The organism is Fundidesulfovibrio putealis DSM 16056, from assembly GCF_000429325.1.
Lineage (GTDB): Bacteria > Desulfobacterota > Desulfovibrionia > Desulfovibrionales > Desulfovibrionaceae > Fundidesulfovibrio > Fundidesulfovibrio putealis.
In genome coordinates this window covers 1-57,671 of the sequence record NZ_AUBQ01000014.1, presented here as the reverse complement: position 1 = coordinate 57,671, position 57,671 = coordinate 1, and the positions used below count along the sequence as shown (strand labels likewise).

At 60.0% G+C, this 57,671-nt stretch carries 50 protein-coding genes (1 of these 50 running past the window's edge); 30 read left to right on the top strand and 20 right to left on the bottom strand.

Annotated features, from left to right (window positions below):
* From G453_RS26320 to G453_RS27945, 15 genes are all read left to right on the top strand, one after another.
* Positions 1–121, top strand: the 3' end of a protein-coding gene (locus G453_RS26320; RefSeq protein ID WP_051272349.1) for a class I SAM-dependent methyltransferase. It extends 653 nt beyond the left edge of the window; the window shows 121 of its 774 coding nt (coding positions 654–774); its start codon lies off the left edge, out of view; the stop codon is at positions 119–121.
* Entirely contained in the window at positions 118–2,787 is a 2,670-nt protein-coding gene (locus G453_RS0111640) for a beta-L-arabinofuranosidase domain-containing protein (protein WP_027191212.1), read from the top strand. The genes G453_RS26320 and G453_RS0111640 overlap by 4 nt, the downstream gene beginning before the upstream one ends.
* 99 nt (positions 2,788–2,886) lie before the next feature.
* Positions 2,887–3,912: a polysaccharide deacetylase family protein gene (locus G453_RS0111635; protein ID WP_027191211.1), complete on the top strand. Its 1,026-nt coding sequence runs from the start codon at positions 2,887–2,889 to the stop codon at positions 3,910–3,912.
* Positions 3,905–5,104: an ATP-grasp domain-containing protein gene (locus G453_RS0111630; RefSeq protein ID WP_027191210.1), complete on the top strand. Its 1,200-nt coding sequence runs from the start codon at positions 3,905–3,907 to the stop codon at positions 5,102–5,104. Before G453_RS0111635 ends, G453_RS0111630 begins: the two co-directional genes overlap by 8 nt.
* Positions 5,101–5,706 (top strand): acyltransferase, encoded by a 606-nt coding sequence (locus G453_RS27210; RefSeq protein ID WP_328285398.1) that lies wholly within the window; start codon positions 5,101–5,103, stop codon positions 5,704–5,706. Before G453_RS0111630 ends, G453_RS27210 begins: the two co-directional genes overlap by 4 nt.
* 18 nt (positions 5,707–5,724) lie before the next feature.
* Positions 5,725–6,804: a polysaccharide biosynthesis protein gene (locus G453_RS0111625; protein ID WP_027191209.1), complete on the top strand. Its 1,080-nt coding sequence runs from the start codon at positions 5,725–5,727 to the stop codon at positions 6,802–6,804.
* 27 nt (positions 6,805–6,831) lie between these two features.
* The gene (locus G453_RS0111620; RefSeq protein ID WP_027191208.1) at positions 6,832–7,980 is read left to right on the top strand and encodes an NAD-dependent epimerase/dehydratase family protein; all 1,149 of its coding nucleotides are present in this window, start codon (positions 6,832–6,834) and stop codon (positions 7,978–7,980) included.
* Positions 7,977–8,963 carry an NAD-dependent epimerase/dehydratase family protein gene (locus G453_RS0111615; RefSeq protein ID WP_027191207.1) on the top strand — a complete coding sequence of 329 codons (987 nt, stop codon included), beginning with the start codon at positions 7,977–7,979 and terminating at the stop codon, positions 8,961–8,963. The genes G453_RS0111620 and G453_RS0111615 overlap by 4 nt, the downstream gene beginning before the upstream one ends.
* Before the next feature lie 4 nt (positions 8,964–8,967).
* The gene (locus G453_RS0111610) at positions 8,968–9,846 is read left to right on the top strand and encodes an exosortase/archaeosortase family protein (RefSeq protein WP_169725324.1); all 879 of its coding nucleotides are present in this window, start codon (positions 8,968–8,970) and stop codon (positions 9,844–9,846) included.
* A complete protein-coding gene (locus G453_RS0111605; RefSeq protein ID WP_043645553.1) occupies positions 9,843–10,475 on the top strand; it encodes an exosortase C-terminal domain/associated protein EpsI in 633 nt (210 codons plus the stop codon). Before G453_RS0111610 ends, G453_RS0111605 begins: the two co-directional genes overlap by 4 nt.
* A 9-nt stretch (positions 10,476–10,484) precedes the next feature.
* Entirely contained in the window at positions 10,485–12,575 is a 2,091-nt protein-coding gene (gene prsK, locus G453_RS0111600; RefSeq protein ID WP_043645552.1) for an XrtA/PEP-CTERM system histidine kinase PrsK, read from the top strand.
* Entirely contained in the window at positions 12,572–13,945 is a 1,374-nt protein-coding gene (gene prsR, locus G453_RS0111595) for a PEP-CTERM-box response regulator transcription factor (RefSeq protein WP_027191203.1), read from the top strand. Before prsK ends, prsR begins: the two co-directional genes overlap by 4 nt.
* 249 nt (positions 13,946–14,194) lie before the next feature.
* Positions 14,195–15,022, top strand: coding sequence for a hypothetical protein (locus G453_RS0111590; protein ID WP_027191202.1), 828 nt, complete (start codon positions 14,195–14,197; stop codon positions 15,020–15,022).
* A 626-nt stretch (positions 15,023–15,648) separates the two neighbouring features.
* Complete coding sequence (locus G453_RS0111585; protein ID WP_169725323.1) at positions 15,649–16,308, top strand: PEP-CTERM sorting domain-containing protein; 660 nt, start codon at positions 15,649–15,651, stop codon at positions 16,306–16,308.
* Between the two features lie 216 nt (positions 16,309–16,524).
* The gene (locus G453_RS27945; RefSeq protein WP_156920894.1) at positions 16,525–16,665 is read left to right on the top strand and encodes a hypothetical protein; all 141 of its coding nucleotides are present in this window, start codon (positions 16,525–16,527) and stop codon (positions 16,663–16,665) included.
* Between the two features lie 69 nt (positions 16,666–16,734).
* Here G453_RS27945 and G453_RS0111575 read toward each other — a convergent pair whose 3' ends face one another.
* The 7 genes from G453_RS0111575 to G453_RS0111545 form a co-directional block, all read right to left on the bottom strand.
* On the bottom strand, positions 16,735–17,412 hold the full coding sequence (locus G453_RS0111575; protein ID WP_027191200.1) for a GNAT family N-acetyltransferase: 678 nt from the start codon (positions 17,410–17,412) through the stop codon (positions 16,735–16,737).
* Positions 17,413–17,521: 109 nt separating this feature from the next.
* Complete coding sequence (locus G453_RS23660) at positions 17,522–19,060, bottom strand: FAD-binding oxidoreductase (RefSeq protein ID WP_235731750.1); 1,539 nt, start codon at positions 19,058–19,060, stop codon at positions 17,522–17,524.
* Positions 19,061–19,148: 88 nt separating this feature from the next.
* A complete protein-coding gene (locus G453_RS23655) occupies positions 19,149–20,126 on the bottom strand; it encodes an N-acyl amino acid synthase FeeM domain-containing protein (RefSeq protein WP_235731749.1) in 978 nt (325 codons plus the stop codon).
* Between the two features lie 19 nt (positions 20,127–20,145).
* Positions 20,146–21,372 (bottom strand): sigma-54 interaction domain-containing protein, encoded by a 1,227-nt coding sequence (locus tag G453_RS0111560; RefSeq protein WP_169725322.1) that lies wholly within the window; start codon positions 21,370–21,372, stop codon positions 20,146–20,148.
* A 381-nt stretch (positions 21,373–21,753) separates the two neighbouring features.
* On the bottom strand, positions 21,754–22,317 hold the full coding sequence (locus G453_RS0111555) for a PilZ domain-containing protein (protein ID WP_156920893.1): 564 nt from the start codon (positions 22,315–22,317) through the stop codon (positions 21,754–21,756).
* 173 nt (positions 22,318–22,490) lie between these two features.
* Complete coding sequence (locus tag G453_RS26315) at positions 22,491–23,123, bottom strand: hypothetical protein (protein ID WP_156920892.1); 633 nt, start codon at positions 23,121–23,123, stop codon at positions 22,491–22,493.
* Between the two features lie 372 nt (positions 23,124–23,495).
* Positions 23,496–24,413: a PEP-CTERM sorting domain-containing protein gene (locus tag G453_RS0111545; RefSeq protein WP_027191197.1), complete on the bottom strand. Its 918-nt coding sequence runs from the start codon at positions 24,411–24,413 to the stop codon at positions 23,496–23,498.
* Between the two features lie 267 nt (positions 24,414–24,680).
* Between G453_RS0111545 and G453_RS23645 the strand changes: the two genes are divergently transcribed.
* Positions 24,681–25,715: a patatin-like phospholipase family protein gene (locus G453_RS23645; RefSeq protein WP_051272345.1), complete on the top strand. Its 1,035-nt coding sequence runs from the start codon at positions 24,681–24,683 to the stop codon at positions 25,713–25,715.
* Between the two features lie 277 nt (positions 25,716–25,992).
* Here the strand turns inward: G453_RS23645 and G453_RS26310 are convergent, their stop codons facing one another.
* Positions 25,993–26,847: a response regulator gene (locus tag G453_RS26310; RefSeq protein WP_051272344.1), complete on the bottom strand. Its 855-nt coding sequence runs from the start codon at positions 26,845–26,847 to the stop codon at positions 25,993–25,995.
* Between the two features lie 501 nt (positions 26,848–27,348).
* Between G453_RS26310 and G453_RS23635 the strand changes: the two genes are divergently transcribed.
* The 11 genes from G453_RS23635 to G453_RS23615 all read left to right on the top strand — a co-directional run bounded on the left by G453_RS23635 (position 27,349) and on the right by G453_RS23615 (position 39,055).
* A complete protein-coding gene (locus G453_RS23635; protein WP_051272343.1) occupies positions 27,349–28,020 on the top strand; it encodes a Crp/Fnr family transcriptional regulator in 672 nt (223 codons plus the stop codon).
* A gap of 74 nt (positions 28,021–28,094) precedes the next feature.
* Positions 28,095–31,856 (top strand): proton-conducting transporter transmembrane domain-containing protein, encoded by a 3,762-nt coding sequence (locus G453_RS0111525; protein WP_027191196.1) that lies wholly within the window; start codon positions 28,095–28,097, stop codon positions 31,854–31,856.
* On the top strand, positions 31,849–32,808 hold the full coding sequence (locus G453_RS0111520; protein WP_027191195.1) for a respiratory chain complex I subunit 1 family protein: 960 nt from the start codon (positions 31,849–31,851) through the stop codon (positions 32,806–32,808). The genes G453_RS0111525 and G453_RS0111520 overlap by 8 nt, the downstream gene beginning before the upstream one ends.
* Positions 32,809–32,818: 10 nt before the next feature.
* The gene (locus G453_RS0111515) at positions 32,819–33,274 is read left to right on the top strand and encodes an NADH-quinone oxidoreductase subunit B family protein (RefSeq protein WP_027191194.1); all 456 of its coding nucleotides are present in this window, start codon (positions 32,819–32,821) and stop codon (positions 33,272–33,274) included.
* Positions 33,259–33,795 (top strand): 4Fe-4S dicluster domain-containing protein, encoded by a 537-nt coding sequence (locus G453_RS23630; protein WP_051272342.1) that lies wholly within the window; start codon positions 33,259–33,261, stop codon positions 33,793–33,795. The genes G453_RS0111515 and G453_RS23630 overlap by 16 nt, the downstream gene beginning before the upstream one ends.
* Positions 33,788–34,336 carry an NADH-quinone oxidoreductase subunit C gene (locus G453_RS23625; RefSeq protein WP_043645550.1) on the top strand — a complete coding sequence of 183 codons (549 nt, stop codon included), beginning with the start codon at positions 33,788–33,790 and terminating at the stop codon, positions 34,334–34,336. Before G453_RS23630 ends, G453_RS23625 begins: the two co-directional genes overlap by 8 nt.
* Positions 34,336–35,421 carry a hydrogenase large subunit gene (locus G453_RS0111500; protein ID WP_027191193.1) on the top strand — a complete coding sequence of 362 codons (1,086 nt, stop codon included), beginning with the start codon at positions 34,336–34,338 and terminating at the stop codon, positions 35,419–35,421. Before G453_RS23625 ends, G453_RS0111500 begins: the two co-directional genes overlap by 1 nt.
* 914 nt (positions 35,422–36,335) lie before the next feature.
* Entirely contained in the window at positions 36,336–36,950 is a 615-nt protein-coding gene (locus tag G453_RS0111495; protein ID WP_084502293.1) for a PEP-CTERM sorting domain-containing protein, read from the top strand.
* Positions 36,951–37,372: 422 nt separating this feature from the next.
* Positions 37,373–37,765 (top strand): hydrogenase maturation nickel metallochaperone HypA/HybF, encoded by a 393-nt coding sequence (locus G453_RS23620; RefSeq protein ID WP_051272341.1) that lies wholly within the window; start codon positions 37,373–37,375, stop codon positions 37,763–37,765.
* The gene (locus G453_RS0111485; RefSeq protein ID WP_027191191.1) at positions 37,749–38,342 is read left to right on the top strand and encodes a 4Fe-4S dicluster domain-containing protein; all 594 of its coding nucleotides are present in this window, start codon (positions 37,749–37,751) and stop codon (positions 38,340–38,342) included. The genes G453_RS23620 and G453_RS0111485 overlap by 17 nt, the downstream gene beginning before the upstream one ends.
* A gap of 338 nt (positions 38,343–38,680) precedes the next feature.
* Positions 38,681–39,055, top strand: a complete 375-nt coding sequence (locus G453_RS23615) for a DUF1499 domain-containing protein (RefSeq protein ID WP_084502261.1) — start codon at positions 38,681–38,683, stop codon at positions 39,053–39,055.
* Between the two features lie 104 nt (positions 39,056–39,159).
* Here G453_RS23615 and G453_RS23610 read toward each other — a convergent pair whose 3' ends face one another.
* Genes G453_RS23610 through G453_RS0111420 form a run of 12 tightly spaced genes read right to left on the bottom strand, consistent with a single transcriptional unit; the run spans position 39,160 to position 53,668 of the window.
* On the bottom strand, positions 39,160–40,596 hold the full coding sequence (locus G453_RS23610; protein WP_051272339.1) for an NADH-quinone oxidoreductase subunit N: 1,437 nt from the start codon (positions 40,594–40,596) through the stop codon (positions 39,160–39,162).
* Positions 40,597–40,606: 10 nt separating this feature from the next.
* Positions 40,607–42,052 (bottom strand): complex I subunit 4 family protein, encoded by a 1,446-nt coding sequence (locus G453_RS0111470; RefSeq protein WP_027191190.1) that lies wholly within the window; start codon positions 42,050–42,052, stop codon positions 40,607–40,609.
* A 40-nt stretch (positions 42,053–42,092) separates the two neighbouring features.
* A complete protein-coding gene (gene nuoL, locus G453_RS0111465; RefSeq protein ID WP_027191189.1) occupies positions 42,093–43,982 on the bottom strand; it encodes an NADH-quinone oxidoreductase subunit L in 1,890 nt (629 codons plus the stop codon).
* Between the two features lie 3 nt (positions 43,983–43,985).
* Complete coding sequence (gene nuoK / locus G453_RS0111460) at positions 43,986–44,291, bottom strand: NADH-quinone oxidoreductase subunit NuoK (RefSeq protein ID WP_027191188.1); 306 nt, start codon at positions 44,289–44,291, stop codon at positions 43,986–43,988.
* Positions 44,288–44,842, bottom strand: a complete 555-nt coding sequence (locus tag G453_RS23605; protein ID WP_051272338.1) for an NADH-quinone oxidoreductase subunit J family protein — start codon at positions 44,840–44,842, stop codon at positions 44,288–44,290. The genes nuoK and G453_RS23605 overlap by 4 nt, the downstream gene beginning before the upstream one ends.
* Before the next feature lie 25 nt (positions 44,843–44,867).
* Positions 44,868–45,422, bottom strand: a complete 555-nt coding sequence (nuoI, locus tag G453_RS0111450; protein WP_043645547.1) for an NADH-quinone oxidoreductase subunit NuoI — start codon at positions 45,420–45,422, stop codon at positions 44,868–44,870.
* A 3-nt stretch (positions 45,423–45,425) separates the two neighbouring features.
* Positions 45,426–46,418, bottom strand: a complete 993-nt coding sequence (gene nuoH / locus G453_RS0111445; RefSeq protein ID WP_027191186.1) for an NADH-quinone oxidoreductase subunit NuoH — start codon at positions 46,416–46,418, stop codon at positions 45,426–45,428.
* Positions 46,415–48,955, bottom strand: coding sequence for an NADH-quinone oxidoreductase subunit NuoG (gene nuoG / locus G453_RS23600; RefSeq protein ID WP_051272337.1), 2,541 nt, complete (start codon positions 48,953–48,955; stop codon positions 46,415–46,417). The genes nuoH and nuoG overlap by 4 nt, the downstream gene beginning before the upstream one ends.
* Entirely contained in the window at positions 48,943–50,337 is a 1,395-nt protein-coding gene (locus G453_RS23595; RefSeq protein ID WP_084502259.1) for a complex I 51 kDa subunit family protein, read from the bottom strand. The genes nuoG and G453_RS23595 overlap by 13 nt, the downstream gene beginning before the upstream one ends.
* A gap of 3 nt (positions 50,338–50,340) precedes the next feature.
* Positions 50,341–50,835, bottom strand: a complete 495-nt coding sequence (gene nuoE, locus G453_RS0111430; protein WP_027191185.1) for an NADH-quinone oxidoreductase subunit NuoE — start codon at positions 50,833–50,835, stop codon at positions 50,341–50,343.
* 26 nt (positions 50,836–50,861) lie between these two features.
* Entirely contained in the window at positions 50,862–53,279 is a 2,418-nt protein-coding gene (locus tag G453_RS0111425) for an NADH-quinone oxidoreductase subunit B/C/D (RefSeq protein ID WP_205620063.1), read from the bottom strand.
* A complete protein-coding gene (locus G453_RS0111420) occupies positions 53,255–53,668 on the bottom strand; it encodes an NADH-quinone oxidoreductase subunit A (protein ID WP_027191183.1) in 414 nt (137 codons plus the stop codon). Before G453_RS0111420 ends, G453_RS0111425 begins: the two co-directional genes overlap by 25 nt.
* A gap of 455 nt (positions 53,669–54,123) precedes the next feature.
* Here G453_RS0111420 and sqr point away from each other — a divergent pair, with 455 nt between their 5' ends.
* Genes sqr through G453_RS0111405 form a run of 3 tightly spaced genes read left to right on the top strand, consistent with a single transcriptional unit; the run spans position 54,124 to position 56,413 of the window.
* A complete protein-coding gene (gene sqr / locus G453_RS0111415; RefSeq protein WP_027191182.1) occupies positions 54,124–55,359 on the top strand; it encodes a type III sulfide quinone reductase, selenoprotein subtype in 1,236 nt (411 codons plus the stop codon).
* Between the two features lie 11 nt (positions 55,360–55,370).
* Positions 55,371–56,018 carry a DUF1641 domain-containing protein gene (locus G453_RS0111410; protein ID WP_027191181.1) on the top strand — a complete coding sequence of 216 codons (648 nt, stop codon included), beginning with the start codon at positions 55,371–55,373 and terminating at the stop codon, positions 56,016–56,018.
* A 38-nt stretch (positions 56,019–56,056) separates the two neighbouring features.
* Positions 56,057–56,413 (top strand): response regulator, encoded by a 357-nt coding sequence (locus tag G453_RS0111405; protein WP_027191180.1) that lies wholly within the window; start codon positions 56,057–56,059, stop codon positions 56,411–56,413.
* Positions 56,414–57,671: the final 1,258 nt, after the last annotated feature.

Here is a 57,671-nt window from a genome sequence, read left to right as displayed (position 1 = left end):
TCCGGGCGCGGCCCTGCGGATTATGAAAATCGGCCACGACGCGTTCAGCAATTCGCGCGTGTTTCACTGGCTGGGCGAAGGCTACATGGTCAAAGCCCGCAAGAACGGCAGGCCGTTATGAAAAGACATGATACGATCGTTGCGCTCTTGGCACGTGCAGCCTTTGCGGCGCTCACACTGATGTTGGTGTCAGGGCTGGAGCACGCGGTGGCGGCGGACGTGAAGCTCACCGTCACCAATCCCGGTCAGGCGAAGTACGCCTCGTTTCCGGTGACCTCCGGAGTGCCTCTGTCGCAAGACCTTGGCGTGAAGGACGCGAGCCGGATGGCGGTTCTCGACTCTCGCGGCAAAGCGGTTCCGGCCCAGTTCCGGGTCCTCTCCCGGTGGGGGCGTCTGGATGACCTCAATGCGCCTGTTCGCTGGGTCCTCGTCGACTTCCAGGCCGACCTGGAGCCCCGGGGAAAAGCATCCTTCACCTTGCGCACTGATGGCGGCGGTCCGGAGGCGGGCGGGCACATGGTCCAAAGCGGTCCGCAGGGGATTGAGGTGAACACCGGCGCCTTGAGCTTCAAGATCTCCAGGAAGGGATTCCGGATGCTGGAGGACGTGCGGGCCGGAGCGCTGAATCTGTCCGGTGGCCAGGATGGCGGACTGGTGATCGCCCGCAAAGGCTCGAACTACCTCTCTTCCCTGGGCGACAGCGAGGCAGTGCTGGAGGAGGATGGTCCCCTCCGGGCGGTCATTCGCGTGCGGGGCAATTTCAAGGACGCGCAGGGCAACGTCTTCACCGGCGGCGATGCACGGCCCAAGCCGCTTCATCCCAATGGTGAGCCAAGCAGCGAGAACCAGCCGATCCGTTATACGGCGCGCATCACGGCCTTCAAGGGCCAGAGCTTCGTCAAGGTCGAGACGACTTTGGAAAACACGGGGAACACCATCCACACGTTCTTTCCCGTCAACGACGTCTATCTGGACGGGTTCAGCGCGGTGCAACCGCTGCCGGCCGGGGAGCGCAAGGCTCTGTTCAGTGGCCAGAAGAAGACTGTCGATGCCGGGTCTGTCCTTCAGCTCTATAAGCTGGCGGACAAAACGGATGAAGCGAAGAATTTCAAGATCCTGGAGGCTTTTGGAGGGAAAAGCTCAGAGCACCTGGGCCGCTATCCCGGTTGGACGGTCGCTTCCGCCCAGGGGGGGGAGGTGATGGGGTTCGTGAAGGATTTCTGGGAGCGCTTCCCCAAATCCCTAGCAGTCACGCCCAAGTCGCTGGTGTTCGGCCTGTTGCCTGACAACCCGGCCATTGCCGACGAAGTCTGCGAATACACGAACCATTATTCCACCGGGCGGCATTACTTCAGCGCCGGGTGGCACATGACCGATGGGATCTGGTTGGACTTCAGGGCTGGCTCGGGAAAGCTCAATCCGGAAAACCAGGCCGCATGTTTTGCCGCGCCGCTGTTTGCGCTCTGCGAACCGCGCTGGTTCGCGCAGACCGAGGCCTGGAGCAAGGTCGCGCCCGCCGGGTTCCATGTCAAGGATCCGGCGGCGGACAAGGCCCTCGGCATCTATGAACGCATGGTGTCCATGCCGATCGACAAGACCAAGAGTGCGCAAGGCAAGGATCTTGAGCTTATGCGCGAGTCCCGTTCCCAGGACAGGACATGGTACGGCTGGGATAACTTCGGATGCCTTGCGCACGGCGGACTGTTCTCTTCGCTCATCTACGACTGGCCGTTCATCATGTGGCTGCAATATGCCAGGTCCGGCGACGAGAGATTCCGGGACAAGGCCATGGAGATGAGCGCCCACAGCATGGATCTGGATCAGATCCATGGTGGCCGCACCGACGGAACCCGGCATTGGGAGAAGCAGGGGCCGGAGTTTCTCTGCTGGCATCACAAGTCCACCCAGAATGCCGGAGCCATGCTTTCCCATACGTGGAACGGCGGCTATGTGCTGGAATACCTGATGACGGGAAACCAGAGGGCACTGGAATCTGCCACGCAGAGCGCTTCTGCGGCACAACGGGTCTTCAGCAAGGTGCTGGACGGCGGCGTCATGAAGATGAACCAGACCCGCCACCAGGGTTGGAGCATCCTGACACTGGTCAACCTGTACCGCGTGACAGGCGACAAGGCATTGCTGGAGAAGGCGTTGCGGATATTTACGGGCAGCCTGCTCTACACTGAACAGCTCCCCAACAAGCCGGGAAGCGCAGGGCGCGGGTATATAACGGAGGAAGAAAACAGCACTGGCCCGAACAGAGGGAGGGCGGTAGCCACGTATCAGACCTACCCCCTGGAACCGCTTTGCGAACTGCACCTTGAAGCATCCCGTACCGGCATGGATGTGTCGGAACTTGAGGCGTATATCCTGCGATGCCTCAATTTCCTGAAGACAACGGCTATTGTCGGCGGTGAGAGCAAGGGCGGAAAGTATTCAGTGCTTTCGATTTCCTATGGCACGGATCCAGACAATCCATCGATAAATATGGGTGGCCAACTGCATCACAACATTCTGATGTCCGGACCGTTCGCCTACGCGTCCGCGAACTTGCTGAAGAACGACCCTGCAAAGGCCAGGGAGTACTTCGAACTGGCACGCAGGTTGTTCGAGGATGTCATGTTCTACGGGTCCGTCCAGAAGGTCACCAAGGAGGATTTTCTTGATCGCGGCAAGATCGGTGAATCGAAGTGGCCATGGTTGCCTGTGATGCCGAAAGTGATGGGATGGATAGGGCGTGGCTCCCAGATGTACCTGAATCTGGAATACGTGAAAAACTCGAAATGATATGGCATGTTGGTCGGTATAGAGATGAGAAACCTGCCGAGTTGGCATATATTGGCAATGTGATGTTTCCGGCGTGCTGTTGCACGTCTGGAGGGCTTGATGAGTGCGCTTCGAAGTTTTCTGGCAAAGAGTCGAGTGTTCTCGACTCTTGACTCCATGCTCGGGCGCCATGGCGTCAAGGTGTTCATGTTGCACCGGGTGTGCGAGCGTACGCCGTATTGGCCTTCGCTGGACGCGGAGAACTTTGAGAGATTCATTAAGTATGTTGCCAAGAATTATACAGTTGTAGGGGCAGAAGACGTGTGCAGTGTGGTCAGTTCTGGATTGGCCAAAAGAAACAAGTATGCTGTAATAACTTTTGATGACGGATATATTGATTTGTATGAATGCGTGGCTGACGTCTTGAAGGAGAACGAGGTCAAAGCGACCGTATTCGTATGTCCGGCTGCCATCGGCTCGGGATATATAGATTGGGATTTGCTGCACCACGGAGATGCTCAAGGGGAAAGAAGGCAGGTCGATGCAGTGTTCGAGAGATACTATGAGACGCGCGTTTGTGGTCGCGGTCTCTGGGATAGGACGCGGCTGATGAAGGATGCCATCAAGTCTGCTCCGCATGAGGTGAGAAAAGCCTTCTTCGGTGAACTTCAGGAGGTCCTGGGGGAGCCGTCGGCACGATATCTCGCCACATGGGACCAGTTGCTGGAAATGGTTCGTTGCGGCGTCCTTACAATTGGAGCTCATACCATGACGCACCCCATACTTTCAAAGGTCGGCTTGTCGGAGGCCAGGGAAGAGATAGAGGTGTCCCTTGAAATGGTGTCGTCGGTTGTCGGGGCTGAGAGTGTCGCCTTTGCATACCCGAACGGAAGACCGCAGGACTATACTGAAGAGGTGCTCGGCCTGGTAGCGGCCTCCGGGAGTTGTGCTGCGTATACCACGACGCAAGGCGTGGTTCATACTGTCGATTCGCCTTATGAGCTGCCGCGCATCGATGTGACCATGGACTACTTCTCCGCCGACGGAGTTCGTCTCGATGGCCAGTACGCGAACGAGTTCTCTTCGGCCGCGTGGCTGGAGTTCGCCAAACTATGCACGAAGGCGAGGAGGTTGCTGCATGCATGAGTCTGGCAAGTCTCCCGTCGTCATCTGGGTGAACAGTTGGGCGTGGCCCAATATCATGGGCTTCCTGAAATCGTTCCAGGGGTGCGGGGTTCCTGTCTATGTCGCTGGAGAAGCAGAGGCTCTCAGCTATCTTCGAGGGAGTCTGTCGTGCGCCGGTTGTGTTGTGTTTGATTCGCAGGACCTTGGGGCGCGCGTCGACCAGATTTGTAACTGGGTTGCGCGTAGTGGGTTCAGTGGTCGCCCTCAGTTGTATCTGTTGTCGGACATGTTGATTGACCAATTGCTTGCATACAGATCAGTTCTTGAACGGCATTTTGTTTTGGCGACGCAAATTGATGAAATAATATACAATATTATTGATAAGTCGAAATGCATGGATATCGTATCTGCGGGTGGGTATAGGTGTCCAAAGTCGATGTATTTTGATAGTTCTTTGCGTATTAGTGAAAAATTACAGTCGTTGCAATTCCCAATTGTTGTGAAGCCTGTCGGTTACGTAAACAGCTTTGGGTTCAAGGTTTGCATTGCCAACGATTCAGAGTCAGCTGTTGAAGTACTGTCGCACCTTGTCGAGAAGGGTGTGTCCTGTGTTGCTCAGGAGTATATTGGCGGCGATGACAGTGATGTGTATATATACCTCTTTAACCGGACAAAAGAAGGGGGTTTTTTTTCTGATGCAGTGGTCAGAAAATTGTCTCAGAGTCCGGTTGGGGCAGGGATAATGTCACTTGGAGTTACTGTGGACGACGATGAGGTCGTGCGCATTTCCAGGGATATTGTCGGACTGTTCGGTTTCTGGGGTTCGGGCGGTGTCGAGTTGAAGCGCAACAATGGCGAGTTGTACTTTATTGAGTTCAATGCACGCTGTGAAGGCATTCATGGGATTTCACTCGTTTCAGGGGCGAATGTCGTAAAAGCGTGGTATGATTATCTTGATTCGTCTGTCGTGAGCAATGTTGTTCCTGCGCCCGGATCGTATTATCTTGATGAGTTCTCATTTTTCATGAGCATGAGGTCAGACCCCATGCGCTTAAGAAATCTCAAGGTTATTCTTTCTGCGTTCCTTCGCGGCAGGGTTTATCTTGCCTTGTTTTTCCTGCGGGACCCAGTTCCATTTGCTCGTTATGCTTTGCGTACTGTGTCTGTAAAAATGCATCGTCTCCTTTCGCGCAAAGGGAGGGGAGGACAATGAAAGGGTTACGGGAGTCGCTTAAGCGCATGTCCAAACGGATGGTGTCTTGGGTGTTTGTGGCAGTGTCTCTCCCTGTGTATATTTTGTACAGGGTGTCAAGGTGTGTGGTTCGGGATGAACGTGTTTTCTGTTCGTTTTCCCAGGCGTACAGCCTCGTGCCTGGTTTCCTTGGTGTCTACTTGCGAATGGGATTTTACCGGCTTGCTATTGATAAGTGTCCGGAGAACATCTGGGTAGGGTTTGGTACGTTCTTTACGACTGACAAGGTGGCTTTAGGGTCCAACGTGTATATTGGGTCCCGTTGTATTGTTTCAAACTGTAAGATTGGAGATGACGTAATAATCGGAAGTGGTGTGAGTGTTACGTCTGGCAAGGCCACTCACTCGATCGATGACTGTGAGTCGTTGATAAGGCTTCAAGGGTCCAACAAGATATCCGTTTCAATCGGAGATGACTGTTGGATAGGAAATGGCGCGATCATTATGTCGGATGTTAACGCGCATTCTGTGGTTGGTGCCGGTTGCGTGCATAACAAGACTTTTCCTGAGTATTCTGTCGTAGCCGGAAACCCTGCGAGACTTATTAGAAGCAGGCTTGGTTGATCTCAAGGAGCGCATGCGATGAATAACGCCTTCTTTAGTGGTAGCAGGGTGTTGGTGACTGGATGTTGCGGCACGGTTGGCAAGGAACTGGTCACGCAACTGATTACTAAGTACAATGTCGGCGAATTGATCGGTGTTGACAATAATGAAAGCGCAATGTTTTTTCTGGAACAGGAGTGGCTTGCGCATCAGAATAGTCACTTTTTCATGGGTGACATGCGTAACGTCAAGCGACTTGAGCAGCTGATGGATGGCGTGGACATCGTTTTTCACGCGGCTGCGTATAAGCATGTTGGTTTGTGCGAACGATCGCCCATGGAGGCCGTGGAGAACAACATCCTCGGTGTGCAGAACGTCATTGAGTCGGCAGTCGCCAATGGTGTGAAGCGGGTGATTTTTACAAGCTCGGACAAGGCGGTGAACCCCACCAACGTGATGGGCACCTCGAAACTGATGGGCGAGCGTCTGATGACTGCCGCCAATTGCAACCACCGTCGCGACGGGACAGTGTTCGCCTCCACTCGTTTCGGGAACGTGCTGGGATCGCGAGGGTCTGTCATCCCCATTTTCCGCGAGCAGATTCGCGCCGGAAAGCCTGTTACCCTGACCGATTCCGACATGACGCGCTTCATCATGAGCATCAGCCAGGCCGCGCGGCTTGTGCTTGATTCTGCGGCGATCGCTCGCGGCGGAGAGGTTTTCATTACGAAGATGCCGGTGATTCGCATCAAGGACCTTGCCGAAGTCATGATCAGGGAACTTGCCCCGCAGTACGAACGAGATCCAGCCGATATTCCTATCAAGATTATCGGCTCCAAGCCGGGCGAGAAAATGTACGAGGAGCTTATGAGCCTCGAGGAGACACGCAGGGCAGTCGAACTGGACTTGTATTTTGCTGTATTGCCGGCGTTTCAAAGCATCTATAGGCCGACAGAGTATGATTTCGAAGGCTTGGTGTCGAAGAATGTCAGCAACCCGTATAACTCCTGCAACGAACCATCCATGACGCAGGATGAGCTGAACCGCTTCCTTAAAGACAACAACCTGCTTGAGGAAACAGGTGGCTTTGCGCATCCCACTGAGCGCCACTGGCCGTGATGCAACAATAACATCAGGAGCATTCTGATGAAGATACTTATACTTGGCGGCGACGGCTATCTTGGATGGCCAACGGCGATGCATTTGTCTGAGAACGGGCACGAAGTTGCCTGTGCCGACAACTATTTGCGACGCACTGTCTGCCTGAACGAGGATGTGTCCCCGTTGTTTCCCACTCCTTCACTGCCGGAGCGGGCCGCACGCTGGAAGTCCGTATCGGGTAACGACGTCAAGGTCTTCATCGGAGATCTGACGCAATGGGACTTTGTAAGCGAAGTTTTCGGCGGTTTCAAACCTGACGCGATCGTTCATTACGCGGAACAACCGTCTGCGCCGTACTCCATGCTCAGTCGCAGGGCTGCCAGCCAGACGCTGAACAACAATCTGAACACCACGGCCAATTGCGTGTTTGCGGTCCGTGAGTTCTGTCCTAAGGCGCATATCGTCAAACTTGGGACCATGGGCGAATACGGGACCCCGGACATCGACATCGAGGAAGGCTGGCTGAACGTGGAGCACAAAGGGCGCACCCAGCGTTTCCTGTATCCCCGGCAAGCTGGCAGCCTCTACCATACGACCAAGGTCATGGATACGGACATGCTCTGGTTTTACGTCCGCACCTGGGGTTTGGCGGTGACTGACCTGATGCAGGGGCCGGTATACGGAGCCACCACGCCGGAGTCCGGAGATGACGAACGGTTGATGCCTTTCTTTAACTACGACGAACTCTTCGGAACGGTGTTGAACCGATTCGTTGTGCAGGCTGTTGCGGACATCCCTCTGACCGTTTACGGTTCAGGTGGCCAGATACGCGGATATTTGAACATTATTGATACGCTCAAATGCGTTCGTCTTGCATTGGAAAATCCTGCAAGTCCTGGGGAGTTGCGCATATTCAACCAGTTGACTGAGACCTTCAGCGTCAAGCAACTCGCCCGCATGGTGCAGGAGGCGGGCGCGGGCATGGGGTTGAATGTTCGTATCGAGAACATTGTCAATCCCCGTAAGGAAGCCGAGGAGCATTACTATAATCCGACCTATACCGGGCTCAAGGACTTGGGGCTGGAGCCGACGCTCCTCACCGGCGAGATCCTGCAATCCATGATGGCGCTGGCGCTCAGGCATAAGGGCAACATCCGCCGTGAAACCATTTTCCGGGGGGTCAAGTGGGCATGAACTGGCTCGTTACAGGGGGCGCGGGATTTATCGGTCGCAACCTCATAGCTTCCTTGTTGCATGAAGGCGGCCACGCCGTGCGGGTCCTGGACAATCTGACCACGGGAACCCGTGATGACCTGGCCAAGGTCTGCCGTTTCTCGGAGACAGGCCCTGCAGACGTATCCGCTTTTCCGGCTTCGGGAGAGGTGGAGCTCATTCCCGGCGACATTCTGGACGAAACCGCAGTGGAACGCGCCTTCGCCAACGCGGACTGCGTCGTTCATCTGGCCGCCAACACCGGAGTGGGGCCATCCGTGAAGAACCCCAAGTGGGACTGTCAGGCAAACGTGGTGGGCACCGTGAACTGTCTGGAGGGAGCGCGCCACGCGGGCGTGAGGCGTTTTGTCTTCGCCTCCAGCGGCGCTCCGGCCGGGGAGGCTCAGCCGCCAATTCACGAGGCGGTGGTCCCCCGACCGATTTCGCCCTACGGCGCCAGCAAAATGGCCGGTGAAGGCTATTGCTGCGCCTACCATAACTGTTTTGCCGTGCCGACCGTCTGCTTGCGTTTCAGCAATGTGTATGGGCCGTACTCAGGGCATAAGTCCAGCGTTGTGGCCAGTTTCCTCTCCAGGGCGCTCAAAGGGCAGCCCATGGAAGTGTTCGGCGACGGCGGCCAGACCAGGGACTTCCTGTACATTGACGACCTGGTCGAGGCGGTAAGGCAGTCCGCCACGAAGGATCAGGCAGCCGGAGAGACTTTTCAGATAGCCACCGGAGAGGAAACCACAGTGCTCCACCTGGCAAAGTTGTTGCGCGATGCGCTGGCTGCCGCGGGCGTGCCGGATGTGAGCGTCGCGCATGGGGAAATCCGCCAGGGAGATATGCTGCGAAACTATGCGGACACCTCGAAAGCGCGGCGTGTCCTTGGATGGAAGCCAATGGTCGGGCTTGAGGATGGTCTGGCCAGAACCGTTGCCTGGTTTGTCGGGCAGGGAGGGTAGCGTCGTGGAAGCGACTGAGCAGTCTCCTATTCTGCCCAACGTGGGGCTGACGTTGGTCCAGGCGTTGCATCGCTACAAGTTTCAACTGCTGTTCGCAGCCCTGCTGTGCGGGTACACCTACGCGCCCGTGGTGAGCGGCATGGTCAAAGTCTGGAGCATAGACGACAACTCGTCTCACGGGTTCATTGTCCCGTTCATTTCCGCCTACATCATCTACACGCGACGCAAGTCCCTCGCGGAACTGGAAGTCTCTCCGGCCTGGGCCGGAGTGTTCTTGCTGGGCCTGGGGCTGGCTCAGTTGCTGCTGGGCTGGCTGGCAACTGAGTATTTCACCACCCGCATGTCGCTCGTGGTGGTGCTGTTCGGCGCCTGCCTGCTGCTTTTCGGGACCAAGGTCCTGAAGGGGCTGTCCACCGCGCTGCTGTATCTGGTGTTCATGGTGCCCGTGCCGGCAATCATATACGACACGCTGTCGATGCCGCTCAAACTGTTCATGACCAAGGCCGCCGTGGCGGCACTGCATTTCGTGAACGTGATGGTTCTTCGGGAAGGCAACCAGCTGCTTTTCCCCAATATAACGCTGGAGGTCGTGGACGCATGCAGCGGTTTGCGGTCTCTGGTGAGCATGCTGGCGCTGGCCGTCGCAATCGGACTGCTTTTCGAAAAGAAGACGCTGAATATCGTTCTTCTGGCTGTCCTGGCGGTTCCCGTGGCCATCTTCGTGAACGCCATGCGTGTGTTCGTGACTGGCGTGTTGGCGCAGCACATCGGAGTCTCAGCCGCAGAGGGCTTCTTTCATGAGTTTACGGGAATGACCTTTTTCGCAGCTGGTATTGTCTTGCTGTTCGCGATCCATCTCTTGCTCAGGAAGATAAACGTATGATCAGCAGCTTAAAATTCATGACGCTCTATGTGCTGTTGGCCGCTGCTGCTTTCTTCATGGCGACGCACAAGGACAGCCCGACTCCGTTGGCTATCCCCCTGGAGGATTTCCCCACCGTGATCGGAGAGTGGCGCATGGTTGGAGACGCCCAGTTCGATGCGGAAACCTTGAAGATATTGCGTCCTACAGACTACATGGCGAGACGATACAAGAAGGCGGACGGCACGGTCGCGGACATCTACGTCGGTTACCACGATGGGGCGAGCAAGGCCGGGCCTCTGCATTCCCCTCGCAATTGCCTTCCTGGGTCAGGCTGGGTCGAGGTGTCCTCCGAAAAGAAGAGCATTCCCATTGCCGGCAAGGACCTGGACGCAGTGATGGCCGTGTACCAGCACGGGGAAGTGGCCGATCTGTTTATTTATTGGTTTCAGGTCGGCGGGAAGGTCGTCTCCAATGAATACGACCTCAAGATCAGCGAGGTGTTGAACTCCATCAAGAACAGCAAACGGGACACGAGTTTCATCAGGATATCGGTTGCCATGCCGGGCGATAAAGCCTCGGCTGCGGATAGCGCTACGGATTTTCTGCGTTCGATCCAGCCGGTACTTGTGAAATACCTCCCCTCGTAGGGTATCAATGTGACGTCAGGCCCTGTTCAAAGCATTCTGTTGTTACTTTGCGTAAGCCTTGCTGCCGCTCTGTCCCTGTCTCTGTTCTTCAGGCCAGGCTGGAAAGGCGTGCGGGGCTACGTGATAGCAGGCGTTTTTCTGTCTATCGGAGTGGATTGGCTGGGGGTCCTCGCTTCAAGCAATGAACGCGGGGTTGTCCTGACGGGCTTGTTCGTGGTTCTTGAGCTTCTGGGGGCCTTGGCCTGGCTTATGTTCAGCAGGCGTTACGCACGCCGCTCGGATTCCGTGCAAACAGAAACGCTGGGCTGGCCGACGGTCATCGTCGTGAGCATCGTGCTGGGGGGACTCCTTGGGCTCAGCGTCGTCTATCCATCATTATTCGTATCACCGGCGTCGCCGCACGTGGTTGGTGGGTTTGTCTTGTCAACGGTCGGTTTTGCCCTGCGGACCGTCAGCCTTGCGATAATGATCATGTGCCTGACCAGCCTGGAAGCAACCCTGGTCAACGCGGTCCATGGCCAGCGGTGGCGCATCAAGTATGCGATTCTCGGCGCGTTTGCCATCCTGGCCGCGCACATTTTCACCTTGAGCCTTGGCCTGCTGTATCGTGCAATCGATTTCAGCCTGGCTCCCGCCCGGCAGATCGGTTTCTGCGTGGGCATGGCGTTGATGCTGTATTCGGTGGTGTACCGGGGCGGAGAGAGCCCGGTGACCGTGTCCAAGCGTCTGGCGCGCACGTCGCTGGTGCTGTTTGGCGCTGGGGCGTACCTGCTCTTTCTGGGGGGGCTCGGTTTGTCCATGACCCTCACGGGAGGGGCAACCTCCAAGGCCATGCTGCTGGCGCTCGGACTCGTCGGCGGGGTCGGCATACTGGGGCTGTTGCTCTCCGACAGCTTCCGACGCCGTTTCACCAGGGTTCTCCAGCGCTACTTTTATAAAGAAAAATATGACTATCGCGTTCAGTGGCTGGTCTTTACCAAGCGCCTCGCCAATGCCCGCACACGTGAAGATCTTCATCAGGCCGTCCTGTTGGGGTTCTGCGAAACCTTCGGGATGGGGGGGGCGGTTCTCTACCTGAAAGAGTCCGAAAATGCGCCGCTGATTCCGGTCAGCAGGTGGGAGGTTCACCAGGAGCCGCCCAGGCTGGGAATAGCCCAGGTATTCGCTCAAAACGAAGCTGAATCCTCTTGCGCCATCGATTTGCGGCAGGGATTGGAGAACGTTGACGAGGACGTTGCATTGTTCTTTAGCGAGTCGAAGGCCATGTTCGCCGTGCCCCTGATGAAGGAGGACCGGCTGGATGGCGTTGTGCTCCTTGTCCAGCCCATGGATGAAAAAGAGGACTTCAGCCAGGAGGATTACGACCTGATGCAGGCGCTGGCCACGCAAGCCTGTTCGGCGCTCCTGAATCTGCGTCTGGCAGACCTGCTGTCCCAGGCGCGCGACATGGAGGTGATGGGCAAGGTTTCCACGTTCATCGTTCATGACCTGAAGAATCTGATTTACACACTCACGCTCATGACCGAAAATGCCAAGCGTTACATTCAGGAGCCGGAATTCCAGCGCGACATGCTGAAGAGTCTGGAGAACACCGTGGCAAAAATGCACATGTTGATCTCCCAATTGCGGCAACTCCCGACGAGGGAGAACCTGAACCTGGAAACTGCCGATATCGGCCAGCTGGTTGAAGACACGTGCAAGCACCTTCCCATGGAAGGGCTGCGCATCGTCAGCTCCTCTGTCGAGGCAGTCGTGGACAAGGCGCAGATTCACAAGGTCATACTGAATCTGGTCCTGAATGCCCGGGAAGCCAGCGCTGCGGGATCATCCATCACGATTGAAACCGGGGAAGACACCACGCCGTATTTCCGGATCACGGACAATGGCGCCGGGATGACCAGCCAGTTCATCACCGAGAACCTGTTCAAACCGTTCAAGACGACAAAGGCCAAAGGAATGGGAATCGGGTTGTATCAGTGCAAACAGATAGTTGAAGCTCATGGCGGGACTATAGAAGTCGTCAGCACCCCTGGGGAAGGGTCCGTGTTCACGGTACGTCTGCCTGCGCCTGCTTCGTTGGATGGTAAGGAGGCCGCATGAATCGCACCTTGCTCATAGTTGATGACAATGAGGATATCCGCCAGCAGTTGAAATGGGGGCTCTCTTCCGAGCCGTATCAATTGGTGTTTGCCCAGGACGTTGCGGACGCTCTTGAGAAATTTCGTCAAGCCTCCCCTCAAGTGGTCACTCTCGACCTGGGGTTGCCCCCTCGAACCGAGGACGCGTCGCAGGGGTTTGCCTGCCTGGAAGAGTTGCGCAAGAGAGCTCCGGCGTCGAAGATCATCGTCATCACCGGTTTCGAATCCCGGGAATACGCCCGAAGGGCTGTGGACATGGGGGCGTACGACTTTTTCCTGAAGCCCATCGACCTTGACGAACTCAAGGTCATGGTGCGCAGGGCGTTTCACCTCTACGACATCGAACAGGAGAGCACGTCGCCCAAGCCGGTCGTCGGCAGGAAGGCGACTCCAGCGGGTATTGTAGGTGAATCCGAGCAGATGCGCGAGGTGATGGAGAACGTCAGCAAGGTCGCGGCCTCGGATGTGCCGGTGCTCATCCAGGGCGAGTCAGGCACGGGCAAGGAGCTTATCGCCAGGGCCATCCACGAGCTTTCGCCAAGGAAGGCTGGGCCCATGGTGTGCATAAACTGTGGAGCCGTGCCTGAGAACCTGATTGAATCCGAATTTTTCGGGCATGAACGGGGCGCTTTCACCGGCGCGGTCTCCACCGTGCGCGGCAAGGTGGAATACGCAGACAAAGGGTTGCTGTTCCTGGATGAAATCGGCGAACTGCCGACGAACCTCCAGGTCAAGCTGCTGCGGTTTCTCCAGGAGATGGTCTTTCAGCGGGTCGGCGGGCGCAAAAATCTTGAAGTCAACGTCCGTGTCGTTGCCGCGACCAATATTGATATTCAGGAAGCCATGCGTGCGGGAACCTTTCGGGAGGACCTGTTCTACAGGATTGGCGTCGTCACCCTGAAGTTGCCGCCCTTGCGCGAAAGAGGGCAGGACGTGCTGCTGCTGGCCGAGCACTTCCTGCGCAAACACGGCGAAGGTCTTGGTGTGAAGAACAAGACATTCTCCAAGGACGCATTGGACGCCCTTGTTCGGCATTCCTGGCCTGGAAACGTTCGCGAGTTGGAAAACTCGGTCCGGCGGGCAGTGGTCATGTCGACGAGTTCTTCGATCACTTCGGCGGATTTCGGTTTTGAGCCTGTATTTGCCGGTGATTCGGTTTCGGCAATACCAACCGTGACCACACTGAAGGAAGCCAGGTCCATGGTTGAGAAACAGTTGGTCGAGGCCGCCCTGAGCAGGTCTGGCGGAAATATTGTGAAAGCAGCAGAAACCTTGGGTATCAGTCGGCCGACATTTTACGACCTGTTGAGAAAACATGGGATCGATCAGTAACGTCGGTCCTGGCTGTGAATGTCTTAGGATGGCGCGTCCGTACTCCAGGTGTCCTGTTGGGAGATGGCTCCGTATCGATCCCGGCATCAGGTAGGCCCTGCAGATACTGCAGTGGTATCATGTCTTGAATGTTCATGTCTTTGTTGAGAACTTGCCTTTGTGGACGATGGCGTATTACTGGCACGTCATGATGGCTGGGTGGATGTGCTGGTGCTCGGTGTGCCGGGTTTTTGAATTCCGGAGTTAGATATGACTATTGCTATTTGGCCGAGTGCAGTCAGGATCGTAGCTACGCTTCTGGTATTTATCTATCATTACCTGTCGTTGGTGGGGAAGTTGAAAAGCTATCCGACTTTGGACCGGAATGGTTATAATATATGCGCGTTGTTTCTTTTTATTTCTGGATATTATTCAATAATGTCGAAAGGGTCGCCTCACAAATGGCTGCTCCGCCGTGTGGTCGGAATACTTGTTCCGTATTGGGTCGTCATTGTTCCAGTTTTGTGTGCTAATTATCTGTACAAGTACAAACCGGCGCTTCCATGGGAATATGTTGCCATATTCCTTGGGGGCAGCATGTTCCTGGATAATCCTGTCTATGTGATATCCTGGTTCATAACATTGATTCTGTTCTTGTATCTCACGGTGTATCTGTCTGCTGTTTTAGGCGGGTACTACAGGGTTCTCCCGTACTTCGCGTGCTTTGCTGTTTTGCATTACTGCTTCAGGATGGACGATGTGCTTTTTTTGTCGTTTGTGGCGGGATATGCGGTTCGCATTACCTTCCCAACCCGCTTGGATAGTGTCGCCAATAGGTGGTGCTGGCATGCGCCGGTTGCGAGTGCGTTGTTCGGAATACAGTCTTTTTGTTACTCGTTTTTCCTCGTCCATGGCGCTGTACTCGTCGTGGCAGTGAAGTTGTTTCCCGTGGATTATGTCCTCACCCCTTTGGCCAGTGTAGTCTTGACGATGCTGATTTCCGTGCCGCACAAGTGGATATCGGATAGGGCCACGGCGAAACTGCTCGGCACCCTGGGGGTCCAGCCGCGCTCGAAGCCCGTGCCGGCCAATTCCTGACCATGGCCGCCCGGCTAACCGCCTGGGGCTTTCTTGTCGATCATCGTTCGCTGTCGGCGTGAAATGCCGGCATGTCCATCAAGCGCAACACGGTCATCTCTCCCTGCCCGTTTCAATCAGCCTCCCCCGGATTGTCTCTCGCCTCCTCTTCCGACTGACCGTTTGGTTCAGCCTGTCTCAGCGGGTCCCCGCTGCACATGGCTTCGGGCCGCACACTCTTCATGGGCGACGTTTCCGTGCTCGTGCTCACCGTCTTGTGTCGATTCGGGAGTCCGGGGATTCTGCCAGGTAGGATCGCTCGGCCGCGCACGGTCCTGCGTGAAATAAGGCGACTGTAAAAAATTCCAACTCAGGCAAGTGGAAATCCTTACAAGGGCCGCGGTTTTGGGGGGTGTTTCGTGATAAATGCACGTGATATCGGGCGGTTGGTATTTGGCATGGAACCTGCTTAATGAGTGAAAACAAATGGAGGTTGCGCCATGCAAAAGGCTGTCAGATTATTCCTGTGTGTTTGTTTCCTGGCCGTGAGCACTCAAGCTCAAGCGTTTTACACCCTGGACTTTTCCTCTCTGGGTGGAAATGTTTACACTGACATTGAAACCGTGCTGATGGCTGGCGGCTCGACCGTGCAGCAGTTCACCGCTTCCGGAATCCCGGGTGACGTTCAGATCGGCGATGTGTTCCAGCAGACCACCGTTAACACCTACGTTGCCGAATCCGCCAAGTACTTCAAGAATGGTGACTACCACAACATGCTTGGCACCGACGTGATCGGCCTCAAGGTCGATGACGGCATCCTGGACGGCGTGGTGACCAGCCTGATCACTGCCGGCGTTAACCCCCTCGGATTCGAATACAAGTACGTGGCCGGCGAAGTTGTCAGCATGTGGTACGACAACGGCGGCGGAGCTGTCGAGATCGCCAAGGTCACCATGACCGACGGCGGCGGCATCAACCTGATCCCCCAGGCTGACAAGATCGGCTACTCGACCGGTACCTTCAACCTGCTCGGTCAGATGGAAGTCCTGGTTGACAACGTGTTCTTCTACAACGGCAAGGACCTCTTCGACGAACTGTCCCCCCTGGTCGTGGCCATGTCCACCCTGGACGGCAGCATCAACCTGGATAAGGCCTTCGATGTGTCCGGCGCCTCCTTCAAGCAGACCGTCAAGTCCTCCGGCGACATGACCATCTACGCTACCCCTGAGCCCGCGACCATGACCCTGCTGGGCATCGGCGCTCTGGGCGCGGCCTTCCTGCGCAGGCGCAGCCGCCGCTCCAACTAGAGTAGCACTGCAAGGCAAAGCGGGGTTGCTTCGGCAACCCCGTTTTTTTTTGTTCGTCGACCGGTGGAGTACGTCTTCCTCCACGATGGGTTCGAGCGGGGTTGGCCCGCATTGTCAGTCGTCTTGTCCGTGCGGTCATTCCTGGTGGCTTCGCTGTGCGTCTGTCCGGCGCAATTGAGGCACAGACGCATTTCCTGGTGAGGCACATTGTCTGCCATGAACGACGTGGCAGCGCTGAGGCAAAGCGGGAAAGAGATTGCCTGGGAAATGGCTGTCAGGAAGAAGGCGCTGGTGCGCGCCTTGATCACGCCGATCAAGCCCTGGCTGCGTGCGATGGTCGGAAAGCTTGAAGGGTGAGCGTAGGGATGGATGCCAGTCCTTGGAGCGGGCGCGCTCCCAGGTGGAGGCCAAGGCGTGGGGAGCCCCTTATGCGGATGAAGACGGTACGGATTGCTGCTGCGCCTCCTCGAAGCGGCAGGAGCGACTCCCAAAGACGGTGGTGTACGTCATACGCCCAAGGCAGGAGTAGCCAATGTTGTAGAGTGCTTTCTGTATCACTGTACGGTGCGGTAGGACTCTACCCATGGCATATGTGTAGTTAATTTTTGCCATTTGCATTATCGAGAATTTTATGAGTTGCGAACCTATTCCGAGTTTCCGGTAGTTGGGGTTGACGAAAAGATTGATGAGTTCTGTAGCGTTCTCTGATGTAACGTTTTTAAGTTTATCGAAAGTATAGTTCCATGGTGTGCCCCATATGGCTGAGACTAGAGATCCGTTGTCTGTGGCTACAAAGCATGGAATGTTGTCATTGAATCTCTTTGTAATTTCATTTTCAAGAATTTTCCTTGTTTTATAAACACGCTCAAATTCACGAGGCCAAGAGTCTACTATCATTCCAATGTCGCCAGTATTGCCTTTTCGGAGAGTCAGATTCCCACATTTCCCATCAATGTCCCAGTGTTGGTCTGCTATGTTCATTGCAAACAATAAGAATGTCCTACGTTCCCAAATATTGGTCCGGACGGCATCAAGAATGCCGCGCATTCCGTCCGCCTCGTAGTGTGATACGACACCTTTGAGCTTGTCGACGATGAATGTCATTCATCTACTCCAGTCCGGTTGTACGGGGATGAAATCATAGGGCAGCGTAGCTTGTTCATTGCGGGTCGCCATGACGGAAGACAATTCGCATGGATATGTATCGTCGGCATTATTTCATGCCGTATCGCCCAGGGGCTATGATTCCCTGGGGGTCCAGAGCGTGCTTCAGGACGTTGTGGAAGTCCCGTTTCCAGGGAGGCATGAGGTCCTGGTCCGCCATCTGCATGATGCTGGTCCTGTATGTGTGAATGCCATCGGCTGAAAACGCCGCATAGAGGGCTTTGTACAGCGAATGTGCCCGGTCCTTCTCTTCCTGATTATTCTTGTTGAAGGTGATGCTCAGGATGCCCACAAGCCTGCTCGGCGACACCAGCGTCAAGGTGAGGGGCATCTCAAAGCCATGCGCGCGATACAGCGGCGCGGCGATTTCGACGATCCGCCTGGCCTTGTCCCCTTTGGCGTCCACAACGGGAGCGAACCAGATGAGCCCGAAGTCCTTGAGGCTCGAGACCCTCCATAGTATGTTTTTATATGCCTCGTCTGTGGGAATCCCCATCATCATGTCGAGGATGCTCCTGAAGGAATCCAGGGACTCGGAGACCTTCCTGAAGAAAGGAATCGGAACCACCGACATGGTCTGGAAGATGGCGGACAAACGGTCTATCGTCTTACGGCTGAAGAATTGTACGGTGGCGATCCCCTTGAAGGCGCGCTTCAAAGTGGACTTGTGGGCTTTTACGGTCTTGCGCAGGCCATAGAACCCGCCTGCGGCGCTCCATTGGCCCACTGAGAGCAGCGGGGAGGACATGATGCGAATCGCGTCGTCGTCGTCGAGGAGTGTGTTGGCGTATTCTGCCGGGCAGAGTTTTGAGGAAATGAGATAGCGCATCGGGTTCGCGATATGGACGCAGCTGCGCACGATCCCTTCAAGGCGCATTCTGCGGAGCACATTGACTATGTCGGGGAGCGAGTCTTTTGAGTGCGCCTTGATGACGAACGATTCGAAGTGTTCGGGAACAGGCATGAGCGGAATGCGCATTGCCGTGACGATGCCAAAGTTCGATTGGACGAAAATTCCTTTTACGTCCGGACCGAGGTTGGGGAATATCCCGGTCCGGATTATATCGCCCGTTCCAAGTACGACCTCGGCGTCGGCAAACTCCTCCCGGTGATTGCCAAGGGGGGTGTGGCCAAATCCGCCTTCCAGGGTGTTTCCGATGATGCTTGCGTTCTTGCCTGCTCCGGTGGTGTCCATCCAGAGGGGCTGTTTCTGGGCCTGCAGGAACTCGTACAGGTCTTGCTGGGACACGCCCGGCTCAATCTCCACGTGGCCCAGCTCTGCGTCATAGTTCCGGATTGCACGCATCATGGACAAATCCAGGAGCACATTCCCATCCGTGACGGGAGAACGGTCCCCATAGCCCAGGTTATGCCCTCGGCTGATCGGGTAGAGCGGCACGCCGGTTTCGCGGGCCAGATCCACCAATGCCTTCACCTGGGCCGACGTCCTGGGGCGGACGTGGCAGGCCAGACTTCTTGGCGTCGCAAGGCTGTTGTCCGTCAGTTGTTCGAGGTGTCTGTTGTCCGTGAAAAGGGAATCAGGGCCAACGATTGCGGCGGCCTTACTGACGAAAGCATCAATGTCCATGATGTCAGCCATGGCTAGCAGGCACTTCTTGGAGGAGTCACAATTATCCTTTTGAACATCCAGGTCCTCGTTGCCTCCGGTGGGCTGGTTATGAACGTTGTCCTGCGTACAATGCCTTATGGTAGAGGGATTCTAGGGCAATACGCTGTTCGTCGGGAAGAGATTTCAACAGGTCTGGCTTGGAGGTGAACAGCTTTCTTGCGATCTCGGATTCGAGCGGCATGTTCTTCTCCGCATTTTCCACCCTGATGTCTTCATCAATGACATGCGAATTCATCTTGACGAAGAACGAGTGTAAATCTGTCTCGAAGTCCGCATTCCCGTAGGCCTCGTAGAGTGAGGGCTCAATTTTTTGCATATTGACGCGAAGTGCAACCGCCGGAGCGTTCACTTTTTCGTAGTGTCGCTCTTCACCAAATGGTTCAAATAGGAAAATTGATTCATAAAATCTGACGTGCTTTGGATTAACCATTATGCACAAGTCGTCTGCTTTTGTGGAAAGGGCATATCGAAAGATTGCTTTGGCAAGAAACACAATGAGATTCTGCATGCGGCGCTGCGGGAGCGTGGCCAGGGAGCCAAGTTCCACCACCTTGCGTCCTGCATCGCGCAGTGAGTCGAGCTCTGGCTTGTAGAGGTCGTCCATGGGCAGGCCGAAGCGATGGGTGTCAGGGATGTAGCTCATGGTCGACAGCACGGTAAGATACGACTTGAAGACAAAGACACAGCTCTTGGGCAACAGGTGGTGCAGTCCGAAACTGAATCCGTACGGCGCAGGCGCGCTGATGTAGCCGGAAGCGAGGTAGACGTCGTGAAGTACGGTGAACGCCTGAATGTACTCGTCAAGAGTTTCGGCAATTTTGATGCTGGGGCGGTCAAGTGTTTCGAGCTTTGCATCAAGCAGGGCCGATCGGCGTATGCGGATTGTTCGCCGACGTTCAACCCCGCCAGAGAATACGCTGGGCGAGGGCGGAGGCGGGGGAGGGGGGGATGGATTTGAGATCATGATTTGTTGCATTCCGTACACCTGGGTTGTGGTAAAAATAATACCACCAGCCAAAATCATGCCAATTTAATCCGTGTGATCAGTGCTCGTCCTTGTTCGCTCCGGTCAGATTGTATTTTTTGTAGAACTCGTACAAGCGCGCCCTGGACAGGTTGGCCATCTTCATGGCTTTTGCGATGTCCCCCCGGCTGGAGCGCTGAAGCTCCCGGAAGTACTGGCGCTCCATGGATTCCAGGAGCTCGTTGCGGTAAGCCTTGTAGCTGGGCAGGGGGCGGCCGGACCATTCCCGGGTGGGTTCCTGCATGGGGTCAACCCGTGGCGCAGGGGTCCCCTCTTGCCCCAGCGAGCGTTTGGCGGCTTTGACCCGAATATAAAAAGGTAACTGCTCCGGGTAGATGATCGGCTGGTTGTGCGAGATCGCCACCACGGAATCGAGCACGTTCTCAAGCTCGCGAACGTTGCCGGGCCAATCGTGCCTGCGCAGGATTTCCAGGAATTCCTTGGAGAAACTCTTCATGGGGACCCGGTTTTTCTCGCAGGATTTCAGCAGCAGCTGGTTGGCCAGGCCGATCAGGTCTTCGCGTCGTTCGCGCAGCGGCGGCAGATTGAGCTTGAGCGACTGGATGCGATAGAGCAGGTCGGCACGAAAGAGGCCTTCCTTGACCATTTGTGACAAGTCTTTGTTGGTGGCTGCGACAAGCCGGAAATCGCTCTCGACTTCGCTTTTTGCTCCCACAGGGCGGAAGCGGCGCTCCTGCAAAACGCGCAGGAAGTTCTTTTGAAGGTCAATGGGGAGCTCGGAAACCTCGTCCAGGAAGAGTGTGCCCTTGTGGGCTCGCATGACCAGGCCTTCGCTTTTGGAGTCCGCTCCGGTGAAGGCGCCCTTGGAATAACCGAAGAGGATGGACTCCACGAGTGTCGCGGGAAGCGAAGCGCAGTCTACCACGATGAGGTTCTCGTTGCGGCGCTCGCTCAGGCCGTGGATGGCCCGGGCAAAGAGTTCCTTGCCCGTTCCGGTGTCTCCGTGGATCAGGACGGAGACGTCGCTCTTGCTGGCTTTTGCTACTGTTTTCAGGCATTTGCGCATTTCTGAGCAGGAGCCGAAGATATGGAATCGCTCCCCGACGTCCGCCCAGGACAGTTCCTCCTCGAAAAGCACCCCGTCGAGCCTGGTCAGCAGGGCCTGAAGATGCTCAATGGCGTTGTCACGCTGGATGTAGTCCAGCGCACCTTCGCGGAGAACGAATTCCAGTTCCGTGATGTCAGGTTTGTCAACAACTACAAGGACTTTCGGTGGGGTGTGCATCCCGGTGATGCGCGGGTACAACTTGGCAAGCGGTATGTTCCCTGTCTTGTTGAGGACAAGCAGGTCTGTTTTTAGACTGTGGTCGTCGTCGATAATCTCATTGAAATTCGTGATACGTGTAATGGAATGCGGCAGTCCTCGAGAGATGTCGAGTATGTCGTGAAAAAGATCAGGGCTTTTTTCGAATACAACGACATTGGCCATCGGAGAAACCTCTTCGGACCATGGAATCATGCATGGTCCGAAAGATGCTATATATTGAACATCTCTTATCCTGCGCGGGGCGCTGTTCTAGTCAAGGCTCAATTTACGTGTGCATTTAGAATCGGTCAATGCAAGAAACACGAAAATAGGGGTGTCAGTCTGAAAAAACGAGACGGCTTAAAATTCGAACTGGCGACTGAGCGTCGTGCGCAGAGACTCGGGGATTTTGAGGAATGCCGCTCCTATTTCAGTGACGGCATTGAGTGTGACGTGAACAGGGCGGCATAAAATCTGAACGATCTGTTCTGGTGTAGGAATGCAAAAAATGATCAGAAACGGCGTCTGCTTGTTTATGTTTTCAAGAACACGAGTGCTCTTTTCTTCCATTCTGATGCCAAGGCCACCATTTGATATGTTGAATATATGCACAGGCTTGTACTGCGTTTCGTTTGTCGTGAGTTTGAGTTCAATGACAGCAGGTATTGAGATGTCCTTGCGTATGAATTTCCGGAAGTCTCTGGCGTTCTGATGATTGTGTTCATTGTCGATATTCGCAAAATAGGACTCGATGATCGAATTGAGGAGAGAATTCTGAGCTTTTTTTGTTTGCTGTGAGTGCTGTCTAAGCCTGAGCGCCAATTGGGTGGATAGATCAAAACAGATTGTGATCTTATCCAGTTTGGATTTTGGCTGGTGAGTTGGAACCATGGAGTTTTGTATTAAAAGTTCTTCCCTAAGCATGAACAATTGTTTTCAAGAAACATGCCATGCGCGAAATGGATGGGTTTGGCAGGGAATGCGCCTTCCCAGGCCTCTGGCGTCCCGTGAATTTGCAAACATCCGGCCAAGTTGTAAGAAGTTACAACAGGATGTCGGATTCCTTTCCAGAGTTTCAATCCGAGGAGTGGCGCGGTCTAGCGTGCCTGGGAAGGGAAGAGGAACGCACCGACAATATGCAGGATGTCACGGTCGGGATGCGCTTCCGGCCTTGGGGCGATCCGCCACTCCCAGCGTTCCTGGGGTTCTCCCAGGGGCGCTCCGTAAAGGGGAGAGGTGGTCTGGGCGATCTCCTCGCTGAGGCTGATCCAGAACAGGTCCGTGAGCAGGGCGGTCGGGCATGCGAACGACCGGAGCCATGCAATGTGGCCGGCCACAAGATTTGATGCGAGCGTTTCAAGTTCGCAGTCGTTGTATATGCCCGTGGCCCACAGGCGTTCCATCGGGATGAGGGGGAGTTGGGCCAGGGTGTTCGCTGAGATGACGAGGTCGGCGTCAGCCAGCTTCGGGAACTCCCTGGCGAGCGCTTCGGGGCCTGCCCGCCCCATCGATTCGAGCGGCATGCGGCCGCCGCCGTCCAGGGCTCCGGCTACAGCGGGCAGGATGCCGGTCAGGTCATGCAGACAGAGATGAACGTTCCCGAGTTTTCCGGCAAGAAGCACAACCTCGCGCGGGTGCACGAGGTCCACCAGCAGGACCTTCTTGAATGTCGCCGACAACTCTTCCAGGGGGATGTCCAGACACATGCCTGAGCCGGCGACGACCACCATGTCGTTTCCGGAGCACTGTTGGATTGTATTCCGGATGAAAGCCTTGGATTTTTCCAGATGAGGCAGCCACGCCTGGACGTTTCGCATCCAGCGGGCTTTTTGCCGGAGATGTTCCCGGACATACCCGAGTCTCCGTGCGAGTGGTGCGGCTTGCGCGGTTCGCGCCCAGAACCATTCCTGAATCATTGTGTGCCTTCAGTTCCGGAGTTGCAAAAGGGTGGGAAATCCCTAGCAATACTTTTGCGGCTTCGTCCAGTGCAGACAATGGGAAGAGATGGGAATGCTGGAAGTGTCAGTGGAGGGAAAAGAGAAAACCCGGAGGCGTGTTTACCTCCGGGTTTGTAAATAAACTCGACGATTTGTCGAAGGCCTTTACAGCCTGGTTCTTTTGGCCCTGCGGTTCAGGAGGATCACGCCAAGTCCTCCGGCAGCCATGAGAAGCATTGTCCCAGGTTCGGGAGACGGCACCGGAGCCGTGCCGTAGACCACGTCGTTGGCGCACAGCATGGCATAGGCGTAGGTGAAGGTCTTGCCGCTGTACTGATCCAGGTTCAGGCCAGGCATGCCAAGGTCCCATATGGCGGTATTGAAGCCGGTGGACTTGTTGATTGCGTCGTCCCAGCCATTGAAGGAGATGCTGCCAATGAGCTGGACGGGGTTTATGAGGCTGGTTGTTACGGCCTGGTCCTTTATGGCGATGGCGTTGCGCGGGTCGAGGAGCCTGTCGTCGATGCGGACGGGGTGGTCGTAACGTCCGTAATAGCCGCCGGGCCACTGGGAGTAGTCATAGCCACCGTGGACCGTCGACTTCCCCATGGTGTCCGTTCCGTCGCTCGGGGCGGCGACGATTTTTTCGATGGACGCACCGTTCACCGTGAAGACAGTGGTCCCGTCTATGGACATATGCAGGCCGGAGATGTCATAGATTCTGTAGTTGTCGGCATTTTTGTAGTTGGTATTGCTGTTGTGGAAGACATAATCCCACTGGCTGTCGTTATTGAAGTCGAAGAACCAATCTGCTGGGACAAGGACGTTGCTGGTGGAGGTGTAGTTCAAGGCGACGGATTGGAGCGAATGGCCGGAAAAGTTAAACGTGCCGCCTGTGATCTGTGGATCGCCAATCACATCCGTACTGTTCTGATTGTGTCGGTTGTTGGCGGCTGAGGCCTGGAAGTCTGGCCAAAAAATGACCGTGGGATCGCTGTCCTTGAATTCATAGGTCGATGCCTGCGCACAAACTGCTGAGATTACTGTGAAACAGGCGATGAGCATCGACAGGGTTCTTTTCATGTGGCGGGCTCCTGCGCGTTATTCTTCTTGATCTGCTTCCTGTAAGCATTTGTTGTGCCATATGTTAAGTATCTGTAATTGCATCGTTTCATTGTCTGGGAGGGGCTGAAGCGAGAGTGAATCCTGTATTTCCGGACCTGTTCTTAGTCTTAAAATTCAAGACAGTCTTGTCGCAAAGGCCGTTCCGGCCTGGTCTCTTTTAATTGCTCGTATAAATACGCCAGCAATTTGAACCATTCTTGCAAGCCGCCCAAGAGGAGGCCGTGCATGTCGCAATTCAGGAATCTTGTCTTCAAGGGGGGCGGCGTCAAAGGCATCGCCTACATTGGCGCGATTTCGGCGCTGGAGAAGCTTGGAGTTCTCGACGGCGTTCTGCGCGTATGCGGCACATCCTCCGGAGCCATAATGGCCGCGCATCTGGCTTTGGGCGGGAAGGCCGAGCAGTTGGGCGAGATGATGACCAGCCGTTTCCTGGGTGGGCTCCTGGATGGTTCGGTGTGGCCTGTCCGGGACTTCACGCGTCTCATCAAGGAGTATGGGTGGTTCCACGGCAGGCGTCTGGCCATGTGGCTTAGGCGGCACGTGCACGACCTGGCGGGAGATGCCGACCTGAGCTTTGCCACGCTCGCCGCCCTGGCCGCACAGTCCCCGAAACGCTTCCGGGACCTTACGGTGGTCGCCACCAATGTGACGCACCAGTGCCCATTCATTTTCAACGCGCAAAACACGCCTGACGTGCGCATATGGGAAGCCCTGCGGGCCTCCATGAGCATCCCCTTCCTGTTCAGCGCCGCGAGGCTCAAGACCGGGGAACTCTGCGTGGACGGTGGGCTGACCTGGAATTATCCGTTGAATTATTACGATGACCGGGTCTGGCTTTCCCGCTCGGATGACGAAAGCCTCTTCTCCCTGTTGCAGCACCCGTCCGAGCGCAACGCGCAACGCTTCTACAACAAGGAGACGCTGGGCCTGATGGTGGAGACGCGCTCGGTGGTGCGGCCCCAGAATGGGCAGCCTGTCGAAGAGGCGCGCGAGAAGGAATCATTCCCGAGCTACCTGCGGTCCATGATCGGCCTGATGACCGATGTCACGGCCAGCAATTTCCTGAACCTGCCGGACTGGCAGCGCACCATCTTCATCGAGGCCAACGGCGTGCGCGCCACGGATTTCAAAATCTCCGACGCAGGCATCCGCACGCTTTTCGAGACGGGAACGCTTGCGGCTCACGCCTACATGGAGTGGTTTCTCGCGCCGGAGAACCAGCCTCTTAACCGGGTCGGTTCCGGGCCTGTGCCCCACTGACGGCGCGGCCAGCTAATCCGGGCGCAAGCAGTGGAAGCGGGAAAGGGGCTCTCAGGCCGGTCCTTGAATCGGCTGGCGGGACGCCGCCATGCGCCGGAGCAGAGGGGGTTATGCGCGGGAGAGTGGGAAGAGGGCGCAGCCCGGAAGAACTCCGGCAGGGGCAGCGCGCATTGGCGGAGAGCGGGCTTCTGCTCCCGCCTGATCACCGAACATCGCACCGTCGCCCGGCATGCGCGGGAGAGGCGGGTGATCTGGCGCACCGGGGATTGCGGACGGATCAGGCGCTTTCCTGGCGTGCCTCGAACAACATCATGAGCAGGTGATCGATGCCGTCCTCGTTGAAGGGGATGATCTTGAGCGTCGCCTGGATCGTTTTCCCGTCCGGGGTCTTGCAGGCAATGGGCGCGCCGGATTCAGGCAGCTCTGCGAGCTGGGCCGCCGTCTGCACGGTCTGGCTGCAATCGGGCAGGACGAAGCCCAGTTCGTCCAGAGTCACGCCCAGTGCGTGTTCGGAGGTCCTTCCGGTCAGCTTCAGAAACGCGTCGTTGGCGTCGAAGATCCTCAGGCTCTTGGACTGCACCAGCAGGGTGGGGATCGGCAGCAGCCTGAACACGCTGGCATAGATGGAAACGTCGATCTTGGCGCATTCAACGATGGACTTCTGCCTGGCGATGGCTTCGTCCAGCTGGTTGGAGCGCATCTTGGCCAGGTTCTCCAGGAACGCCTGGTATTCCTTGCTGGCCTTGAGGGCCATATATTTTTCAATGTTGCGGTTGATTATGATCTCAAGCAGGTCCTTGTTGGTGATCGGCTTGTTGATGAAATCCCACGCGCCAAGGCGGATGGCCTCCACGGCCTGTTCCAGGATGCCCACACCCGAGATGACCACGATGGGTATTTCCTGCGAGAACTCCCGCGCCTTCTGAATGAAGGAGAAGCCGTCCATCAGCGGCATGATCAGATCCACGAGGACGAGGTCCGCGTCCGGGTGCTGCTTCAGGAGGTTCAGGCCCTGGAATCCGTCCTCGGCGGGAAGAACGGCATAGCCCATGTCTTCCAGGAGGCATTCGATGGATTTGCGGACGAACTTGTCGTCATCAATCAAAAGGATCTTATTGGAGTAAGCGTCCATGTTTTTCGCCTTTCGTTTCACATAAGACGGTACGGCATAAGTACATCCCAGGAGGGTGAAGCGATATGCCCGCAGGTCGGTCAAAACTCGTCATGAGCTGCCAGAACAGGACGAACTTTCCCAAGATATCCGATGCGCGAGAATGGAGCCATCTCCGTAACCATATCTCAACCAGTCCCTTTTGTTTGTAAGCCTGCTCGATGTCAAGCTTCGAGCCGCCAAATTATGCTGAGGTTTCAGGCCTGTCGGCGATGCCGCCCACCGCTGCCGCCATGCTCTGGGAGGCCGGCCACTTCGGGATGTGTTAAAATTGCCATTTTTCAAGCTTTACATGCTGGACTCACCGGACGTGCTGGCGTATGTCAGGGGCCATCTCGACGCTGCTTGATTCCCCGATCTGACTCTCCTGCCGAACTCGGACCAACCCTCCAGATTTACGGATTGTTTGGAAGTCAGCGACTTGATCGAGCCGTGCAAAAGCTCTCTGCATGGTGATCTCAAATGTCTTTAAAAAATCAAAAATTCGGCCAAGGCCTTCTCGAAACGCTCTACAGGCCCGAGAACAGCGACCTTTTGTCCCAACTGAACGAACGCCGCTATAAAAAACGCCACATCCTGTTCATGCCTCACAGCAAGGAGGATCTGGTCTTCATAGTCAAGGAAGGCAAACTCCGGGTCTATCTGGGGCTGGACGGCAAGGAACTCTCCCTGGTCCTTCTCGGGCCTGGCGACATCTACACCTCGCACACGCGGGCCTACGTTGTGGCCATGGAAGACTCGGCGGTGCTCACCTGCCCGGTTTTCAAGTTCTATACACTGGCTACGAAAAACCAGGGATTCAGCCTGCCGCTGTTCATGTCCCTGGGCAAGCTGCTGTCCGGGTCCATCTCGCTTATCGAGAACCTGTACTTCTACGACATCGACAAGCGCGTGGCCGCCTACTTCTACGAGGAGGCGCTGGTGCACGGCGACGAGACCGACGAGGGACTGCTGGTCCACGTGGGGCTCACCGTGGACAATATCGCCACCATTGTCGGGTCATCCAGGCAGACTGTGTCCTCGCTGATATCCGGCATGGAGAAGGACGGCATCCTGAAAAAGGTTGCGCGAGGGGAATATCTTGTGAAGAATATGGATGAGCTGAAGTATCTTGCGCATCCGTGTCCTGAATAATTCCTGAAAAAGCGTCGGCTGGCGGACAGAAATCGTTCGTGGGCTGAGGTAAAGCCTCCGGAAAGGAGGCTCTCATGGAACTGTCCACGCAACTGGGACTGCTTGCCGGATCGGCGATCGCGGTCCTTGGAGAAATACGCGCCCTGAAGTCTTTGGGCCGGATGCAGCGCCTCATGGCGTTCTCCGCCCTGGCTCAGGTCGGGTATATAGTCATAGGCATAAGCCTTGGAACGCTGTCGGGCCTCACGGGCGCGGCGGCGCATTTCATGTTCCAGGCCGGGGCGCGCGCCCTGTGGTACCTGAGCCTGACGCGGCTTTCGTCCGGCTCGGGCCATAACGATCTGACCCTCGACGGGCTTCGCGGCGCGGGAGCGCGCCAGCCCTTCGTGGCGCTTCTTCTGGGTTTCGCGGTGTTCGCGGCCATCGGGCTCGGACCTTTCAAGGCTCCCGGCGGCAAGGGGCTCATCCTGTTCGCCGCCGTGGAAGGCGGCCACTGGCTGACCGCCCTGGCCATGGCTGCCGCGAGCCTGTGCGCGGCGCTCTACACCATCCGCATCGTCCAGGCCGCGTGTCTGGAGAAGTCCGACGTCCAGGAACCCCAGGCGGGACGCGGGGCGTCCTCCTTCCCGTTGCTGGCGGGACTGGCCGGGGCGCTCATGCTGGCCTGTCTGTTCCCCGAGCCCCTGGTGCACATGGCCCAGGGCTTTGCCGCGTCGCTGACCGGCAAGGCCGCAGCCGCGCTGCCGGAGCTCGAGGGCGGCTGGCCCTTGCCGGTGCTCATCCCCTACCTGGGCGCGTTCGTGCTGTACCTGGCCGGGCGTTCCATGCCTTCGGTGCGCAACATCCTGGTGGGCGTGTTCGCCGCCGCCATGGTGGCGGCCTTCTGGGCCGAGTCCGGGCTCGCGCCGCTCCAGCAGCTGTTCGGCGGGCTATTCGCCCTGGCCGGAGCGCTGATAGCGGTCTACTCCATCGGCTACATGGAGCACGAGAAGGGCGGCAACCACTACTTCTTCTTCCTGTTCCTGATGATCGCGTCCCTGATCGGCCTGGCCACCGCCCCGACGCAGGGCGGCCTGTTTGCCTTCTGGGAGATCATGACCTTCAGCTCCTACATGCTGGTGGTGCACAAGCGCTCCCGCGAGGCCCTGGACGCGGGCAAGCTGTACTTCGTGATGTGCGCCGGCGGCGCATACGCCATGCAGGTGGGCCTGTTCGCACTGCAAGCCGCTGAGCCCCACGCCGGGCTGGTCCAGGCCGCCACGGCCTTCCAGGCCTTCGGCCCCGTGGCCGCCCTGGGCATAGCCCTGCTGATGCTGGCGGGATTCGGCGTCAAGGCCGGTCTGTTCCCGCTGCACTCCTGGCTTCCTGCAGCCCACCCCGTGGCTCCCTCGTCCATCTCCGCGCCTCTGTCGGGCCTGCTGACCAAGGCGGGCGTTCTCGGCCTCGCCGTTCTCGCGCCCCTCATGGCCGCCGGGTCGCTCTCGGGAGGCGGGCAGAGCCTGTCCTCGCTTCTGTCCTTCGCCGCCGCCGTGACCTTCGTCCTGGGCGAGGTGATGGCCCTTCGCCAGAGCGACATCAAGCGCATGCTGGCCTATTCCACCCTGGCCCAGATCGGCGAAGTGACCCTGATCCTGTCCATCGGCACCTGGGCGGCCACCACCGGCGCGTTGACCCACGTGGTGAACCACGCCGTGATGAAGGACCTGCTGTTCCTCGCGGCTGGCGGGCTGATCATGCGGGCCGGAACCCAGCAGCTCGACGGCCTGAAGGGCCTTGGCAAGGCCATGCCCTTCACCGGCGTGTGCATGGCCATCGGCCTGGTGTCCATCATGGGCCTGCCGCTCACCGGCGGGTTCTTCAGCAAGTTCCTGATGCTGCACGCCGCCGTGACCGCCGGGCACGCCTGGACCGCCGCCCTCATCCTGGCGGGAAGCCTGATCGGCTGCGTGTACTACGGCAAGATCATCAAGGTGCTGTTCTTCAACGCCTACACCGGCAAGCCCGTGCAGGAGCTCCCTGTGAGCATGCGCGCGGCCCTTGGCGTGTTCGCCGCCGCCGCCCTGGCCTCCGGCGTGTTCCCGCAGGCCTGGGCCGGTCTGGTCATTCCGGCTGCCGACGCCCTGGTCCCCGCAGGCGAGCACGTGCTGGCCTCACTCTCCGTGACCTGGACCGTGTCCGCGCTGCTGCCCATCATCGGCGCTGCCGCAGCCATCTGGTTCCGCGCGGATCTCAAGAAGGCCGGTGTCATCGCCACCGCGAGCCTCATCCTGGCCCTTGTCGCCCTGGTCGCCGAGTCCGGCTCCTGGGGCGGCTACCAGCTGGCCTTCGCCGCGCTGGTGCTGCTGACCGGCGCGTGCAACATCGCCTACTCCACCGGCTACATGACCCACAGCCACACCGGCTGGCGCTTCATCGCCGTGTTCCTGACCATGATCGCAGGCCTCGTGGGCATGGCCTCGGCCACGTCGCTGGTGGCCTTCTTCTGCTTCTGGGAAGTGATGAGCAGCTGGCCGCTGTTCTTCGCCATCATCCACGAGGAGAGCCCTGCGGCCCGCAAGGAAGGCACCAAGTACTTCCTGTTCAACCTGGCCGGGGCCTCCTTCCTGTTCCTGGGCGTCCTGCTGCTGGGGACCTCGTCCGGCGGCTACGGCTTCGAGGACGTGACCCGCGCCCTGGCCGCGCAGCCCTCCTCGCAGTGGCTGTTCGCCGTGGGACTCATCGTCCTTGGCATGCTCATGAAGGCGGCCATGCTGCCTGTTCGCATCGACTGGCAGATGCACCCGCCCACCGCGCCTACGCCCGTGAGCGGCTACATCTCGGCCATGCTGCTTAAATGCGCGCCCTTCGGCATCGTGCTGGTGCGCTTCGTGCTGGCGCGCGACGTGTCCCCGGAGTCCGCCCAGGCGCTTGATTCACTCCTGTACGTGGGAGCCTGGATCGGCGGCATCACCATCCTGTACGCGGGCATCCAGGCCCTGGTGCAGACCGGAATCAAGGAAATGCTGATCTACTCGACGGTCAGCCAGCTCGGGTACATCGTGCTGGGCGTGTGCCTGGCCACGCCGCTTGGCGTGGCGGGCGGCCTGCTGCACCTGTTCAACCACATGATCTTCAAGAACCTGGCCTTCCTCTGCGCGGGGGCGCTGATGTTCAGTACCCACGCGCATTCGCTGCACGAGCTGGGCGGAATCGGCCGCAAGATGCCGCTGACGCTGCTGGCCTTCGCGGCCGCACTGTTCTCGGCTGCGGGCATGCCCCCCTTCAACGGCTTCAGCTCCAAGTTCATCCTGTACTACGCGCTGATCGAACAGGGTGAGGTGCTGCTGGCCATCATCGCCATCCTGACCAGCGTCATCACCCTGGCCTACTTCCTGAAGTTCATGCACTCCGCGTTCTTCGGGCAGCTCTCGCCTGCGGCGGCCCACGCCAAGGAGCCCGGCCTGTTCATGCGCCTGCCCATCCTGATCCTCTCCGGGCTGTGCCTGCTGACCGGCCTGTTCCCGGGTCTGGGGCTCATGCCCATTGCGGCCATCGAGACAAGCTTCGGGCTTACTCCTCCGGTGGTCGGGCTGTCGGGCGTGCTCTCCGGCCCCGGCACCCTGGACATCACGCTGCTTGGCTTCATGATCCTGGTGACCGGCGGCGGCCTGTGGTTCGGCGCGATGAAGCTCATCCGCACGGCGCGGCGCACCGCCATCCACACCTGCGGCGAGGCGGTGGATATCCATCAGACCCACCTCGGCCCCTCGGACATCTTCGCCACACCTCTGCAACTCTTGTCGCGCATGACCAGAGGCTACTTCCAGGTCAAGCGCGCCGGAGGCCACAATGAGTAATATACTGGAAGCGACCTTCGCCCTGCTTGTCTTCCCTGGCGGAGCGGCAGCACTGGCCCTGGGGCTGTTCCTCAAGGGCATCGACCGCCGCGTGGCGGCACGTCTGCAGCGCCGGGTCGGCCCGCCGCTCATCCAGCCCGCGCTGGACATCCTGAAGCTGTGCACCAAGGAAACCCTGATCCCCACCTCGGCCAACGAGGCGGCCTTCATCCTGGCCCCGGTGCTGGGACTGGCCGGAGTGCTGGTCACGGCGGCGCTCATGCCCATCGGCGGCGTGTGGTCCGGCGTCACCGGCCTTGGGGACCTCTTGCTGCTCCTGTACCTGCTGCCCATCCCGGCCATGGCCTTCATGGTGGCCGGTTCGGCCTCCAGCTCGCCTTACGGCGCGCTTGGCTTCTCGCGCGAGATGGCCATCATGTTCGCCTACGAGATGCCGCTCATCGCAGCTTTCCTGGCCTGCGGCGCTCGCGCCGGAGGCGTGGGCGAGGCGGCCATGTCCCTTCAGACCATCATGAACTATCAGTATGCCAACGGGCCGCTGCTTTTTGACCCGGTGATGCTTCCCGCCCTGGCCGCGATGATTATCTTCATCCCCGGCACCATGAGCGTGGGCCTGTTCGACATCCCCGAGGCCGAGCCCGAGGTCATCGAAGGCCCCCTGCTGGAATACTCCGGCCCGCTGCTTGCGGCCTTCAACCTGATGTCCGCCGTAAAGCTGGTGATCGTGCTGGAGCTGGTCGTCGCCCTGTTCTGGCCCAATCCCCTGGGTTCCAACGTGCTCGTGAACCTCATCTGGCACGTGGCCAAGTGCCTGACCCTGATGCTGGTCACGGTGACCTGCTTCAGGGTCTCCACGGGCCGCCTGCGCCTGGAGCAGGGGTTCACCGTGTTCGTCAAATACGCCGCCCCGCTGGCTCTGGTGAGCCTGGGCTTGGCTTCAATCCTGCGTTAGCGAGGATATCATGTTCAAGTCCCTCGGAAGTCTCGTCACGCGCTCCCCGTGGATCTACCGGCTGAACGCCGGATCCTGTAACGGCTGTGACGTGGAAATGGCCACCACGGCCCTCATACCGCGCTACGACGTGGAGCGCCTTGGCTGCAAATACTGCGGCAGCCCGCGCCACGCCGACATCGTGCTCATCTCCGGCCCCCTGACCCTGCGCGTGCGCGACAAGGTGCTTAGGGTGTTCGACGAAATCCCCCACCCCAAGGTCACGGTGGCCGTGGGCGTCTGCCCGGTGACGGGCGGAGCCTTTCGCGACAGCTACACCTGCGACACCGCCCTGGACCAGTACATCAACCTGGACGTGATCGTTCCCGGATGTCCGCCAAGGCCCCAGGCCATCATCGAAGGCATCGCCAAGGCCCTGGAGGTCTGGAAAGAACGCATGGAGGAGGGCGCATGCTCCCGTTCCTGAAAATAATGGTGAAGAACCTGCTGGCCGGTCCCAGCACCGAGGCCTTCCCCTTCGCCCCGGCCCACACCCCGGCGCGGTTTCGCGGCAAGGCCAACCACGACAAGAGCAAATGCATCCTGTGCGGCATCTGCCGACACGTGTGCGCTGCCGGGGCCATCCAGATGCGCGTGGTCGAGGACGGCTCTGGCGTTGAGTACGTGCTCTGGCACAACAGCTGCGTCTTCTGCGGCCTGTGCGCCCACTACTGCCCCACCAAGGCCCTGACCATGACCGACGACTGGCACATGGCCCATCGCGGCGAGGACCGCTTCGCCGTGCGCGAGGACAGCTTCGTGCGTTACGGGCAATGCTCCACCTGCGGCTCACGCATCCAGCCCCGTCCCGCCGTGATCGTGGAAGCCCTGGGGACCAAGTACCCGGACCGTTTCCTGATGTGCCCTTCCTGCAAGCGCGAGAGCCTGGCCAAGCGCTCTGTTCCCGCGAAACCCGCCATGGAAACAAGTGAGACCAGCGATGAATGAAATCGCCCAAAAGATATTGACCGACGCCGTCACCACGCTGCTCGGCGAGGACAGCGTCCACTGGACCAAGGACCTGAAGAACAACTCCTACGGCTGGGTGAAGCTCTGCGAGTCCGGCGCGCTGGAACTGCTGGCCCCCAGGCTTGCTGCGGCGCGAGCCAGGCTCCTGACCATCACCGCCTACCGCACCGACAAGTACGCCCGTGTGGACGGCCGTGAGATCGCCTACCACTTCGACCTGGACGGCGTTGTCCTGACCGTCAGCGTCTGCGTGGACGAGGACCCGCCCCGGGTCCCCTCGATCTCCCGCTGGTTCCGCAACGCCGACTGGAACGAGCGCGAGTTCATGGAACTCTACGGCATCAAGGTCGAGAACCATCCCAACCCGCGCAGGCTGTTCATCGACAAGGACCTGGACGCGGGCCAGTTGGACAAGCTGATTCCCTTGTCCACCATGATGAACGGAGCGAGCACCAAAACCCTCTGGGAGAAGGTCTTCTCCGGCATGGACATGCCCAAGTGGGCCAAGGAGGCAAAATAATGTCCTCGACATACACTCTGCCGGTCGGCCCTCTGCACGTGGCGCTCGAAGAGCCCATGTACTTCGACGTCAAGGTCGAGGGAGAAACCGTGCGCGCCGTGGAACTGGCCGCCGGGCACGTGCATCGCGGCATGGAAGCCCTGGCCATGAACCGCAACTGGTTCCAGAACATCACCCTCACCGAGCGCGTCTGCTCCCTGTGCTCCAACAGCCATCCGGCCACCTACTGCATGGCCCTGGAGAACCTGGCGGGCATCGTGGTGCCCGAGCGCGCGCAGTATCTGCGCGTCATCGCCGACGAGGTGAAGCGCATCGCCTCCCACCTGTTCAACGTGGGCATCATGGCCCACCTGGTGGGCTTCGACTCGCTGTTCATGCACGCCATGGAAATCCGCGAGATCATGCAGGACGTGAAGGAAGGCGTGTACGGCAACCGCATGAACCTGGGCGCGCTGACCATCGGCGGCTGCCGCTACGATATCGACGAAGAGAGCAAGGGCTTCATGCTCGCCCAGCTGAACAAGCTGAAACCCCTGGTTGCCGAGCTGCACAACGTCTACGACACCGACCCGCTCATCAAGACCCGCACCCAGGGCATCGGCGTGCTGCCCCTGGACAAGGCCATCGAATACGAAGTGGTCGGGCCTGTGGCGCGCGCTTCGGGCGTGAACTACGACGTGCGCCGCAAGGCTCCCTACGCCGTCTATCCCGAGCTGAACTTCGAGGTGCAGACCGACACCGCAGGCGACGTGCATTCGCGCGCCATGCTGCGGATTCGGGAAGCCGTGGAGTCCGTGTCCCTCGTGGAGCAGTGCCTGGAGCACATGCCCGAAGGCCCCAACCAGCTCGCCGGGTTCGTGCAGATTCCTGAGGGCGAGGCCATCGCCCGCTCCGAGGCTCCGCGCGGCGAGGTGTTCTACTACGTGCGCTCCGACGGAACGGACATGCCTCAGCGCCTGAAGTGGCGCGTGCCTACCTACATGAACTGGGAGGCCCTCCAGGTGATGATGGCGGGCTGCCAGGTGGCGGATATCCCGCTCATCGTCAACAGCATCGACCCCTGCATCTCCTGCACCGAGCGCTGATCGCGCTGCCAAGACTCTGTGAGTCCAACGAGCCGCCCTCCGGGGCGGCTTTTTTGTTGTATTCGGGAAATGCATGCAAAGAATTCAGAAATTTTCCTGGAGTAAGGATGTATAGCTGGAATGACATGGGTTTGGCTTGTGTATTGAAAATGTATTGATAGGTTACGTGCACGTATTCGTTGCGAATCTTGATTTGTGTGTCGTGGAAATGTCGTGAAAGTGTCAAAGATTGTTAATGCTATTAAGTTTGAGAGTGGTAGGTGTGTGGATATTTTGTTTTGCATCAATGGTGATTGATGTGCATGTTGTTTGTTTTGTATATATTGATGTCGTTGGTGGTCGTGATGGAGCTTCAGAATGCATGTTTGTGTGCATGCTAAGTTCTCGATGTATTTGAGTGGTATTAATGGTTGCGCTTCGCTTTGCGAGGTTTGTCGGGATTGTTTACAGAACTTTTGCCATGCGTCCAAGAGTGGTTATTCGTTTGGTCAATGCGCATTTGCCATGGTTTGTATAGGCGTGCGTGTTGTTCGTCGGGCGGTATCACGCTGTAATGTTGGGATAATGTTTCAAGGTGTTCCCGTGGGAGCTTGTTGTGTATGTCTGAATCCAAAGAGATGTAAGTCAGGGTACTGATTGTTGTTTATCTCCATGTATTAAGATCGCGATTATTTCAAATAGCCGATATGGGCGTCGCATGGGAAGCGACTTGGCGAGAGGGAGTGAGTTGGTTCCTTTGCCTCGCGATGCTTCCTGTTGTCGGACATATTTACAAAAGATTCTTCGGGTAGCTTGGTATTGTGCCATGTTTTTAGCTGGTTACGTTTTGGAACGGTTTTTGTATGTTGCCATTTGTTCCATTAAAAGTGTGAAATGTCCCGATCGAATAAATTTGGTGTAAAAATGTGGTGGAGATGATGCAATATTACAAGGAGGGAATGGTGATGCTTAGGAGTTCAATTGGGCTGTGTATAGGGGCGGTGCTGCTTTTCTCGAGTTTGTCAATGGCTGCAGTTACAGATGTGCAGGATTTCTCAAAGCAGACTGCATCGACTTATTTTGTTGATGTCGATGCGAACAAGTACAACTCTCCTTACTACCGCTGGTGGGGCATGGATTGGGGATGGAACCACTCTGCCATTGCTGGAACCATCACCACGGCCGCGCTCAACATCAGCGCTTTCGACGTTGACGCCTCTGCAGGTGAAGTCGATTACATTTATGCGTATGACAACGGCGTCAAGACGCTTCTTGGTTCGCTTGCCGGCGGAAACGATGTCTGGGCGTTCACCAATTTCGCCCTCGGTGCGAATTTCTTCGATGACATCGCTACCGGTCTGCAGGTGTGGATTGAAATCGACAACACTGCCGCTGGCTGGGCCGTGACCCTCGCAAAGTCCGCCCTCTCCATCGACGGCGGCACGCTGCCTCCTCCCAATCCCGGCGCAGTTCCTGAGCCCGGCACCCTGCTGCTTCTGGGCGTCGGCGCTGCCGGCCTGGCGTGGATGCGCCGCCGCAAGGCCGCCTAATCGACCAGATTCATACTCACTCAGTTAAGAGCGTGAAGGCCGGGAGGGGATACCCTTCCGGCCTTTACCGTGTCAGCACGCAGTGTGCGCGCAATTCCCTGCTTCCCTTTCATCGCATCCCCCCGTACTCCTGCATCCCCTCACGCCCCAGAAAATGCTCGGCAGTTCAAGCGTTCCTATCGGGATCCTCCGCCCGCGTGGATTATTCTCTAACCGTGGGTCACGCTGTGCTGATGCCCATCACCCCGTAATTATGGCATATTCCAAGACGCCTCATACCGTTGGCCTTATGCGGTTTTCTCTTGCCAAATAAATTCATTTTTCCGCACATTTTTCGAGTTTTGTCGTCCTGCTGACAGTATCGCCCTGGAAAATGGGAGAAGGAAAAACCGTGACGAGCAGCAGCTCGCCGGAGAACCGCAATGCATGAGTCGTCGTTAGCAATGAGCATTCTGGACATCGTCCTGCAACAGGTCCGGGGGGCCGGTTCCGGGGATGTCTATACGGGAGCCGTGCGCCAGATCGACATGTGCGTGGGCGAATACGCGGGCGTCGAGGAAAACACCCTGGCCGCCTGCTTCGAGATGATCGCCCTTGGGACCCCGGCGGATGGAGCGAAACTGATCGTTGAAAAGATAGAGGCCAGCGGCATTTGCGACGTCTGCGCCGCGCCCGCCACCAGGAAGGGACGCATCCTGCGTTGCCCGGTGTGCGAAAAATCCAGCGTCACGCTCTCGACCGGGCGTGAGCTGTACGTGAAAAGCATCGAGGTCGAACACCCAACACGGAGGCATGGCCATGGCCATTCAGTGTGAAAATTCCATCGTATACGCAACTCCCGAGAAGTGCGTCGGCTGCAAGAAGTGCGAAGCTGCTTGCGTCAGCGCTCACATCAATATGCCTTTCCGCGAAGCCAAGAAGCGCGGCATCCCTGTCGTCCCCCGCATCAAGGTGATGAAGGTCGACAACCTGAAGTTCCCCATCCAGTGCCGCCACTGCGAGGACGCTCCTTGCGCCCACGCCTGCCCGTTCGGCGCCATCAAGCAGGTGAACGGCATGGTCAACGTGGTTGAATCCCTTTGCGTCGGTTGCAAGATGTGTGTGATGGCTTGCCCCTTCGGAGCCATCGAGGTCGGCGTCGAGGGCGAGACGGAGCAGGGCGGCAGAACCAACCACGGTTCCGCCAAGAAATGCGACCTTTGCCAGGCTTGGCGCGCCAGCAACGGCAAGGAAGTTTGCGCTTGCGTGGAGGCTTGCCCCAAGCACGCGCTTCAGTTCGTGGATCTGGATACATATCGCAAGGCTCAGGCCCAGGCCAAGGTGGCCGAGTTGGTGCGCGCCTCCCAGATCATTCTGGAAGCGACCAACGCTCCCACCACCACCCAGTCCTAGTTTCCTGTGAATCCCTGCCGTCGGCCCGCACCGGAATTGGTGCGGGTCGGCGTGTGCGAGGGAAGAAAGATTGTGTACAAGCCGCAGACCACGGCACCCCCCCATGCCATGTCAGCGACGCCTCGTGCGCAGCCCCGGGTAGCCTCACGCCCGGGGCTTCTTTTTTTGCGGACTCCCGGCATGCGGTCTGCCAAATGCCGGATGTGTTGCGATGATTGAGCTCTTTCTTTTGGGCGTGAGTCTGCATCCGCGCCATCTCCCCGATGCGCAGACCTGGGAATCGTATCGCGTCGTGATCAAACGCTGGACGAGAGCGCGCTTCTTTGCCATAAGAAACCATGCAACTCTCTCCCTGCCCGTCTTCCCCCAACTGTGTGACCAGCGTGCCTGGCAACGCCGGAAAAGACCGCGTTCTGCCTCCGTTACGCTTCACCCGCGATCCCGAGAACGCTTTCACCGGCCTCAAATGGGTGGCGGAGAACATGCCGGGCGCGGCTTTCGTCTCCCGCGAGGGGCCGCTTATGCGTTTTACCTTCACCAGCAGTTTGTTCGGTTTTGTGGACGATGTTGAATTTCTGCTGATACCGGAAGAAAAGCTGATTCATTTTCGCTCGGCGTCACGGGTTGGATACTGGGACCTGGGCGCAAACCGTACCCGCATGGAGACCGTGAGCGCCAGATTTCAGGCCATGATGGCTGGTCATTCATCGTAGCTGGAGGGTTGCCGCCCCTGCCAGCCGGGAATGGCTCTCAAATTCAGAAGGCCCGTGGGTGACACGGGCCTTCTGCTTTTGATTCACTGTCCTCGGGCCGTCCGCTACGGCGCTCCCGCTCCCACCATGATAACCCGAGCGGTGCAGGCCGCCGCGTCCATCACTGGCGCGGGCAGCACGCCAAGCCCGATCATGAGGATTGCCGACAGCGTCACGGCCACCCATCCGGTGAAACCGGGGTTTTCCGGCAGTGGCCGGGCCGCCTGCCCCTCTGCCGCCGGAGCGTATATCGCGGCCAGCACCCGCAGGATGTAGAAGACGCTCACGATGGCCGCGCCGATGCCGATAACAGACAGCCAGAGGTATCCGGCACCGAGCGACGCCTTGAAGATCACCAGCTTGCTCACGAAGCCCACCGTGGGGGGCAGGCCGCCCAGGGTCAGGAGGCTCGCCGCCAGAACTGCTCCCACGCCTGGGTTTGAGAGGCCAAGCCCCGACAGGCTCTCCATCAGGTCTGCGTCCTCGCCGCGCGGGGACAGGAGCCCCAGGCAGCCGAACACGGCCACGTCCATGATGCCAAGGGCAGCCGCAGCAAACATGGCCGGACCGGGGCCTGCCGTCTTCACGGACAGAAGCGCCAGCACCAGAAAGCCCACATGCGTGACCGACGAATAGGCCATCATGCGCTTGACGCGCTTCTGCGTCAGGGCTCCGAGCGTCCCGCCGATCATGGACAGAGCGGCCACCACCCACAGCGCAGGCAGGACCGCGTCCCAGGCGGCCGACCCGCCAAGCGCAATACGCAAGAGCGCCGCGAACACCGCGACTTTCGCCCCGCCGGAAAGAAACGCCGCCACTGGTGCCGGAGCGCCCTGGTACACATCCGGGGTCCAGAGGTGCATGGGGGCCAGGGACAGCTTGAACCCAAGGCCGATCAGAATGAAGCCCAGGCCCAGAAGCGTGGTCCCCTGAGACGCGCTGACCCTCAGGCTGGCACCCATGTCCAGGCTGCCCGATCCCGCGTACAGAAAGGCGATGCCCATGAAGACCATGGCGCTGGCCACCGCACCCAGCACGAAATACTTGATGGCGGCTTCCAGGGGCTGGGACTTGTCGCGCCGCGAGGCGATGAGCACGTACAGGGCCAGGGACAAAATCTCCAGGGCGATGGAAAACATCACCCAGTCGGTGGACACGGCCAGGAGCACCATGCCGAGCCCCGCCAGCAGCACCAGGGCGTGGAATTCGTCGCGCTCGAACCCGCGCCTGCGGGCGTACTCGCCTGCGAACAGGATGCACAGGAAGGTCAGGGCGCACAGCAGCACGGTGAAGAACCGGGCGTAGGGACCTGCGTCCACCAGACTCTGGGTGGCGTCCGGGACCAGACCCAGCGCCGAGACGCAGGCGGCTGCGGACGACACCAGGGCGATGGAGCGGAACAGCAGGCCGCGCGCGGGCGATATGGCCCCGCATACGAACACCGCCAGGGCTCCCGCGCACAGGATCAACATGGGGAGATAGCTGGAGATTTGCCAGTTCATGTTCATGTCCTCAGGCCAGCAGGGCCTTGAGCGGGATACTGATGAGGTCCAGCACCGACCAGGGCGCGACGCCCAGAACCACCACGCACGCAGCCAGCGGGGTCAGGATGAGCGATTCCCTGGGGGTGAGGTCGTGATAGACGTTTCCGGTGCGGCTCTCGCCAAACAGCATCTGCTGCAACAGGCGAAGCACGTAGGCCAGGGTCAGCACAAGCCCCGCGAAGGCCAGGGCGGCAGGCACGGGGGCGCTCTGGTAGGAGCCCAGCAGGATGAGCATCTCGCTCACGAAGTTTCCAAGGCCCGGCAAACCCGCCGAGGCCATGGCGAACAGCAGGAAGAAACCGCTGAAGGTGGGCATGGTCTTCCACAGGCCGCCAAACTTGGCCATCTCGCGGGTTCCGGCGCGCTCGCCGAGCATGCCAACCATGATGAACAGCGCGCCCGTGGTCAGGGCGTGGTTCACCATGAGCAGCACCGCCCCCTCCAGGCTGGCGGTCTTCCACACGGCCAAGCCCAGCACCACAAGGCCCATGTGCCCCACTGACGAATAGGCCACCAGCCGCTTGGCGTCGGTCTGGGCGAAAGCCACCCAGGATGCGTAGACCAGCCCGCCCGAACCGAGCGCGGCCAGGACCCACCAGTATTCGGCAAAGGCCTGGGGAAAGAGCGGAATGGCCCAGCGGGCCAGGGCGTACGAGCCGGTCTTCAGGAGCACCCCGGCCAGGAGCAGGCTGCCCGCCGTGGGGGCCTGGGTGTGGGCGTCAGGGAGCCAGGTGTGCAGCGGCACGATGGGGGTCTTGATGGCAAAAGCCAGCAGGAACGCCGCCAGCAGCCAGACCTGCGCGCCGGGAGCCACCGGAGAGGCCATGAGCGCCGCGAGCGAGAAGGTATAGTTGCCGGTCGCGCCGCCGTGGGCCAGATACAGCCAGATGGCGGCCAGCAGCATGAACAGCCCGCCTGCGATGGAAAACAGGAAGAACTTGAAGGCCGCGCGCTTGCGGTCCTCGTGGCCCCAGATGCCTATGATGAAGAACATGGGCACCAGCTGCGCCTCCCAGAACACCAGGAAGAGGAGCAGGTCGCGGGCCAGGAACACGCCCAGCGCCGTGGTGGAGACGCCAAATATCAGGGCGTAGTACGCGCCGACTTTCTCTTCGATCTCCTTCCAGGAAACCAGCACGGCTATCACGGTGAGGAACGAGGTCATGAGCGAGAGGATGCCGCTGACCGCGTCCATCTCCAGGGTGTAGCGCGCGCCAAGTGCCGGAATCCAGGCCAGGTCTTCCGTCAGCGGCAGCGCCCGGCTCATGCCCCAGGCCGTGAAAGCCAGATGGGCCAGGGCGGCGATCAGGCTGAAGCGTCGGCAGGCGTCCGGGCTTTTGCCTAACGCCAGCGCGCCCAGCGCTCCTGCCAGTGGCAGGAAGGTGACGGCGGTCAGCAAGGGAAAGTCGTTCATGCGGTGTTCTTCCTTGAAGTTGCAGGCCCGGCGTCGCAGGTCATTTGATGCCGGCGGCCAGCGCCGCCAGCAGCGCCGCCAGTCCGGCGGCGAGCATGATGAGGTAGAGCGATATCCTTCCCGTGGCCAGGGGGCGCACAAGCTCGGAGGCGTAGGCGAACATTCGGCCGCTGCCCATGACGGCACCGTCGATCAGGCCCGCGTCCACGCCTTTCCAGAGAACGCCGGAGAGCGCCCGGTAGGGCCGCGCGAACACGGCGTTGTACAGGGCGTCCAGGCCCAGGCCGCTGCGGAATACGCCCAGCATGCCGTCCTCGCGGGCGACGAGGATCTGCGGGTCCGGGCGTCGCTTGGGCGCGTAGAAGAACCAGGCCAGGGCCAGACCACCGAACCCGGCGGCCAGATCGATGAGCTCCGCTGTGCCGCCGTGTTCTCCGTGCGGGGGCTGGACCACGCCGGGAATGCCATCAAGCGTTTTGGCCAGCCAGCCGCTGACGTCCCAGGTGCCGGGCAGGTTGATGATCCCTGCGCCCAGGGCCAGCACGGCCAGGGGCCAGAGCACCCGCGCCATCCCCGTGGGCAGCTGGGCCGGTTCGTGGTGCAGGGGCTTCACGGGGTCGCCCCAGAAGGCCAGGAACACCAGCCGGAAGGTGTAGAAGGAGGTCAGCACCGCGCCGCAGGCGGCCAGGATGAACAGGCCCTGGTAGGCCATGCCGGGCTGGGCCAGCACAGCTTCCAGCACCCGGCCCTTGCTGAAGAATCCGGCAGTGGGCGGAAGCGAGGCCAGATCGAGCGCGCCGATGAGGAACAGCCAGAAGATCTCCGGGCGCGCCTTGCGCAGGAATCCGCCCATGTTCAGGATGTCCTGCTCCTCGTGCAGCACCTGGATGATGCACCCGGCGCCCAAGAACAGCAGGGACTTGAAGAAGGCGTGGCAGAGAAGGTGGAACATGGAGCCTGTCACGTCGCCAGCGCCCAGGGCCAGCAGCATGTAGCCCACCTGGCTTATGGTGGACCACGCCAGGATGCGCTTGATGTCGCGCTGGCCGAGTGCCGCCAGACAGCCCATGAAGGCGGTCAGCCCGCCCACCATGGCCACCATGAGCATGGCGTCGGGCGAGACGGCCACCACCGGGAACAGACGCATGAGCAGGTACACGCCAGCCGTGACCATGGTTGCCGCGTGGATCAGCGCCGAGACCGGCGTCGGCCCGGCCATGGCGTCGGGCAGCCAGACCAGCAGCGGCAACTGCGCGGATTTGCCCGCCGCGGCGAACAGGAACAGCAGGCTCAAGGCCAGGGCCATCCCGGCCGAGAGCGTCACGGACTGGGCGTCGATCTGGGCGATGGACAACGTTCCCAGCGTGGACACCAGCACGGCCATGGCGGCCACGAAGGCCACGTCGCCGATGCGCGTCAGGATGAAGGCCTTCTGCCCGGCCTTGCCCCGGAATTCCTCGTGGTACCAGTGGCCGATCAGCGCATACGAGCAGAACCCCACGCCCTCCCAGCCCAGGAAGAGAAAGAGCAGGTTGTCCGCCAGCACGATGACAAGCATGCTGAACACGAACAGGTTGAGATAACAGAAGAAGCGGACGTAGCCTTCCTCGCCGCGCATGTACCATATGGAATGCACGTGGATGATGAAGGACACGAAGGTGACCATCACGGCCATGGTGAGCGCCAGCGGATCGAGCAGCACGTCCATGGAGGCCGTGACCGGCCCGGCGGAGAACCAGCGGGCCAGGGACAGCACTTCACGCCCTCCCGGAAACGTGAACCATGCGGTCACGGCGGCTACGAAGGATGCCAGGATGGTCAGGCTGGCCAGCACCTCGCAGGTGCGCCGGGGGAGGTTGCGCCCGGTCAGTGCCAGGGTCAGGCCGCCGAAAAGCGGCGGCGCGAGGATGAGGAAAGCGAGTATTTTCACGTGCTAACCCTTCATGCTGGAGTAGCTTGCGGCGTCCAGGGTGCCGGTGCGCTTGCGCGCGTGGACGAAGAGGGCAAGGCCCACAGCTGCTTCCGCTGCGCCCAGGGCCATGAGGATGAGGGTGAAGGCCTGCCCGTCCGGGGCCTGCCACTTGAGAGACGCGCCCACCAGGGCGATGCTGCATGCGTTCAGCATGACCTCAACGCCAAGTAGAATCATGATCAGGTTTCGCCGGGCCAGGGCGCAGAACGCGCCCAAAGCGAAGAGAACCAGGGCCAGGGCCAGGATGTGTTCCAGGGGGGCGGTCACGGCTTGGTCTCCTCATTGCCACCGTCGGGGTCGTTGTCGGGGGCGCCGTCGGGACTGGGCTTGAAATCGCGCACCAGGAACATGGCTCCGGCGAGTGCGACAAAGAACAGCACGGAGACGGCCTCCACGGCGGGCCAGTAGTGCCGGTACAGGTACGTGCCCAGCTCGCGGGCCGAGGCCTTGGCCATTGCCAGGGGCATGGCCTGATGCTGGGGCGAGGCGATGAGCATGAGCCCCGCAGCCACGGTGATGATGGCCAGGATCGCGGGCAAGGCCCAGCGCATGGCCGAATCGTCGCGCGGTTTTGGGGCTTCGCGCCCGAGCAGTATGATGATGAACAGGAACAGCACCATGACGGCCCCGGCGGGGATCATGATCTGCAACACCGCCACCAGCGGCGCGCCCAGCAGCGCGAACAGCACCGCCGTGGCGAAGAAGGACACCACCAGATACACCACGGCGTGCACCGGCTGCCTGCGGCTGACGGCCATGCCGGTGGACAGGATGATCACGCCCGCCAGCAGGTAGAAGAGCGCTTGGGTCAGGCTCATGAAGAGGCTCCGTAACGGTTGCGGCTCATGGGAAGTTGCTCTTGGGGTTCACCGGTGCGTCCTCGTCCTCGTGGGAGCCGGGTTCGCGCCCGACCGCCACGCCCGCGTGGCGGTAGAAATCGTAGTCAGGGTGCCTGCCGCCGTGGTCCACGGTGAGGGCGTCCTTTTCGTGGACCAGCTGCATGGGGGCGTCGGCGCTCATCTCGAAGTCGTTGGTGAGCTGGATGGCCAGGGTGGGGCAGGCTTCCTCGCACAGGCCGCAGAAGATGCAGCGCCCGAAGTTGATGCGGAACCACTCTGCGTAGCGTCTGCCGTCCTCGCGCACGGCGGACTGCATGGAGATGCAGCTCACCGGGCACACCGCCGAGCACAGCTGGCAGGCTACGCAGCGCTCCTCGCCGTCGGGGCTGCGGGTCAGTACGATGCGCCCGCGTGCGCGCTCGGGCAGAGTCCGTTTGAACTCGGGATACTCTTCGGTGATGGGTTTGCGGAACAGTTGCCTGAGGGTCACCCAGAACGGCTCCAGGATGCCGCGTGTTCCCTCCACGGCACTGGCCGCAATGCCTTTGCGTTCGTCCATGCGTTACCCCTTGAGGAGCATGACCGCCCCGGTGGCCAGAATGTTCAGGAGCGCCAGGGGCGCGAGCCACACCCAGCACAGGCGCATCATCTGGTCGGGCCGAAGCCTGGGGAGCGAGGCGCGTATCCAGATGAGCAGGATGGGCATGATGGCCGTTTTTATGAGCAGCCACGCGAACGGCGGCAGCACCGGGCCGTGCCAGCCGCCCAGAAAGAGCAGCGCCGCGAACGCGCCGAGAAAGATCATGTTCAGGTATTCGCCCAAAAAAAACAGCGCGAAGCGCATGCCGCTGTATTCCATATGGAAGCCGGCCTGGAGCTCGTTCTCGGCCTCGGCCAGGTCGAAGGGCGTGCGCTTGACCTCCACCAGGGCGGAGAGGACGAACAGCAGGTAGGCCACGGGCTGATACACGATAAACGGCATGTCCGCCTGGGCGTTTACGATGTCCACAAGGCTCATGGACCCGGCCAGCATGATCACCGGCACCAGGGACAGCCCAAGCGGCAGCTCGTAGCTGATCATCTGGCCCACGCCGCGCACCGCGCCCAGCAGGCTGTACTTGCTGTTGGAGGCCCAGCCGCCAAGCGCCAGGGAATACACGCCCACGGATGACAGCGACAGGACGAACAGAACGCCCACGTCCAGGTCGGTGATGACCATGGGCACCTGCTGGCCCATGATGGTCAGTTCCGTGCCGAAGGGCACCACCGCGAAGGCCAACAGCGTGGTCAGCGGCAGCACGGCGGGCACCATCATGAACAGAAACCTGTCGGCCCCCTGGGGCACGAGGTCTTCCTTGAGGATCATCTTGACCCCGTCGGCCAGGGGCTGGAGCAGGCCGAACGGCCCGACCCGGTTGGGGCCGTAGCGCAGCTGCATGCGCCCCAGGAGTTTTCGTTCCACCAGCACCAGGTAGGCCGCGCCCAAGAGGGCCACGCCCAGCACCAGGGCCATCTTCACCAGAAGAACGGCAAATCCGGCGAGCCACATGGTCATGCGTCGCCCTCCTCAGGTTTGCCGTGCGCCCCGTGCTCTCCGGGGCCGTCCACGTGCTTGTGCAGAAGCGACAGCTCCACGGTGTAGCCGTTGGCCGTGGCGTACTGCCAGCCGCTGTCGTCGCGCCGTGGCAGCACCACGGTGGAGCGGGCCATGTTCTCCACCATGCGGACGTAGCACCGCACTGCGCCGATCTCGCAGGCCATGTGCACGTAGTCTTCCTCGCGCAGCGAGATGGTGGTGGCGTCCAGGCTGTGCAGCATCACCTGCGGTATGGGGGCCAGGCTTCTGAGTATCGTGCCGTAGCTGGAGAGCTCCTCCGTGCCGAAGGCCTGCTCGGTGATGATGAGGTCCGCTCCGGCATCTGGCACAGGCGCAGAGGGCCTTGCGGCCAGGCCGGGGCCGCAGCCTTTCTCGGGCAGGAGTAGCACGCCGTTATGCGGCCAGGCGTCAGAGGACAGGGCGGCCAGCACAGGCGAGGCGCTCGCCACTCCGTTCCAGGGGTGCGGCGTTTCGCCCGGCGGGCAGCAGGACATGCCGGAGAGTTCGGCCAGGCGGGTGAGCAGCTCCCAGCTGGGGCGCGGCTCGGAGCCGGGGACGCCCTGCGAGAAGGTCCTGGGCGGATCTCCGTTCTCCAGGGTCTGGGACAGGGGCGCGGCGCAGGCGAAGGCCGGATGGGCGTATTGCAGGCGGCCCTCCTGGTTCACGAAGCTGCCGCCCGCCTCGAACACGGTCTGGGAGGGCAGGAAGATGCGGGCCTTGTCCCGGGTGCGCGAGGGCAGGTGATCGATGCACACCAGCAGCTCCAGCTTCTCGAACGCCTCATGAACCCTGGAGTGGTTGGCGAAGCGCGCCAGCGGGTCGGACTCCACGCAGATGAGCGCCTTGACGCTCCCCTGGTCGATCCCCTCCACGATGTCGTCGAAGCTTGTGTCCGGGTCCGGATTCATGAGCGCCGCGCCCAGGGCGTTGGCCCCGGCGAACACCGGGAAGAACCCGGCCTTGCCCAGGCGGCCCGCCAGGAATTTTGCTACGCCCGCAGCCAGGGGCGGGGTGCTCAGGCTGACGATGTCCGTGCCGCAGACGATCACCGGCATGCGCGCCGAGGCCAGCTTCGCGGCGAATTCCTCCCAGCCGGGAGTTGCCGCCGCTTCAGGCATTTCCGGGGCGAGCGCCTCCAGGAACGCGGCCTCCTCGGGGGAGGAGTCCGGGCCTGGATCGGGAAAGGCTCTGCGCAGTATGGCCCCCAGGCAGGACTCCATGTCGTACTTGCGCGAAGGGATGTGCAGGAAGGGCAGGGGCATGACCAGGGGCCTTGGGTCGATGACGCACACCGCCGCCCCGTTGCGCGCGGCCTGTCGCAAGGACAGCGTCAGCATGGGGGCTTCGGACAGGGGCGCGGCCCCGACAACCAGGACGCAGTCGGACGCGCCGATGCCCGCGAGCGAGACGTGCAGGTCAAGTCCCAGGCCCGCCAGGGCGGACAGGATGTTGCGCTTGCGGTGGCTGCCCGTGGAGTACTCGGGCTTGCGCCATCCGGCCATGGAGGCCATGGAGGCAAGCATGCCCTGGCTTTCGATGGATTGGCGCGAGGAGCCCAGGCAGGCCACGGCGGCCCCGCCGTGGGCCTCGCGGATACGTTTCAGGCGTGCGGCGGTTTCGGCCAGGGCGTCGTGCAGGGGGAGTTCGGTCCCGTCAACGGTGGCCGTGCGCGGGCGCTCGGGCAGATTGGCGTACTCGTAGCCGTAGCGCCCCCGGTCGCACAGGAAGTGGCCGTTGACCTCTGCGCTTTCACGCGCCTCGAGCTTCACCACCGCCCGGTAGCGGGCGCAGACCGTGGTGTTGCAGCCCAGGCTGCACGAGAGGCACACGGACGGGGCGCGCTCCAGGTCCCAGTGGCGGGCCTTGTGGCGCGAGGGCTTGTCCGTGAATACGCCCGTGGGGCAGATTTCCACCAGGTTGCCTGCGAAGGGGCTCTCCAGCGGGCCGTCCGTGTAGCGTCCGTACTGCACGCCGCCCGCGATGCGCATGGGGCCGAAGTCGCGGTATCCCGAGACGTCCTGGTAGTAGCGGGAGCAGCGGTAACAGTGGATGCAGCGGTTCATTTCCTGGGCCACCAGCGGGCCGAGGTCCTGGTTCCTGTAGGTGCGTTTCTTGCCCTTGAACCCGCGCAGGCTGTGCCCGCAGGAGATGGTGGTGTCCTGGAGCAGGCAGTGCCCGCCCTCGTCGCACACCGGGCAGTCGTGCGGGTGATGCAGCATGAGCAGCTCCGCGATGTGCTTGCGGTAGGCCAGGGCTTCGGGGTGGCCGGTGTCCACCACCATGCCGTTCTTCGCCTTGACCATGCAGCTCATCTGGAGCCCCTTCACGGGGCCGTCCGTGAACATCACCGCGCACATGCGGCACGATCCCGCCGAGCCGAGCGCCGGGTGGAAGCAGAAACGCGGAATCATGATCCCCAGGGTTTCCGCGGCCTCGATGACCGTGGTTCCCTCGGGCACGGATACGCGCAGTCCGTCGATTATCAGATCGGGCATGAGACGATCCGCCTCGGTTTTGGCCTGGGCCGCGCGCCGGGGCAGCTGCCTTCGGGAGCGCCGGGCCAGGTGGTGATGACCGCAGAGGGGTCCCCGCTCCAGGGCAGGGCGGCGTGGGACCCGAAGGGGCAGGCCTTGGAAGTTATGTGCTCCATGACCTCGTCCATGAAATAATCCAGCAGTCCCAGGATCGGCGCGGCGGCTCCGGGGGCGAAGGCGCAGTTGGCGTACTCCATGGCTTGCGCCGTGCGGCGCAGGGTTGCCACGTCCTCTTGCGTGCCGGTTCCGGTCTCGATGCGCTCCAGGAGGTCCAGCACCAGGGGGAGGCCGTCGCGGCAGGGGGTGCACCAGCCGCAGGATTCGCGGGCGAAGTAGTGCATCATGTTGAGTGTGGCCGCCACCAGGCAGGTGTCCTTGTCGAAGACGATCACCGCCCCTGTTCCCAGGCGCAGGTTGTGATTCTTGAGCGTATCGAAGTCCATGGGGATATCCAGGAACTGCTCCGGCATGAAGGTGGTGGAGGTGCCGCCGGGCAGTGCGGCCTTGAAGGTCTTTCCGGGGAGCATGCCGCCCGCGTGCTCGAAGATTATCTGGCGCAGGGTGACCCCGCAGGGAAGTTCGAAGCAGTCCGGGTTGGCCACCATGCCGCTCACGGGATAGAGCTTGTTGCCGTCGCCGCCGTCTATGGCCGAGAGCCCTTTGAACCATTCCACGCCGTTTCGGATGATGCCCGGAACGTTGGACAGGGTTTCCACGTTGTTGACGATGGTGGGCCTGTCCCACAGGCCGCGCACGGCGGAGCGGTAGCCGGTCTCGATGGGGTTTGGGCGAACGCCCATGATGGCGCGCTGCTGCGAGCCGGATTCGCCGCAGATGTAGCGGCCTCCGCTTCGGTGCACGATGATGTCGAAGCTGAAGTCCGTGCCCAGGATGTTGTCGCCCAGGAGGTTGGCCCCCCTGGCTTCGTCCAGGGCGATGCTCAGCAGTTCCGCCTCCAGTTCGTAGGAGGGGCGGATGAAGATGACGCCCTTGTCCCCGCCGATGGAGTAGGCGGACAGGATCATGCCCTCGATCAGGAGGTGCGGGTCGGCGTTTATGATGATGCGGTCCTTGAAGGTTCCCGGCTCCATCTCGTCGGCGTTGCACACCACGTAGCGCGGGTGCGGGCTGTCGGCGGGCACGCCGCCCCATTTGCGCCCGGCGGGGAAGCCCGCGCCGCCGCGTCCTTTCAGGCCCGAATCCAGCACGGCCTTGGTGACCTCCGCCGGGGCCATGGTCTTTACGGCCTTTTCAAGCCCGGCGTAGCCGCCGTTGGCCCGGTATTCGTCCAGTGAGACGTGGCGGCGCTTGCCGCGGTTTTTAAACAGAACGAGTTCTGACATGGCTTACCTGCACACCACGATCTCTTCGCCGTGCTCGCGCAGGCGGTGGAGGATCGCGTCGATTTTTTCGTTGGTGAGCCTGCCGTAGTATTTCCCGTTGACCAGCATTCCGGGAGCGTTCTGGCAGTCGCCGATGCAGGCCGTGGGCAGGATGGAGAACATGCCGTCGGGCGTGGTCTGGCCCACATCGATGCCCAGGCTGTCCTGCAAATGCCGGAACACGCCGTCCACCCGGTGCATCCAGCACACCACACCGTCGCAGACGTGGATGACGTAGCGCCCCACGGGCTCGCGGTAGAGAAAATCGTAGAAGGTGGCCAGCTCGTCCACCTCCATGGGGGTCATGCCCAGGAGCCTGGCCGCCTCCTCTATGGCTTCGTCGCAGAGGTAGCCGAAGTGGTTCTGCAGGGCATAGAGCACGTCCACGGCCATCTCGCGGGGCTGGTCCGTGTGGGTGACCATGTCGTGCAGGCTTTTTTCCAGTTCTTCCGGCAGCATACTCGCGAAATCTCCTTGCCTGTCCGTTACCGGTCGATATCGGGCAGGATGTAGTCGATGGAGGCCAGCGTGGCCACAAGGTCCGGAATGGTGTGCCCCGGCACGAAGTGCCTGAGCGACTGCACGTTGGCGAAGCCCGGCGAGCGGATGTGCAGCCGGTAGGGCGAGGCCAGACCGTCCGACACCACGTAGTAGCCCTGTTCGCCGCGCGGGGATTCCGTGGCGTGGTACACCTCGCCGCGCGGGATGGTGGGGCCGCGCGACACGTTCACGAAGTGGTGGATCAGGCTCTCGATGTCTTTCAGCGAGTCCTTCTTGTCGGGCAGGCTGTAGCGTGAATCCTCGCTGATCACGCGCCCTCCGGGCATGTCTCGCGCGGCCTGCTCGATGATGCGCAGGCTCTGGCGCATCTCCTCCATGCGCACGGTGTAGCGCGAGAAGCAGTCTCCGCCGTGGGCCGTGGGCACGTCGAAATTGAAGGCGGGGTAGGCCCCGTAGGGGATTTTCTTGCGCAGGTCCCAGTCCACGCCGCAGGCGCGCAGGTTGGGGCCGGTGATGCCCCATTCCATGGCCTCGCGCCGGTCCATGGGGGTCACCCCAATGGTGCGGGCCTTGAAGATGGGGTTCTTGTTGAAGAGGGCCTCGTACTCTTTGATGGCCGCCGGGAACACCTTGATGAAGGCGTCCAGCTTCTCGCGCCAGCCCTCCGGCAGGTCCTGGGCCACGCCGCCTATGCGCAGCCACGAGGGGTGCAGCCTGCCGCCGGTGATGGTCTCGATCAGGTCCAGGATGGTCTCGCGCTCGCGGAAGCTGTAGAAGATGGCACTCATCATGCCCAGGTCCTGCACCAGGGTTCCGTACCAGAGCAGGTGGTTGGACAAACGGAACAGCTCGCACAGCAGCACCCGGATGTACTCGGCCCGGTCGGGCACCTTGATACCGGCAAGCTTCTCCACGGAGAGCACGTAGGAGAGGTTGTTGGCCACTCCGGCCAGATAGTCCACCCGGTCGGTGTAGGGGATGAACTGGTGCCAGGACTGGTGCTCGGCGATCTTCTCCACGCCCCGGTGGTGGTAGCCGATCTCGATGTCCATGGCCCGGATGGTCTCGCCGTGCAGGGCCAGCACGTAGCGCATCACGCCGTGGGTGCCGTAGTGGTGCGGGCCGAAGTTGAGGAGCATCTCCTCCTCGTCCACGGGGCGGCGAAGTATTTGGGCAGCGTCCACAGGCTCAAGCGCCGCGAGGTCGGCGCGGGTGAACGGGGCCATGGTGGTGGCCCGGCGCGGATGGTCCTTGCGCAGGGGGTGTCCCGGCCAGTTGGGCGGAAGGATGAGCGGCTTGGGGTCGTCGTTGCCCGCAAAGCCGATGCCGAACATGTCGCGCACTTCGCGCTCGTACCAGTCGGCGCAGCCCCACAGCCCGGTGACGCTGTCGGCCTGGGGGGATTTCCCCGTGAGCGGCACCTTGATGCGAAGCCTGCGGGCCTTGCGGAACTCCAGCAGCGTGTACACCAGATGGTAGTCCGGGTAGCCCTGCCTAGCCTGGCGCGCGGACTCGTCGATGGCGGTCAGGTCCTCCAGGCGCTGGAAGGGTGAGGAGGGCCGGGTCTTCAGGTGCTCAAGCACCGCATGAACTTTGTCCGCCGGGACCAGCAGGGTGGACATGTCCGAAACCGGCTCGACCTGCTCGATTTCCGGGCTGAAACGTTCCTGGAGTTCGGCGGCGAGGCTCCTGTCCGGTTCTGAAATCTCGATGCGCGCGGCGGGCGGGGTCCACATCAGACGCGACCTGTTGCCTTCAAAGCCCGGCGGGGTCGCTGAAGTCCCGCGCACGGCGCTGCCTGCGAAGCCTGGGCCGCGCGTGTCCATGCTTTTGGTGACGCCGTCCACCAGATGTTCAGTCCTGCCGCCCTGGCTGCCGCCTGGAAGTCCCAGAATCGGGCGCAGGGGGCGCTCGGTCTTCACGCGCGCCTGAAGCGCCATCAGCCCGTGCAGCAGGGCTTCGGGCTTGGGCGGACAGCCGGGAACGTAGATGTCCACGGGCAGGATCTGGTCCACGCCCTGGACCACGGAGTACACGTCGTACATGCCGCCGGTGTTGGAGCACGACCCCATGGAGATGACCCATTTGGGGCCGCTCATCTGTTCATAGAGGCGCAGGACCGCCGGGGCCACCTTCTTGAAGATGGTGCCGGACACGATCAGCACGTCGCTCTGCCTGGGGGAGCCGCGAAACACCTCGGAGCCGAAGCGGGCGATGTCGTAGCGGGCGGTGAAGGCCGTGGCTTCTTCCACGAAGCAGCAGGACAGGCCGAAGAAGAAGGGCCACAGGCTGTTGGCGCGGCACCAGTCCAGGGCCAGGTCCACGCTGGAGGGCTGGCCGGTTGTGGATGATGCGCCGGGCGTGAATCCGGGCATGTTCATGGTCTGGTGGCCGAACCCCATTGGAGCCCTCCCTTGAGCCAAAGATACCAAAGACTTAAGAGCAGCACGCCGATGAACACCGAGATGCCGATGAAGCTGGCGGCGCTCATTACGTCGAAGGACACGGCCCAAGTATAGATGAAGGCCGTTTCCACGTCGAAGATCAGGAATACCATGGCCACCAGCGAGAAGGGCGCTGGGTAGCGGAAGGACGGTTCAGGCGTGGGGATCACGCCGCATTCGTAGGGTCTGTCCTTCTCCAGAGAACTCTTTGCGGGGTTCACCAGCTGGGTCAGTACCAGAATCACCGCCAAAAGGCCCGCCACCAGCAGGAAGAACACCGTGAGGGCCAAGCCTCCCGGCTCCCACGGCGACAAGGCCGTGGTCATAGATGGGTCGATGGGTGTCATGCGGAGCGTCCTTGGGTTGCGCGCCCTGCCGTAAAGCTGGGGCGATTATGACCCACGTATAGCGCAACCGGGGAGAGAGAGTAAAGAAAAAGAAAGGTTTGAACACTTGCCCGCGATAATTTGCCGTTTTGCTTTTCGCGACGCTCGGTCGGCAATGTGCTGTTGCTGCAACGAAAGTTGACGGCGCAACGTATTTTGCGAGCTCTGCGGGATGGCCCTGGCTGTGGGTTGAGGCGACCCCCGAAAGAGCTTTCGTCAACCAATGTTGCGGCCCTGGGTTTGGGTAGAGTATCTCCCTTGTCAATGCAACCTGTTTAATTTGTTGATGTAATTGTGAATGTGAGGCTCTGGCACGGCGTCTGCTTTAGTGGGGTCACGTGGATTGGGGACTCTCCAAGGACGCTTGGAGGACAACGTCGACCTAGGTTTCAAACCACTAGAGGAGCCGTTAGGACATGAAAAAGCTTGTTATTCTTGGTGCCGGCGCCGGCGGTTGCATAATCGCCAACAAAATGCGTCAGAAGCTGGATGAGAAAGAGTGGCAGATCACCATCATCGACCGCAACACGGTCAACCACTATCAGCCCGGTTGGCTCTTCGTGCCTTTCGGCATCTATGACATCAAGGACTGCATCCGTCCTCTGTCCAGCTTCATTCCGGCTGGCGTGAACTTCATCAACGAAGAGATCACCAACATCGACCCCGTTGGCAAGGTCGTCACCACCACCAACAGCAAGGTTTCCTACGACTGGATCGTCGTGGCCACTGGTTGCAGCATCATGCCCGGCGAGATCGAAGGCATGATGGACGGCTGGAAGAAGAACATCCACGATTTCTACACCCCCAACGGCGCGGTGGACCTGGCCCACAAGCTCGCCCGCTTCGAGAAGGGCAAGATCTGCCTGAACATCGCCGAGATGCCCATCAAGTGCCCGGTCGCTCCCCTGGAGTGGCTGTTCCTGGCCGACTGGTTCTTCTCGATGGAAGGCACCCGCCACAACATCGAGATCGAACTGGTCACGCCGCTTACCGGCGCGTTCACCAAGCCTGTGGCCGCCGCCGCCCTGGGCAAGATCTGCGAAGAGAAGAACATCAAGATCGTCCCCAACTTCGAGATCGCGGCCGTCGACGCCGAGCGCGGCGTGATGGAATCCATGAAGGGCGACGAGGTCGAGTTCGATCTGCTGGTGGCCATCCCGCCCAACTTCGGTTCCCAGGTCATCATCGATTCCGACATCGGCGATCCCATGGGCTACATGAAGACCGACCACTACACCCTGAAGTCCCCGGATTACGAGAACATGTACATCCTGGGCGACGCCACCAACGTGCCCACCTCCAAGGCCGGTTCCGTGACCCACTTCGAGGCGGACGTGCTGACCGAGAACCTGCATCGCGACATCGAAGGTCTGGCCCCGCGCCCCGAGTTCGACGGCCACTCCAACTGCTTCATCGTCACCGGCTACGAGAAAGCCGCGCTCATCGACTTCAACTACAAGGTCGAGCCTCTGCCGGGCAAGTATCCGTTCCCCGGCATCGGACCCTTCGGTCTGCTGGAAGAATCCTACATGAACTACTGGGGCAAGATGATGTTCAAGTGGGTGTATTTCAACCTGATGCTCAAGGGTAAGGATCTGCCCCTCGAACCTCAGATGTTCATGGCCGGCAAAAAGCGCCCCGGCGGCTTCTAGGAGAAGTGACCATGAGCAAAGAGGACCTTATTCTTGAAAAACTCGGCAAGATAGAAGCCGAGCTGGCTGTGATGCGCGAGGCCAGAGAGCCCATGGACGACTTGATCAGGGACTTGAACCCGATCATGAAGCAGGCTCTCTACGCCCTCATCAAGGAATTCAAGGACGTGGAGGACAGCTTCCAGCTGGAAGACCTGATGCCTCTGTTCAAGAAGCTCCTTGTCAACGTGAAGAACCTGACCTGGGCCCTGGAAGCTCTCGAGACCATCATCGACATGTGGCACACCATGGAGCCGATGATGAAGAGCGCACTGCACAACACCGTGCGCTACCTGGGCACCCTGGAGCAGAAGGGCGTGTTCCGCACCTACGAAGCCATGCTGGAAGTGCGCGGAAAGATCGCGCAGCACTACGGCCCCGAGGACATCGAGGCCATGGGCGACAGCTTCGTGGTGCTCATCGGTCTGCTGAAGAAGATGAGCGACCCCAAGATGCTCGAACTCCTGGAGAAGCTCACCGATATGCCCGCGAACATCGACCTGGCCAACGCCAAGCCGGTGGGCATGTTCGGAGTGGTTGGCGCTCTGTCCAACTCCGAGGTCAAGGACGGCATCGGCGTGGCCATGGAAATGGTCAAGGCCCTGGGCAAGCTGAAATAATCTACAAAGCGGCGTAGCCGCGAAAACGCGAGGTAACTATGGCCAAGAAGATCCTCATCATCGACGACGATCCCGAGATCATCTCGTATCTCAAGGACGTCTTTGAAGAGGCCGGCTATGCCACCGTCGGCGCCAAGAACGGCGTCGAAGGTCTGGAAATGGCCCAGGTCCACACGCCGGACCTCATCACCCTGGACATGGACATGCCCGCCCGAGGCGGCACCCTGTTCTACGTGAAGCTGCGCCAGGAACCCCAACTGGCCGAGATCCCGGTCATCGTGATCAGCGGCGTCGGACCCCGTCCGCCCGTGCTCACCAAGAACGTCCCCGTGCTCACCAAGCCCGTGGACACCGAGAAGACCCTGAAGCTCGTCAAGGAAATGCTGGGCGAGTAGGGTGATGGCCTGAAGGGGCCTGTAGAGATGACATGTCGGATGCGTCCGGCAAGATGATACCGCAAGGCGCGGGCTTCCCGAAACGGAGGTCCGCGCCTTCGCCGTTATGCGCCATGCATAAGAGTTTTTTGATTGCGCGCGGGCGCGCGCGAGTATGGATTCATCTTCTTCAGCGGCGAGAGCGTGGACAGGCCGCGCGCGGGCGCGTGCAGGAGGACGCTACGGGCAACAGCCGCTGCTTGGCATACAGATGCACACGAAGGGGGGCGAGGCTGCTGCTCTGCTCCAAGCCGTCCGGGACTTCAGATTGCGTGCGCGTAAGGCAACTGAGGTACTGGTGTTCGCCTTGCGTGGCGCAGACGCGCGTTCCGGTATGCTCCCGGGGCTCCTGCCGCCGAGAGTGCGGTCAGGCAAGCGCATGAGCGGACGCGCGAGCGGTGCTGCCTGAATCGTACGCCAGGTCTTCAAACGTATTCGCCGGTTCATGAAGCGGGGCCCGCGTGGGAACTTCGCGGCTTTGGCAACAGTTTCAGCTTCCCGGTCCCGGCTTTCCCGCGATTGCTGTGGATAAAAGGAGCGCTGCGTGTTATGGTAATATCAGGCGTGACCAACATCCGCGACGTGATCGCGTTCCCCAGGACGTACAAGCACTTGGAGTTCTAGCAGGCTTGGAAGAGGGGGGTGTCGGGGGCTTGTGGCGGGAAGAAGTTTGGGAAAAATTCCGAAAAGGTGTTGACCTTTGCCCGCCATGTCTCTAAAAGCCCCCTTCTGCCTGCGGGGACGCGAGTTGCTGCGGGCGGGGACGGAAAGCTCTTTTACAACTGATCTTGGAGACGAGGCGGCACTCTGGTGGGTGCTCCGGGTGTTCGCGCTGCGATGCGGCGGGGACGAAAAGTCAGCGACGATGAAAAAAGTTGTTGACGGGAACGGGGCGCGCACGTAGAAGTCCCCTCCCGCTGACGAAGCGTTGCTTCGGCGGCGGGAAAAGTTGACGGACTTCGAAAGAAGTTGTTGACACGGGAGCCGCCTGGAAGTAGAAAGCTCCTCCGCTGACGAAGAGGCCCTGAGGGCCGCGACGGCAGCGGGAAGAAAAGTCGGCGAGAGTGAAAATAATCGTTGACGGCGCCGCGGGGCGGGAGTAGTTAACTCCTCCGCCGCACGAAAGGCGCGGAACAAGGTCTTTGACAATTAAATAGCGAGTCGGGTGAATAAGACAGCCACACCCCTTGGTCTTCGGATCAAGCGGGTTTCAGCAAGA

Coding starts and splice junctions, on each gene's coding strand:
- G453_RS23645 (WP_051272345.1), top strand. CDS start 24,681: ATGTCGCAATTCAGGAATCTTGTCTTCAAGGGGGGCGGCGTCAAAGGC.
- G453_RS23605 (WP_051272338.1), bottom strand. CDS start 44,842: ATGAGCCTGACCCAAGCGCTCTTCTACCTGCTGGCGGGCGTGATCATC.
- G453_RS0111615 (WP_027191207.1), top strand. CDS start 7,977: ATGAACTGGCTCGTTACAGGGGGCGCGGGATTTATCGGTCGCAACCTC.
- G453_RS23625 (WP_043645550.1), top strand. CDS start 33,788: ATGAATGAAATCGCCCAAAAGATATTGACCGACGCCGTCACCACGCTG.
- G453_RS23655 (WP_235731749.1), bottom strand. CDS start 20,126: ATGATTTTGGCTGGTGGTATTATTTTTACCACAACCCAGGTGTACGGA.
- nuoI (WP_043645547.1), bottom strand. CDS start 45,422: ATGGACGAACGCAAAGGCATTGCGGCCAGTGCCGTGGAGGGAACACGC.
- nuoG (WP_051272337.1), bottom strand. CDS start 48,955: ATGCCCGATCTGATAATCGACGGACTGCGCGTATCCGTGCCCGAGGGA.
- G453_RS23630 (WP_051272342.1), top strand. CDS start 33,259: ATGCTCCCGTTCCTGAAAATAATGGTGAAGAACCTGCTGGCCGGTCCC.
- G453_RS0111525 (WP_027191196.1), top strand. CDS start 28,095: ATGGAACTGTCCACGCAACTGGGACTGCTTGCCGGATCGGCGATCGCG.
- sqr (WP_027191182.1), top strand. CDS start 54,124: ATGAAAAAGCTTGTTATTCTTGGTGCCGGCGCCGGCGGTTGCATAATC.
- G453_RS0111410 (WP_027191181.1), top strand. CDS start 55,371: ATGAGCAAAGAGGACCTTATTCTTGAAAAACTCGGCAAGATAGAAGCC.
- G453_RS0111500 (WP_027191193.1), top strand. CDS start 34,336: ATGTCCTCGACATACACTCTGCCGGTCGGCCCTCTGCACGTGGCGCTC.
- G453_RS26310 (WP_051272344.1), bottom strand. CDS start 26,847: ATGGACGCTTACTCCAATAAGATCCTTTTGATTGATGACGACAAGTTC.
- G453_RS26315 (WP_156920892.1), bottom strand. CDS start 23,123: ATGGTGGTCGTCGCCGGCTCAGGCATGTGTCTGGACATCCCCCTGGAA.
- G453_RS0111625 (WP_027191209.1), top strand. CDS start 5,725: ATGAATAACGCCTTCTTTAGTGGTAGCAGGGTGTTGGTGACTGGATGT.
- G453_RS0111545 (WP_027191197.1), bottom strand. CDS start 24,413: ATGAAAAGAACCCTGTCGATGCTCATCGCCTGTTTCACAGTAATCTCA.
- G453_RS27210 (WP_328285398.1), top strand. CDS start 5,101: ATGAAAGGGTTACGGGAGTCGCTTAAGCGCATGTCCAAACGGATGGTG.
- G453_RS0111520 (WP_027191195.1), top strand. CDS start 31,849: ATGAGTAATATACTGGAAGCGACCTTCGCCCTGCTTGTCTTCCCTGGC.
- G453_RS0111515 (WP_027191194.1), top strand. CDS start 32,819: ATGTTCAAGTCCCTCGGAAGTCTCGTCACGCGCTCCCCGTGGATCTAC.
- G453_RS23595 (WP_084502259.1), bottom strand. CDS start 50,337: ATGTCAGAACTCGTTCTGTTTAAAAACCGCGGCAAGCGCCGCCACGTC.
- G453_RS0111495 (WP_084502293.1), top strand. CDS start 36,336: ATGATGCAATATTACAAGGAGGGAATGGTGATGCTTAGGAGTTCAATT.
- G453_RS27945 (WP_156920894.1), top strand. CDS start 16,525: ATGAACGACGTGGCAGCGCTGAGGCAAAGCGGGAAAGAGATTGCCTGG.
- G453_RS0111620 (WP_027191208.1), top strand. CDS start 6,832: ATGAAGATACTTATACTTGGCGGCGACGGCTATCTTGGATGGCCAACG.
- G453_RS23615 (WP_084502261.1), top strand. CDS start 38,681: ATGCAACTCTCTCCCTGCCCGTCTTCCCCCAACTGTGTGACCAGCGTG.
- G453_RS0111635 (WP_027191211.1), top strand. CDS start 2,887: ATGAGTGCGCTTCGAAGTTTTCTGGCAAAGAGTCGAGTGTTCTCGACT.
- G453_RS0111575 (WP_027191200.1), bottom strand. CDS start 17,412: ATGACATTCATCGTCGACAAGCTCAAAGGTGTCGTATCACACTACGAG.
- G453_RS0111425 (WP_205620063.1), bottom strand. CDS start 53,279: ATGGGGTTCGGCCACCAGACCATGAACATGCCCGGATTCACGCCCGGC.
- G453_RS0111560 (WP_169725322.1), bottom strand. CDS start 21,372: ATGCACACCCCACCGAAAGTCCTTGTAGTTGTTGACAAACCTGACATC.
- G453_RS23620 (WP_051272341.1), top strand. CDS start 37,373: ATGCATGAGTCGTCGTTAGCAATGAGCATTCTGGACATCGTCCTGCAA.
- G453_RS0111405 (WP_027191180.1), top strand. CDS start 56,057: ATGGCCAAGAAGATCCTCATCATCGACGACGATCCCGAGATCATCTCG.
- G453_RS23660 (WP_235731750.1), bottom strand. CDS start 19,060: ATGGACATTGATGCTTTCGTCAGTAAGGCCGCCGCAATCGTTGGCCCT.
- G453_RS0111590 (WP_027191202.1), top strand. CDS start 14,195: ATGACTATTGCTATTTGGCCGAGTGCAGTCAGGATCGTAGCTACGCTT.
- G453_RS23635 (WP_051272343.1), top strand. CDS start 27,349: ATGTCTTTAAAAAATCAAAAATTCGGCCAAGGCCTTCTCGAAACGCTC.
- G453_RS0111605 (WP_043645553.1), top strand. CDS start 9,843: ATGATCAGCAGCTTAAAATTCATGACGCTCTATGTGCTGTTGGCCGCT.
- G453_RS0111485 (WP_027191191.1), top strand. CDS start 37,749: ATGGCCATTCAGTGTGAAAATTCCATCGTATACGCAACTCCCGAGAAG.
- prsR (WP_027191203.1), top strand. CDS start 12,572: ATGAATCGCACCTTGCTCATAGTTGATGACAATGAGGATATCCGCCAG.
- G453_RS0111630 (WP_027191210.1), top strand. CDS start 3,905: ATGCATGAGTCTGGCAAGTCTCCCGTCGTCATCTGGGTGAACAGTTGG.
- G453_RS0111555 (WP_156920893.1), bottom strand. CDS start 22,317: ATGCTTAGGGAAGAACTTTTAATACAAAACTCCATGGTTCCAACTCAC.
- G453_RS0111420 (WP_027191183.1), bottom strand. CDS start 53,668: ATGACACCCATCGACCCATCTATGACCACGGCCTTGTCGCCGTGGGAG.
- G453_RS0111640 (WP_027191212.1), top strand. CDS start 118: ATGAAAAGACATGATACGATCGTTGCGCTCTTGGCACGTGCAGCCTTT.
- G453_RS23610 (WP_051272339.1), bottom strand. CDS start 40,596: ATGAACTGGCAAATCTCCAGCTATCTCCCCATGTTGATCCTGTGCGCG.
- nuoH (WP_027191186.1), bottom strand. CDS start 46,418: ATGACCATGTGGCTCGCCGGATTTGCCGTTCTTCTGGTGAAGATGGCC.
- nuoE (WP_027191185.1), bottom strand. CDS start 50,835: ATGCTGCCGGAAGAACTGGAAAAAAGCCTGCACGACATGGTCACCCAC.
- G453_RS0111470 (WP_027191190.1), bottom strand. CDS start 42,052: ATGAACGACTTTCCCTTGCTGACCGCCGTCACCTTCCTGCCACTGGCA.